Origin of the sequence: Allobosea sp., from assembly GCF_048595345.1 — a bacterium.
In the GTDB taxonomy this organism is placed as follows: domain Bacteria; phylum Pseudomonadota; class Alphaproteobacteria; order Rhizobiales; family Beijerinckiaceae; genus Allobosea.
Genome location: NZ_JBMDWH010000019.1, coordinates 56,696 through 114,366, shown reverse-complemented (window position 1 = coordinate 114,366; position 57,671 = coordinate 56,696). Strand labels below are relative to the sequence as shown.

Here is a 57,671-nt window from a genome sequence, read left to right as displayed (position 1 = left end):
GACGATGGTGTTGCGGGCGAGGCTGAGGCCCACCGTGACGGAGGTTTTGGTCTGTGTGGTGCCGGTACCGCCGGTCCCGCCCGTGCCTCCGGTTCCGCCCGTGCCCCCCGTTCCCGACGTATCGGGCAGGACATAGGCGACCGCGATGACCGGTGCGCTGACCTTGGCATTGATCGCCGAGCTGCTCTCGGCCGTGATCGCGACGCCGGCGGCATGAACGCTCGCCGCATTGGAGAGCTCGGCCGTCGTCGCGAGCTTGATCAGATTGAGGGCGCTGACACCGCCGATGCTGGTCGTCGCCTCGCCGACGCTGGTGACGGCATTGGTGATCTCGGCGTCGATCGTCGCCTTCGTGCTCGCGGTCACGGAGACGAGACCGGTGGCGTTGATCGGTGTTGAATCGATCAGCGCCCGCGCCGCGAAGGGCTGCTGGCCCTGGATGATGGTCGCCAGATCGGTGCCGACCAGCGCATCGACCATATCCAGCAGGAAGTTCTGCGAGGGCGAGCCGATCTTGTTGGCGGCCAGCGTGATGCCGACCGAGGTGCCGCTCGATTCGACGGTGCTGTCGATGTTCGCCTTGATCGCGGCGGTGTTGGTCGCGGTGGCGGAGACATTGCCGACGGTCGCGGGTGTCACGGCGGCCGCGTCGCCGAGCTTCGAGCCACTGATGGTCGCCGTCGCCGAACCGAGCACGGTGTTGCCGGCGATGACGGCGCCGAGGGCCAGCGAGGTGCTGCCGGCTTCCTTGCCGGGCGGCAGCTTAGACTCGACCTTGCTGGTGATGGTGGCGGTGATGCGGCCAGTCTGGCTTGCGGCGACGGTCACGTCACCAGCGCGGGTCACGACCGTATTCGTCAGATCGGCCGCGGCCGAGCTGCTCACATTGTTCTGGACCAGAATGCCGCTGACGGCGGTTGCGTAAGGCTTGGCCGGGGTGGAGGAGGTGCCGGTCCCGCCGGTCCCTCCCGTCCCGCCGGTGCCACCCGTTCCACCCGTGCCGCTCGTGGGAACAGGCGTCGAGGAGCCGGCCGTGTCGGCGTTCTCGCCGAGGTTGAGAATGCCGGGCGGCAGGAACTTGACGAATTCCTGCAGGTTGTTCTCGCGCCAGCCGGCCGCGTTGGGGAGATCGGCCCCCTGGAAGTCGAACGATCCGGCCGCACCAAAATAGACATAGAATTTGTCGGCGCCGTTGACCTTCGCATAGGCGATGTCACCGAACTTGACGTCCTGCCGCCCCGACGCGGTGGTGAAGTTGTAGTTCTCGAGGATCTTCTTCGAGAAGTCCTGGAGAAGGCTGGGCTTGGTCAGGCTCGACAGCGCCGACAGGGTGTTCTCGGCGGTGATCGTGCCGGCGCTCGCCGCGCTGACGGTCAGGGCGCCGCCGGTGGAGACGGTCTTGGCCGGTACCGCGGTCTCATCGATCGAGGCGACGGCGCGAGCGTTGACCATGTTGCTCGACAGGGCGAGGCCGACCGCGAAAGCGCTGGCGTCCTTCAGCACCGCATTGGCGGCGCTGGCCTTGTTCGTGAGCGTGGCCGCGATGGTGGCGTTGGAGTTCGCCTGAACGCTCAGTGCATCGCCCGCGACGACGGTGGTCGCGACGATCCGCGCGGAGGCGCCGTTCGGCGTGTCGTCGAGATGCTGGGCGTTGGCGATCACCGGATCGCCGGTGATCGTATCGACCGCGCGGAACAGCACGTTCTGCTCGCGCCAGCCCACCGTGTTGAAGGCGAGCGTGACGGCGACGGCGCCATTGTCGCTGGAGGTGGCGGTCTTGGTGCTGGAGTCGATGTGCGAGGTGTCGGCGGCAGTGACGGCGATGGACGCCGCGCTGTCCAGGGAGCTGTTCGTCATCAGCGCGTCGGCGCGGCCCAGCACGGTGTTGGTGGCAATGATGCCGCCGATGGCGAGGCTGCGGGTCTGGGTGGTGTTGGACGAAGCCTGGCCCCCGGTCGGCTTGTAGGAGCTGGCGGACTTGACCTTGGCGCTGCTGTCGGCGGTCGCGGTGATCGTCGCCGCGTCCGTGGCGGTGACGGCGATGTCGCCGGTCGTCACGATCCGCGCGGAGGTGATGGTCGCGCTGGCGTCGGCATGCACCGAATTCAGGACGACGAGCCCTCCGATCGCAAGCGCATTGGCGCTCTGCGGGCGAGTATTCGCGGCAGGGTTGGTCGAGGACGGATCGCCGGTGGGCGCGGTCTTGTTGTCGGTCGGCGTGGCAGCGGCAGGGGTCGTCGGCGTGGTGCCGGTTCCGCTCCCCGTTCCCGTGCTCGGGAGCTTGAAATCATCCGGCAGGAAGGAGGAATCGAGCGAACGCTTCCAGAGCAGCTTGTCGGTGAAGTCGGTCGCGGCGAGGTCGAGCGACGTCGTGGTTCCGCCCATATAGATGTAGATGTCGCCCGCCTTGTAGTCGCTGGCGCTGTTGGCGATCTTCACCCAATCGGCCTTGCCGCTGGTCTTCGTCGTCAGGTCGATGCCGCCGATGAGCGCGTCCTTGAGATCGTCGGACGCGACATATTTCCAGATCTGCCCGCCCGAGGTCGCCAGCGTCTGGCCGGTCTTGACCGTGACGCGGCTCGCGCTCGCGGCGCCGGCCTGGTCGTAGGTCGGCTTGGCGTAGCCATCGGCAATGCGCACACGCGCGCCGAAGCTCACATCCTGAAGGTTCGCTGTCTTCTTGTCGGCGGAGGTGGTGCCGAGCGAGGTGTCGAAATCGGAGAGGCTGAGCCCGAACTGGCTGAGGAAGGCGTCGAGATCGGCCTTGATGCCGTCGATGCGCTCCTGCGCCGCCTTCTTCAGCCCTTCAACGCTCAATTCCTGACCCAGCAGGTTGCCCAGCACCTGCTGGGCGGCGCTGCCGGCGCGCAGGGCCTCGTCCTTCAGTAGGCCGAGCTTGGAGGCTTCGATCAGCCCTGAGACGGCGTCGCCGCGGGCCTTCTGCGCATCGGTCGCGTTGAGCGCGCCGGAGAGCTTGCCCTGCGCGATCGTCAACGCGCCCTTGAGCGCCTGGTTCTCCGTCGCGGTGCCGATCTTGGCGACGATGGCATCGATCGCGGCGGAGATCGCGCCGTCGAGCGCCGCCAGGGCGGTCGCATCGAGATTGACGAGCTTGTCGATCAGCGCCTTCGCCTGGGTCTCCAAGGCTTCGAGCTGGGTGAAGGCGCCCTCGGCGAGCTCCTTGGCCTTGGCGATCTGCGCGACGAGCTTGTCCTCGAGCGCCGTCACCTCGGCGGGCAGAAGATCGCGCCGGTTGCGGACGAGATTGCCCTGGATCGTCCGGGCCTGGACCTCGTTGGGGTCGGTCGAGAAGTCCGAGGGCAGGAACTTGTTGATCTTGCTCTGGTCGGTCAGCGCTCCGCCATCCGTCTTGGTGACGGTCGAGCTGGTGACGATCTGAACGTTGGAGGTGATGGAGGCTGCGTTGTCAGCCGTGACGGCGAGCTTGCCGCCGGCACGCAGGATGTCGCTGCCGCCGGCCGCGTCGACCGCCAGCCCGCTATTGTCGATCGAAGCCTGGGCGCTGCCGCTGACCTTGTTGGACGCCAGCACGACACCGAAGCCGCTGCCGCCGGAGCCCTTCATGGCGTCGGTGCTGCTCTGGGCCGCATTGCTGATGGTGGCGTTGATCTTTGCCGCCGCCTTGGCCGCGACGACCAGGTCGAGCCCGGCCGAGGCCTTCGACGAGACGATGCTCGCCCTGGCGCCCGAGCCGACTTCTCCGCCGAAGGCGTTGGCCAGCTCGGGCGAGCCGATCAGCGCGTCGATGGTGTTGAACAGCAGATTCTGGGTCGCGTAGCCGACCGAATTGAAGGCGAGCGTGACGGCGGCCGAGACGCCGCCGCCCTCTCCGCCCGTCGTGGTCGAGGAGGCGCGCAGCCGCGCATCGACGCCGGCCTCGTTGTCCGCGGTGACGGAAAGCGAGCCGGTTTCCGCCGTGGCGGTGGCGCGCAGGATCGAGGCTTCCGCCCCGCCGCGCACGACATTGGTCGCGGCGATGCCGTTGGCGGCGATCAGCGTCGAGGAATTGCGCTGCTGCGGCTGGCCGGCGGTCGGCGTCGCGGAATTCTTGAAAGACTGGCCGCCGGAGGCAGCGACGGTGCTGACGACGGTGGCGGCGATGTCGCTTTTGTCCGATGCGATCACCGAGAGATCGCCATGGGCCACGACCAGCGCATCGGTGATGCGGGCAAGCGCCCCACCGGTCACCTCGTTCATGACGATCAGCCCGCCGAACGCCTTGGAAGCCGGCGGCGGGGTCGGCGCGGTGCTGGCCGGCACGCCCACTTCGGTGGTCGAGGGGGTGACGCCGAAATCGGTCTTGGTCGGCTCGGTCGTGCTCGCCGGGGCGGGCGCGACCTTGTCCAGCTGCGGGGCACCCGCGATAGCGAGTTCGCTGACCCAGTCGCTCGTCGTGTAGTCGTTGCCCTTCAGCGTGACCTTGGCATTGTCAGGGCCGCGATAGACATAAACCGCGCCCTTGATGCCGGTGGACAGGTTGTCGTTGACCGAGAAGCGAACCTTCTCGCCGACGCGCATATACTGATAGCCGTCGAGCGAGGAATAGCGCGGGCGGCTGGTGGTGACCGTGGTGGTGGTGCCGGTCGTCGTATCCTTGGTGACCGTCGTGGTCTCGTCGGCGGCCTGGGTCGTTCCGGCGGTGTCCGTCGGCTTCGTCGGCACCGTCGCGACGGTGACGCCCTCGGCGAGGCTCAGCCATTTGGTGCGGTCGGTATAGTCGGCCTGTCCGAGATCGAGCGCCGTGGTCGTCTTGGCGCCGACATAGACATAAACCTGGCCGTTCACGCCCTTGGCGTTGGCGGCGCTGTAATCGCTCGCGAGCCGCACCCGGTCGCCGGTCAACAGCTGCTTGGCGCCTGATTTGGTCGTGTAGTCATAGGCGCCCAGCGCGCGCGTCTCGGCGATCTTCGCGATGGCCGCGACGGTGCCGTCCACCGCCGAGGCGCTGATCAGCGTACTGGTGGCGGTCACGCCGGCCTGGTTGACGGCCTTCACGGTGACGCTGCCGGCGGCAGAGCGCACCGTCGCCTGGCTGGCGACGGGCGTGACGGCCGGGTCGGGATTGCCGATATAGGCTTCGGCGCGGCCCGAGACCTTGTTGGACGCCAGCAGCGCGCCGGCCGAGATGCCGCGCGCGCCGGTCTGGGCGGTGTGCTCGTAATCGGCGGCCGTTTCCTGCTTGACCTCGTTGCCAAGCGTCGAGGTGATCTGGACGGCATTCTCCCCCGAGACCAGTACGTCGCCGAAAGCGCGGATGGTCGAGCCGGTGATGAAGGCGGTGGCGTTGGCCGGGCGTTCGCTGTTGGTCGCCGAGGCGATCAGCGGGTCGCCGACGATGGTGTCGATGGCATTGAAAAGCGGGTTCTGCGGCACATAGCCGACGCTGTTGAAGGCCAGCACCACGCCGATCGCGGCCGTCTCGCCCGCAACCGAACCGATCGCGCTCGCTTCGATCTCGCCGCTGTTCAGCGCCTCGACCGAGACGATGCCGCCGGTCGGGGTCGCGGCGTCGCCGCCGTCGATGCTGCTGGCGGAGATCGAGGCCTGCGCGCCGTTCTGCACAGCGTTGGTGACGACGATGCCGCCGAAGCCCTTGCCGCCCTCGATGGTGCTGGCGTCGGTCGCGGCGATCTTGGCGCCGGACTCGGCCTTGACCGTCACGTCGCCGCCGGTGGCGACGACATGGACGTTGCGGACGAGCGCCTGCGCCTGACCCTGCACATCGTTGCGGGCGAAGATGGCGCCGAGGCCGGTCGAGTCGATCTTGCCGGTCTTGGGCTGCGATCCGGTCGTGCCGCCGGGTACGATATTGGTGGCGTCGAGCTTCTTCCAGAGCGAGAAATCGCCGAAATTGCGGGCGGTATCGCCGAGGACGGCGCCGGTGATGGGCGTGCCGCCCATATACTGGTAGACCGCGCCCTTCTCGCCGGCGCCCGCGCCTGTCGGAGTCCAGCTGTCGCTCAGGCGGATCTTCTGGCCGAAGGCGATGTCCCGCGTGCCCGATGCGGTGGTGTAGTCGTATTCGCTCAGCAGCTGGTCGGCCGTCTTGAGCGCACCGGTGACCGAGCCGGTCTTCACCGCCTTGGCGCTGGCGCCGACGGTGGTGCTCGCGTCGATCGCGACGCTGTCCTTGGCCGAAACCGCAAGACCGCTGCCCTGAACGGCCTTGTTGTTCGCGCCGCCATCGACGAGCGCGGAGGCCGCGCCGCTGACGCGGTTCATCGCGACGAGACCCGAGACGGCGAGCGCCGAGGCACTGGCGCCCTGCGCGGTCGCCGAGACCTCGTTGCCGAGCTCGGCCGAGATCGCGCCGGAGGATTCGGCCGTGACGGAGACGAGGCCGGTGGCGGTGACGGCGGAGTCGTTGATCGAGGCGCTGGCCTGCGTCGGCGCGCCATTGCCGAGATTGGTGCCGATGACCGCGTTCAGCGTGTCGAAGGCGAGGTTGCTGCTATCATAGCCGATGGCGTTGAAGGCGAGCTGGATGCCGGCGGCGCGCGCCGTCGTCTGCGGCGGGTTGATGGTGCCGCTGCTGCCGCCCGTCCCGGTGCCGGTCGGCCCGGTGGCGGCGGCGTTGATCTGCGCCGCGATGGTCGCCGAGATCGCCCCGGCAGTGGTCGCCTTGACGCTGACGGCGCCGTCATCGCTCGTGGTCGTGACGGTGCTGGCGTCGATCGTCGCAATCGCGACGGCATTCACGGTGTTCGAGGCGATGACAGCGTTGACGGCGAGCGCGGTCGCGTTCGAGGTCTGGGCCTTGTCGAAGGCGGAGGTGGTGCCGGGCGTGCTTTCGGTGGTGTCGCCGGCATCCGCCTTGTCCTTCAGCGTCGCGACCGCCGTGACGGTCGCCTCGGCCTTGGCGGTGATGGTCGCGCCGCGATTGGCGGCGACATCGACGCTGCCGGAGGTCACGTCGCTGCCGGCGACGATCCGCGCGGTGGCGCCGCCGGCGATCTCGTTGCGCACCACCATGCCGCCGACGGAGGTGGCGCCCGAGCCGGTCGCCTTCTTCTGCACGGTCTCGGCATCGTTGACCGGGCGCCAGAGATCGCGGTTGGCATAGTTCGCGGTCTTGAGATCGACCTTGGTGGTCGCGTCGGCGGTACTGTCCGTGCCCATATAGGCGAAGAGAGCGCCCTTCTGGCCGATCTTCGCCCAGGTCGTGGTGTCGGTGTAGTCCGTCGTGGCGAGGTTCAGCGGCGCCGAGGCCGCGGTGCCGAGATAGCGGTAATAGGCGCCCGCCTCGCCCTTGGTCGCGGGATAGCCGTCCTGCAGCAGCACGACATTGCCTGGCTGGACGACGCGCGTGAGCGTCGGTGTGGCCGGAGGCGTCGGCGGGGCAGAGGGGTCGGCCGGATCGACGGCCTTGTCGGCGGCAGGCTTCACCGGCTCGGGCGAGCTCAGGATGGCGCCGGGGAAGTCGAGCAGGACGCGCTGGCCGAGCTTGATCGCGACCGAGCCGGCATTCAGCTTGAAATCGGAGGATTTGGTGGCGGAGGCCTGCGGCAGGCCGCCATCGCTGACCGCCTCGCTGGAGGCCACCAGTTTCACATTGGCGTTGATGGTGGCCACGTCGTCCGCATGGACGGAAAGGGCACCACCGTTCACGACGGTCGAGGCCGAGATGTCGGCGAGGGCCGAGCGGCCCAGCCGGTTGGCGGAGAGCACGCCGCCGATGCTGCGGCTGGAGGCGCTGGCGACGGTGCCGCTGCCGGCGGAGGGGTCCTTGCGCTTGGCGAGGCCTGCGGCCTGAAGGCCGGTGTTCAGCACGCCGCGCTTGAGATCGGCCTTCGCCTTGTCCTCGGCCGATTTGGCGGGGCTCGAGGTGGTGACCACGCTGCTGACCGTGGCGTTGACCGTGCCGGCGCTGGACGCCACGACCGAAACCGCGCCGTCGGCCCGCATGCTCGCATTAACGACCCGCGCGATGATCTGCTGCGCGGCCGGGAGGGCGAAGAAGCTGGTGCCGAGGAAGGCATCGAGCGCGCTGCCGGCGAGCTTCTCGGCGAGAGCGCCGGTCAGCGTGTTGTCGGCCCTGTAGCCGATCACGTTGAACGCCGCAGCGCCGCCAATCGCGGTTGCGCCCTTCTCCGAAGCGCCATTGGCCGATGCGCGGGCGCGGGCGTCGATGGTGGAGAGGTCGATCGCGGTCACCGAGACGTCGCCTGTGCGCCCGGCGGTCAACGCCGTGCCGCCACCCTGCGTCGCGCGGACCGTCGAGCCATCGACGGTCGCCGTGGTATTGCCGAGCACGATGTTGGCGACGATGGAGCCCGCCACGCCCACCTTGGTGGCGACGGCGGAGGCCTCGGCGGTGGCGGCCAGCGTCAGCGAGTTCTGCGCCAGCACCGAGACGCCACCGTCACCGGCGACGAAGGCGTTGCGGATCATGGCCGTGATCGCACGCTCGGAGGTGTTGATGGCGGAGGCGCGACCGACGCCGAGCGCAGCGGTGCTGCCGGAATCCACGCCCTCGACATAGGAATCGGTGTCGAGCGGCAGGCCCGTGGCGGTGGCGGCCGTGGCATCCACGGCTGCGATCGAGATGCTCCCCACGGCCGTGAGCCGGGCGGTATCGACCGAGATGGAGGTCGAGCCGGTGAGGAGATTGCGGGCGTCGATCGCCGCCGCGGTCACTTCCGTGGTGTTGGCGGCGCTGATCGCCGCCGAGCCCATCGCCAGCGCGACGCCTCGGACCTGGACGCTCGCTGTATCGTTCACGGAGTTGGCGACGGCGCCCGCCTTGAGCGGGGTCGCCATCGAGCCGTTGCTCTCGCCGTCACCGGCCACGGCCGTGGTGGTGCCGTTCGCGGTCACCGTGCCCGGCGTCGAGGCGCCGACGATGGTGGAGACGACGCCGCTGTTGCGGGCCGACAGCGACAACGCGCCATCGGAGGTGATGACCGCAGGGTCGGCCTGCGCGGGCGCGCTCGCCGGCAGTGTGCCCGCCACAGGTGTGCCGACGACCACGGCGGTGGTGCGGGCGAGGTCCGTCTTGCCGTTCAGGGCGAAGAAATTCAGCAGATCGCTGAGGACGGGGATGCTGCTGTCGTCGGTCGCGATCAGGCGGGTGTCGACGCTGGTCGTGTCCTTCGCCGAAAGCTCGACCGAGGCTCCAGCGGGAGCGGCCGCGCCGTTCGGGCGGGCCTGGACGATGCGCGCCGCAGGATCGACATCGACGCGGGTGACGTTGGTGACGCTCGTCGCAGTCGATTTGAACGCGCCGGTCACGGCCTGGATCGTCGGCGTCAGCACCTCGAGCAGCGAGGTCTCGCCCTTGGCGACAGCCTTCACCTGGTCGGCGGTCGAGCTGCCGGCATTGGTGAGCGTGCCGACGCCCGGCAGGACGAGGCCCAGTTCCTTGATGTCGATATCGACGGCGGTCTGCGCGCCGAGTTTGACCGTGCCGCCATTGATCCGGCCGGTCGAGGTGACGGAGATCGTGGAGGTGTCGGTCAGCGTGGTGGTGACGGATTTCAGCTGTGGCGAATTGTCCGAGACGAGCTTGACCGTCTGCCCGACCGTCGTGGTGATGTCGGCCGCGCCGTTGCTCGCAGTGACCGTGCCGGCGAGCGAGACGGTCGCGACGCCGTTGGACGTGACCGAGACGGTGGAAGCCAGGGCCGGGATCGTCGCCGAAGCGGCGGTGTTGATCCCGATCGTGCTGCTGACGGCGATCTGCACCGAGGTGCCGCTGATGACCGCGCCCTGGGCGAGGCTGAACGCCATGCGCGCATCGACGCTGCTCGACAGCGCATGGTTCTGATCGACCAGGACGGTGTCGACCGCGGCATCGGCGGCGAGGCGGATACGGCCGGTCGCGGTCAGGCCGGTGGCGCCGGCATCGATCGTATTGGCGCCGGCGCCGCCGGCGAAGGAGACATCGACATCCCCCGCGATGGTGCCCGTATTGCCGAAAATGAGAGCGTCGTCACCGGCCCCGCCTGCCACGGACAAGGCCGCTGCCGGCGGCAGCGACGCGATGCGGAACGTATCGGCACCGGCGCCCAGAACGACGCCGAGGCTCGCGGTCGGCGCGCTGAAGCTGACGAGGCCCGCGCCACCGGTGCTGCCGAGCGTATAGAGCGAGCCGCTCTTGCCCAGCGTGGTGTCGGAGGATGCGCCGAGCGTGGCGGAAAGATCGAGCGTCAGCCCGCTCACGGCGCCGCCGAAGCTGCCGCTCAGGCTGGAATTGGCAGCGAAAGCGAGCTTGTTGGTGCTGCCGGTCGCGCCCTGCAGCGTTTCCACCCCGCTGAACGTCGCCTGGAACCGACCGGCCTGGACGCTGCCCTGGTCGGCGCCGTTCAGCGCCCAATCGGCCGTCGCGCCGGTGTCGAGCACGACCGTGTCGGCCCCGCCCTGCCCCCGGAATTCGAAGCTGGGAAGCGTCGCTCCCGAGGCGTATTTCTGGAACTGCGCGAAGGAAGCGGTATCGACGCGGATGACGTCCTTGTCGCTGGAGCCGGTGATCAGGACCGAGTTCAGATCACCGATATCCCCGGAGGCCAGCACCTTGCCCGGATCGCCGGCGGCGCCCTGCTGGTTCAGATCGATGATCTGGACGCGCTGCACCGGCTGCGACTGGGGATCTGTCGTCTTCGTCGTGTCGATCAGCCGCACCAGAAGCTGATGCTCGGCCGCGGCCGGCAGGCTGTTGCCGATGTCGATGGTGATGTCGGTGTTGAGCAGGACGCGCGGCTCGAGCGGATCGAAGATCAGCCGGTCGCGGTTGAAGGCACGCTCGGCCTTGGCCTTCAGCCGGGCCACGAGGTCGCGCTTGGTGGGACGCAAGGCGCGCGGACGATGCTGCGCCTCGCGCCGTTCGCGGCGGCGGAACAACGCTCCGAAGAACCCCTTGGACTCGAAAGGAAACGCCATCCCACTTCTCCTGCCGCATCCACCCGTGGCCAGCGGGCGGAGCGCCGCGCGCGGTCGCCTCCAAAGAGATGAGACCGCGCGTTCAGCGCCTTGTTCGGCTCCGCTTGCGCCGGGAAAGCGGTAGTCGCTTCTCCGGGCCGGTTCCGCCTATGTGTCGAAGGATCACGGCCCTTTGCGGGGCCGGGACGATCATGTTGGGGCGGCGCGCCGCCGGCGCGTGGCGCTCAGGACTTTTTCGACGTCTTGGCCGGGGCCGCCGGCGGAGCCGTGTCGACCGGGGCGGCAGGCTCAGCCGAGGGCACGCCGATGCGCTCGGCGATGGGCGTCAGGTTCGCGAGCGAGGACAGGTGCTGGTAGATCAGCTCAAGCTCGTCGGCCTGCATCAGTTCGGCGAGCTGCTCGCCGGTCAGCCCCTTGAGCTTGTCGCGGTTGACGACGCTGAAGCCCGAGAGGGTCGCACGCTGGCCGTTGCGGAGCGTGAACTGAGCCTGCATCGGCTCCAGCAGGCCCATCGCCTCCAGCCGCGCCACGAAGATCTTCGTGCGCTGGAACTGCACCTGATAGGCCTGCAGGAAGCCCAGCACGTTCTGGAGATACTGCGTCCGCTCGCCATCGGCGTCGAACAGGCGCTCGCCACGGCCCTCATCGTTGCAGCCGGCGAATTCCTCGTCGACGCAGAGCGTGAAGACGGCATCGGCCTCGTTGGGATTGTCGCTCGAGAAGACGAAGGGATAGCGGCGCAGGAACGCGGGCACATAGCGCCCCGTCCAGGCACCCTGTTCGTCGACATAGAGGTTTTCCGCATCGCGAATGCCCAGCAGCGCCACCGGGATGACGTCACCGGAAGCCCCGCCGAACACGATCGTATATTCGGGGGCGGCACTGCCGAACTCGGCGACCATCAGCGGAACCGAGTTCACGTCTCGCGCGAATTCATAGCTCGAGCCGGCCTTGATCGACCAGGATCCGTGCCGCTGCCGCGTCACCGGGACCGCGCGTTCATATATCAGAAGCTGTTTAGCCATCATCTCGACCCTCGCGCTCCGGCTCAGGCGGCCGAATACGCATCGTCTCTCCGATATCAGGGTCTTAATGGTTTGATGAGGATTTGTGCGATCGTTTGTCTTGACCATGCGTCTCAGCGCTGCGGCGGCGTTTCCCCTGCCACCGGCGCCGACGAGCAGAAAGAGACCCTTTTACCGCTTCCGAGCCCGAATTCGTGACGAAGGCGCGCCACGATGGTTGAACAATGATCGACCCGAAGGCGTTGCAAGCCGCAGCGACCGAATTCATATCGCGCCCCGCGGCGCGATCGGCCGTTCGCCGTCCCGTGCGCGCCGACGGGTCGATGGCCGACGCCTTTGAGGGCCGCTCGATGGGAACGGGATCCCGCTGCCGTGACTGAGCTGCCCCGCCTGCATTACCTGACCACGAGCCTCGACCCGTCCGAAGCCTATCCGATCTGGTGCGAAGTCCTCTCACCGCTGTTCGAGCCCCGGCCCAACACGTCGAACAAGACGCCGCTGGGGTCCGCTGCCGCGATCATCCTGGGCGAGACGCTGATCGCGAGGGTGACGTTCAACAGCCAGGATTTCGTGCGCGATGCGGCGCGCCGCGCGGCGACACCGCACCATGTGATGCTACATCTTTATCTCAGCGGCGGCTTCACCGGCTCCATCACGGGCCAGCAGGTCACGATCTGGCCCGGACAGGTCGCCGTGATCGATCTGGCTCAGGATGTCGAGACGCGCGCGGCGGCGTCCAACTCCATCGCCCTGATCGTTCCCCGCCGGCTGTTTCCGCACCGCATCCTCATGGGCCTGAAGCCGAAGCTCGACAGCATCCGTAACCGTCTTCTGGCCGCGCATATCGCCTCGCTGAGGGCGCGCTGCCTCGTCATGACCAAGGCGGAAGCCGCGCAGGCCGAAAGGGAGATGCTGCAGACGCTGAGCCGGCTTCTCGATCCGGAGGCCGCGATCGCGAGCGAGGTCGAACGCTTGCCGGATGCCAGCCTGATGACGCTGGCGGAGGCGGCGGTGCAGGATCAGATCGCCTCGCCGGATCTGTCTCCGGAGACGCTGGCGGCAGATCTGAAGGTCTCCCGGGCGACCCTCTACCGGCTGTTCGCGGAGCATGGCGGCATCATGCGCTATGTCCAGGAGCGGCGGCTGCTCGCGATGCAGTCGGCGCTGTCCGATCCGCTGGAGCAGCGGACGCTGGCGCGCCTCGCCGCCGATCTGGGCTTTCGCAGCGACGCCCATTTCAGCCGCAGCTTCAAGGCGAGGTTCGGAACGACCGCGAGCGCCTATCGGGCGCTCCAGAAGGAGATTACCGCCCGCGCAGAACTGACCAGCGTCGAGATCGTGAAGAGCTGGTGGGAGCAGGCCGAGGGCGTCTGACGCCTTGCGCCAGCGCGCTCAGCTCAGGCTTCGCCTCCGCCGAAATAGATCGTGACGAAGGGCGCGCCACGCCGGCCCACCCCCGCAGCGATATGGCCGAGCGTTTCAGCACCGTGACGCGCCAGCACGTCGCGGATGTCGCCTTGCGGAACCGCCAGATGCGCAAAGGCAGGCTGGATCACACCGGCGAGAGCGGCGACCGAGAGGCCCGTGGCGTAGAGGTTCAGGTCGTAGGAGAGACGCGGGCTCTCTTCTTCCTTCACTTCGAGGAAATGCGCATGGCCGGTCCCCTCCCGCTCGACGATATCGAGCGCCGCTTCGGCCAGGCCTGCCGTAAAGATCCCGCCCGCATCCTCCCCCAGAGCCGGCAATCGCGCGCGGATATCGGCGGCGCTGCGCACCCTCGGCCAGTGATACAGGGTCGTCACCACGCGCTCGGGGCGAGCGGGATCCCATTTATAGGCACGGTGAACGAGGACCGGATCGCCCCCCGGATCCAGATCCGGGCGGTGCCAGAGGCGATCGGCCCGCGCCGACCATTCGACATAGAGCTTGTAGAGCGGGCCATGCACGCCGTCCTCGTAGCCCAGATGCAGGATGTCGGCATCGACGATCGCCTCGGCCGCCGCCTCACGATAGGGCGCGGGCAGTCCCAGCTCCGCGGCGAGGCTCGTCAGCATCCGGCCGGGATCGGCGCCGAGCGCCGTCCGATGGATGCTGGTCAGGAAGCGCTCGCGCTGCAAGCGACCCTCCTCCGCCTTGATCGAGCGCTCGACGGCGAAAGGCTTGCCGAGCGAGCCCATGAGCTCGGCGAGCTTGCGCCCACCGGCCGTGGCCCGGATCGCGGCGAGGCGGTCGTGCCGAGCCGGATAGGCCTGCCTCGCAGACGCGGCCCCCGGCAGGCTCTCCTCGTCGCGCCCATGGAGAGCGGCGAGAATGAGCCGATGCGGGAGAATCGGCCGCAGCATCGCGTCGTTCTGCGCGCGCACACTCTCGAGCAGGCGCCGGCACTGAAGTTCATCGAGCATGTCGACCGGGGCGAAGACGTGGCGGGGCCAGCGCCCGGCTGCAGCGAACAGGTGATAATGCGCCGTTTCGGGAAAGACAGGCTCGCTGAGAGGCTCAGCGCGGCCGCAGGCCTCGTAAAGCGCCTGTCGCCGCGTCTGTCCAGGTGAAAGAGCGGCTTCGCGACAACCGGCCCAGAAGGGCTCGGCACGGCTTGGCAGCGAGAGACACAGCGAAATCGCCTCCTGCGCGGCGGCGATATCGCGGTCGATTTCGCGGTTGAACGAATCCCGCAGCAACGGCTCGTCCACGCCGCGCGGCAACCACGCCAGCAAGTGCTCGAGGCTGCGCTGGACCAGCAGCCAGCCCAGGCCATGCAGGGGTGGCAGCACCATGGCTGCCGTCCCCAGCGTCACCACGTTCGTGCTCCAGATGCATTTTCGCCTTCCTGCAACCAGGAGGGCGCTCTCGCCGGCCGAGGCGACGCGAACACCGGTCTCCACCGCCTCGTCGAGCAGCGGCACGATCTCGTGATAGCCGGAAGGGTTGGCGCGGTAACGGGTCAGTGCTCTGCCATCGCCCGGCGCCGGGAGGGTGCGGCGTGTGATCGTCAGAGCCGGGCCGGGCGAGAGCTCGAAAGGGTTGCCCGGGTCCGTGCCACTGAGCCGCGCCGAAGAGCCCGTCGCATCAATGAAGAGGTCCCCCTCGAGCCGAGCGCCGCCGCCGAGACGCAAGGCGGCAATGCCGCGCTCGTCGCGAAGGACTTCTTCAACCCGGTCGTCCCAGCAGCGCACACCGCTCGCCAGCGCCGCATCGCGCAGCGCCTCGCACAGCGCGCCGGTGGCGAAATGGAAGCCGTAATCTCCCTCCTCCTCGACCGGCGAGCGCCCCTGCCGCTGAAGCGGCCCCAGCCCCTGCTCTGCCAGCATCGCGACGAGCGAATGATCGGTATAGGCGGGTCCGGCATCGTCGGCTTGCCGCGCCTTGAGCCAGTAATGAAAGAGATCATAACCGCCAGGGCGCGGGCCGCAGGGTCCGAAGGGGAGCAGATCCGTACGGCCGGGCCCGAACCAGTCGGCGAAGCTGCTGCCGAGGCGGTAGGTGCCACCACAGCGCCGCATCAGCGCGTCGCGATCCAGGCCGAGTTGCGCGAGCAACCGCGTGAAGGCGGGGCCGGTGGCCAGAGCGTCGTCGCGGCGGGCCGCCCCTCGCCCTGCCACGATCGCGACGCTCCACCCGAGAGGGCCCAGGCAGCGCTGCAGGAAGGCCGCCGCGAGCCATCCGGCGGGACCACCGCCGGCGATCACGAGCCGCCCTGATCCCGGCGGCACCCCGAGCACGCCGCCGCTCACGCCTCGGGGCCCATTTGCTTCACGCGATCCGCGGACTGGCTGCGATTGAGATGCTGGATCAAGACAAATGCCGATCGCACTCTTGCACCTCACGCGCAGATCTGTCGCCTACCTCAGGATACGCCGGCCGAAAACTTGGCTCGTCAGCGGTAGACATGCCGGGCCGGCGCGAGAGACTTGCAATGGATACCGGAAACGATCAAGACCACTCGGGCGATGGCGACCGCCACAAGGTGCCGGGCCTCCAACAGCAAACGGGAACGCCGGTGAGCGACGCAGGTCAGCAGGGCAACAGCGAAACCCGCCAGATCGCCTGGCGCGAGGACTCAATGGCGACGCATTTCGCGAATGTCGTCAATGTGCAGGGCACGCGCGAGCAGGTCGATCTGTTCTTCGGCACCAACCGCACCTGGAACGTCAGTGAGGCGGATCAGGTGGTCGTCGATCTGTCGAACCGGATCATCCTGACGCCACTGGCGGCCAAGCGCCTCCATGCCGTGCTCGGCGGCGTGCTGAGTGAATACGAGAACCGGCATGGCCGCCTGGATGTCGAAGCCTGATAGCAGCCTTCGCGCGAGCCGTCGGCCGCGAGGCGCCCGGTCGTGAGCGGCGCTGCGCCATCCGGACGCGGTGACGAGGCCGCCTCGGACGAGCGCGTCTTCCTGACCGAGCCGGCGCTCTGGCAGCGGCTGCAGTCCGCCGAGCGTTTCGAGGAGGCGGCGGCGGCCTGGCTCGCTCTGCAGGGCCCGATGCTGGCCGATGCACAGGCGGGAGCCGTGTTCGCCGGTACCGGCGCCGAGACGCTGACGCTCGTCGCGGCCTGGCCGGGGAGTGTGGCCGCCGATCTGGCTGAAACGGCCCGAGCCGCCTGGAGCGAAAATCGCAGCGTCGTCCGGGAGTTGGTGGCGGAGGGAGCCGCTCTGGTCGGCGTGCCGCTGAGCCAGGACGGCACCCTCTTCGCCTGTGCGGTCTTTCGCCTCACCACGCGCGATCCGGAGCGCTGGCGCGCCGCGATCCGACGGATCGGCTGGGGCGCCGCCTGGCTCGTCGCCAGGCAGAGCGGCGCCGCCGCCAGCCGGGATTCGGCGCAGCTGGGCCGTGCGCGCGCCGCGCTGGACCTGTTGGCCGGCGCGCTCGAACAGACACGCTTCGCCGCGGCGTGCCTCGCGAGCGCGACCGATCTCGCCATCCGGTTCGACTGCGCCCGTGCCTCGATAGGCTTTTCCCAAGGCCACCGCAGCCGGGTAGCGGCGATCTCGCACACCGCCCAGTTCGGTCACGAGATGAATCTCGTGCGCAGCCTCGGCGCCTGCATGGATGAGGCGCTCGACCAGCGCAGCCTGATCCTCTTTCCCTCAGCCGCCGAAGAGGCGGTGATCACCACGGCCCATGCCGAACTGGCGCGGCTGCGCCATAACGGCCATGTGCTGACGGTTCCGTTCCTTGCCGGGGACCGCTTCGTCGGCGCCTTCACGCTCGAACGCTCGGGCGACCAGCCCTTCGACCCGGAGACGATCGAGATCATCCGCGCAGCCTGCGCCGCCGTCGGCCCGGTGCTGGAAGAAAAGCGGCTGAACGATCGCTGGTTGCCGCGCAAGCTGTTCGACAGCGCCCTCGACGGGCTGAAGGCGCTCATCGGCCCCGGCCATGCCGCCGCCAAGCTCACCTTGCTCGTGCTGGCGGGCCTCGTGATCTTATTCTCCCTGGTGAAGACCGATTACCGCGTCACCTCGGATGCGCGCATCGAGGGTCTGGTGCGCCGGGCGGTCGTGGCACCCTATGACGGTTATCTGAAGACGGCCGAGAAGCGCGCGGGCGACACCGTCCGGCAGGGCGAGCTGCTGGCGGCGCTGGAAGACCGCGACCTCGTGCTGGAGCGTCTGCGCTGGGTGACCGAGCGCCAGCAGCGCGTCTTCGAATACGACAAGGCGCTGGCGACGCGCCAGCCCGCCACGATCAACATCGTGCGCAGTCAGATCGATCAGGCCGAGGCGCAGATCAAGCTGGTGGACGAGCAGCTGGCGCGGCTGAAATTCTACGCTCCCTTCGATGGGCTGATCGTCTCCGGCGATCTCAGCCAGTCGATCGGCGGGGCTGTGAGCCGGGGGCAGGTCCTTTTTGAGGTCGCGCCGCTCGACGATTACCGCGTGATCCTCCATGTCGACGAGCGTGTCGTGGCCGACGTCAAGCCGGGCCAGCGCGGCGAGGTGCTCGCCAGCGCGCTGCCGGACGAGCCCTACCCCTTCGTCGTGCAGCTGGTGACGCCTGTCGCGGAGACGCGCAACGGGCGCAATGCCTTCCGCGTCGAGGGCCGGCTGGCCGAACCCTCGACCCGACTGCGGCCGGGCATGGAGGGCATCGGCAAGGTCGAGGTCGATCGCCGACTGCTGATCGCGGTCTGGGCCCGGCCCGTGATCGACTGGCTGCGCCTCTTTCTGTGGCACATCTCGCCCTGACGCGCCCATGGCATCGCTGTTCAGCCAGTCCTGGTATCGCGTCAGCGGGTTGAAGCCACGGCTGCGCGGCCATGCCGAGATCCACCGGCAGCGCTTTCGCGGCGCGGTCTGGTATGTGCTTCAGGACCACCAGACCGGCCGCTTTCATCGGCTGTCTCCTTCGGCGAACCTGTTTTTGTGCCTGATGGACGGGCAGCGCAGCGTGCAGGAGATCTGGGAGATCGTCTGCGCGCGGGCGCAGGACGATCCGCCGACGCAGGACGAGACGATCCGGCTTTTGTCCCTGCTTCACGGCTCCGATCTTCTCCAGGGCGCCTTTCCGCCCGATTTTGCCGAGCTGTCGGAGCGCGCGGCCTCTCATGCCCGGCGCACGATGATGGCGCGCATCCGCAACCCGCTGGCGCTGCGCCTGCCGCTCTTCGATCCCGACAGGGTGCTGGATGCGCTACGGCCGCTCTATCAGCCGCTGTTCTCGGGCTTCGGCCTCATCTGCTGGCTGGCGTTGGTGGCGACCGGCATCACGATCGCGGCCCTGCACTGGCGCGAGCTGGTCGGCGACGCCACCAACCAGATGCTCACGGCCCAGAGTCTCGCGCTGATGGCTGTGACCTATGTCGTGGTGAAGGGGCTGCACGAGCTGGGCCATGCCTGCGCGGCGAAGGCCTGGGGCGGGGAGGTCCACGAGGTCGGCGTCATGCTGCTCGTGCTGATTCCGGCTCCCTATGTCGAAGCCTCGGCGGCCGCGGCGTTTCCGAGCAAATGGCAGCGCATGGTGGTGTCGGCGGCCGGCATTATCGTCGAGCTCGCGCTTGCGGGGCTGGCCTCCATCGTCTGGGTTCTGGCGGAGCCGGGCCTCGCCAAGGCCGTGGCGTTCAACGTCATGGTGATCGGCGGCGTCTCGACCCTGCTGTTCAACGGCAACCCGCTGCTGCGGTTCGACGGCTATTACATCCTCGCCGATCTGATCGAGATCCCCAATCTCGCGGCCCGCGCCAACCGCTATGTCTTCTACTGGATCCAGAAGCACCTGTTCCACATCCACGAGGCGGAAAGCCCCGTGACCGCTCGAGGCGAGCGGCGCTGGCTGGCGGGCTACGCGGTCGCATCGTTTCTCTATCGCATGATGGTTTCGCTCGCGATCGCGGCGGTGATCGCGACGCAGTTCTTCATCTTCGGCGTCGTGCTCGCCATCGTCGCGGTCGCGGGGATTCTGGTCGTCCCGGTTTTCAAGGGAATCCGGTTCCTGCTGATGGACCCCAAGCTGCGCGGGCGCCGTCGCCGCGCGCTCTGGATCAGCGCCGCCGCGGCGGGCGCGGTGCTGGCGGGACTGTTCGTCGTGCCACTGCCGCATGCCACGATCGCGCAGGGCGTGGTCTGGGCTCCCGACCAGTCCGAATTGCGGGCCAGGGTCGATGGCGTGCTTGCCCGGATCGACGCCAGGCCAGGGCAGGCTGTGGCTGAAGGCGAGCCCCTGCTGACGCTCGACGATCCCGTCCTGACGGCGCGCGTCGCGGTGCTGGCCGCGCAGCTCGAGGAGTTGCGCCAGCGCTATGACGCGGTGCGGCTGACCGACAGGGTGCAGGCCGAAATCCTGAACGAGCAGATCGCCAGCACGGGCCAGACCCTCGCCTCCTTCCGCAGCCGCTCCGCCGATCTGACGCTGAGCGCCGGCCAGGCGGGACGGTTCGTGCTGCCCGAAGCGACCGATCTCGTCGGCCGCTATGTCCATCGCGGCGACCGCCTCGGCTATGTGCTGAAGGCTGAGGATCCGGTCATCCGGGTTGTGGTGCCGCAGGCCGATATCGATCTGGTGCGCTCGCGGCCCGGCCCCGTCGCGGTGCGCCTCGCCGACCGGCTGGAGGAAATCCGGCCCGGCCTGATCCTGCGCGAGATTCCGGGCGCGCAGAGCGAGGTGCCGAGCCCGGCGTTGACCACCCAGGGCGGCGGGCCGATCGCGATCGACATGAGCAATCCGCAAAAGCCGCGCGCGCTACAGAGCCTCTTCGTCTTCGACATCCGGCTTGCCGGCGGCATCCCGCTCGATGTGATCGGGGAGCGGGCCTATATCCGCTTCGACCATGGGCGCGAGGCCGTTGGCTGGCGGGCCCTACGGGGATTGCGCCAGATCTTCCTGAGCCAGTTCCGTGTCTGACGGCGCCGCCCTGCCCGCTCCGGCGTCCGCCATGCGGCTGCCTCAGGCGCGCGCCTGGACCGAGCGGCCGGTTCCGCGCGACGGCATGCTGGACCGCGCGATGAACCGGGTCGTCGGGCTCGCGCAGGCGCGGCTGGCCACGCTCCATGGCCGGCGTTATCGCAGGATCGCGGCGCTCGCCGCGCTGGAGGCCCCCGCGCTGGCGGAGCTGACGGACGAGGCTCTCGCCGCGCGGATTCCGGCCGTGGCGCGCCGGCTGCGGCGCGGCGAAAGCCCCGAGCCCGCGGCGCTCGCTGCCGGCTTCGCGCTGATCCGCGAATTTTCGGGCCGCCTGCTCGGTCAGCCGCATTATCCGGTGCAGATCATGGGCGCGGCCGCGCTCTTCGACGGGCGGATCGCGCAGATGGCGACGGGCGAAGGCAAGACGCTGACCGCCGCGCTCGCTGCCGCGACGGCAGCCCTCGCGGGCATTCCGGTCCATGTCGTCACGGTCAACGCCTATCTCGCCGAGCGCGATGCCGAGGCGATGGGCCCGCTCTATCGGGCGCTCGGCCTCACGGTCGGCGTGATCCGGGAGAAGCAGGAACTCGCCGAGCGCGCCGCCGCCTATGGCTGCGACATCACCTATTGCACCAACAAGGATCTCACCTTCGATTACCTCAGGGACCGGATCACCCTCGGGCAGCGTGCCAGCGATGTTCGCCTGAAGCTGGAAGGGTTGCTCAGCCCGGCCGGGCCGGAGCCGAGGCTGCGCCTGCGCGGCCTGCATTTCGCCATCGTCGACGAGGCGGACAGCGTGCTGATCGACGAGGCGCGCACGCCGCTGATCATCTCGGCCGAGGTGCCCTCGCAATTCCCGCCGCAGATGCTGGGCCGGGCCTTCGCGGTCGCGCAGGCGCTGATGCAGCGACGCGACTATCTCATCGTGCCCGGCGAACGCCGCATCGTGCTGCTGCCGGCGGGCCTCGATGCCATCGAGGCGGCGACGCGGGAGGATGGCCCCGCCTGGCGGGCCAAGGTGACCCGCGAGGAGCTGGTGCGGCAGGCCCTGACGGCCCTTTACCTGTTCCACCGGGACGAGCACTACATCCTGCGCGAGGGCAAGGTCGTCATCGTCGACGAATATACCGGCCGCGTGATGCCGGATCGCTCCTGGAGCGATGGGCTGCACCAGATGATCGAGCACAAGGAAGGCTGCGCGCTGTCGGCCGGCCGAACGACGCTGGCCCGCATCACCTATCAGCGCTTTTTCCGCCGTTATCGCCGGCTGGCGGGCATGACGGGTACCGCAGGCGGCATCGAGGCCGAACTCTGGGCCGTGTTCGGGCTGGCCGTGGCGCGCATCCCGACCCACAGGCCGATCCGGCGCCGGCATCTGCCGGACCTGGTGCTGGCGGACACGAAGGCCAAATGGCGCCACGTCATCGCCCGCGTCGGCGAATTGCACCGGGCCGGGGTGCCGGTTCTGATCGGCACTCGTTCGGTCGCGGCGGCGGAAGAGGCCAGCGGGCATCTCGCACAGGCGGGGCTGGACCACCGCCTGCTCAGCGCCGCGCAGGACAAGACCGAAGCCGATATCGTCGCGCAGGCCGGAGCGGCCGGCCGCATCACCGTCGCCACCAACATGGCCGGGCGCGGCACCGACATCAAGCTTGCGCCCGGCGTCGCCGAAAGTGGCGGGCTCCACGTCATCATGATCGAGCGGCACGACGCCCGGCGCATCGACGATCAGCTCGCCGGCCGCAGCGGACGGCAGGGCGAGCCCGGCTGCTTCCAGGCCATCCTCTCGCTGGACGATCCGCTGCTCGACGGCCGCCCCCTCGGCGGAACGGTCGCCCGTCTGGCTCTGGCGACATTGCCAGCGCTTCTGGCTCAACCGCTGGCGCGCGCCATCCTGAGCCGGGCTCAGGCCGCAGCGGAGCGCCTGCATGCCCGCATGCGGCGCGAGCTGATGGCGTCCGATCTCAGCCACGACAAGATGCTGGCCTTTTCCGGCCATTCCGAATGAGGAGCTGCACGATGAGCCGCCATTCGACCCCGCAGGCGCTCGGCCTCGCCATCCTGCTGATGGCGGGCGCGCCGCAAGCTTTCGCGCAGGGCGCGATCGGGCCGCTGGACTGCGTCATCGAGCCGGCCCAGCGCGTCAAGATCGGCAGCGCGACGCTGGGCATCCTCAAAAGCGTGGCGGTGAAGCGCGGCGACGTGGTGGAGGCCGGCCACATCATCGCGCGGCTCGACACCAGCGTGGAGGAGGCCAATCTGGCGCTGGCGGAAGCCCAGGCCAGGAATGCGGCACCCGTCGAGGCGCAGCGGGCGCGGGTGGAGCTCTATCGGCGGCGGCTGGAGCGGCAGAACCAGCTGTCGAAGGGTGTCGCCACCCAGGACAAGGTCGATCAGGTCGAGGCCGATTTCGAGATCGGCAAGCGCGACCTCCAGACCGAGCTGCTGAAGCACGACCTCGCCGTGCTCGAGGTCGAGCGTGCGCGCGCGCAGCTCGATCTGCGGATCATCCGCAGCCCGTTCAGCGGGCTCGTCTTCGAAAGGCTGATGTCGGCGGGGGAGTTCGTGCGGCAGGACAGCGCCATCTTCACGCTGGTGCAGCTCGATCCGCTCTATGTCGAGGCCTATGTCGGCGTCGGCGAGTGGAACCGGCTGAAGCTCGGTGCCAGCGCCGAGGTTTCGCTCGACGCGCCGATCGGTGGGACCTACCCCGCCAGGGTCACGGTGATCGACCACGTCTTCGACGCCGCCAGCGGCACCTTCGGCGTGCGTCTGGAGCTGCCGAACCCGGGCAACGCGCTGCCCGCCGGGCAACGCTGCAAGGTCAAGATCGGCGCGGCGGGCTGAAGCGCCGCTCGCGTCAGGCGACCACGCCGCCCTGCGGCTGCAGCCGATCGAGCGGCGGGACGGCGCCCTCGAACCACCAGCCGGCCGCGGCGCGTGACATCGCCGCCCCGTCATGGCCGATGCCGGCGACCGGCACCAGCTGCCAATGGCAGGCGCAGCCGCGACGGGCTGCTTCGCCGCGCGCGAAATCCAGCATGAAATGCGCCCGGCCGAAGCGATTGGGGCCCTGGGCCAGCGCTTCGGGGTTGGAGGGAAGGTTGGGATCGTCCGTGACGATGTCCTGGTCGCCGGCGAGGATGACCATCGGGCTCTCCAGCCAGCGGATGACCGCGGCGTCGTCGAGGCCGAGGCCGCCGAGACCCTCCGGAAAGCGCCGCTCCAGCGTCGGCAGGGTATACCAGCCCGGATTGCCCGCCATCACCGCAGCGAAGGGGCCGGGACCGCAGGTCGCCAGCATGCGGTGCGCGAACTGGCCGCCGGCCGAGTGGCCGAACATGCGCAGAGTGTTCGCGGCGCCGATCACGGCGCCGTGCCGCAGCGCCTCCAGCACGCGCTCCGGCACAGTGTAAAGCCACTGCTCGCGCGGGGCGACGGCGCCGTCCGCATCGACGACGAGGCCGTTGTTGTAGCCTTCCGCCTTCGGGAATTGCTCGTTGGGAAAGGTCGGCGCGACGATCAGGATATTGTGGGTTTCGGCCGCGTCGATCCAGAAATCGCGGTAGTCGTCGCCATTGCGCATCATGCCGTGCTGCACGACCACGACCGGATCGTCCGGGCCGTGGCTGGCGGGCCGATAGCAATTGACCTCGAGCGGGCGGTCCGGATGGCGTGCATCGACGAAAGGCAGGGTGCTGCGGCCGATCGGCGGGTTCAGCGTCGTGGTGGTCATGCGGCCTCCGGAGCCGTGTGCAGATGGCAGGCGGCGCTGCGGCCCGGCGCGATCGGGGTGAGCGCGGGGCGGGCTTCGCGGCAGACCGGCATCGCCTGCGGGCAGCGTGGGTGGAAGGGGCAGCCCGGCGGGGGGCTGAGCGGCGACGGCAACTCGCCTTGGAGCGGCTGAAAGGCGCGCTTGCGATGCCGCGCGGAGGGGATCGCCGCGATCAGCGCCGCGCTATAGGGATGAGCGGGCGCGGCGAAGATCTCCGCCGCCGGGCCGATTTCGACGATGCGGCCGAGATACATGATCGCGACGCGGTCGCTGATATGGCGCACGAGCCCGAGATCGTGGCTGACGAACAGATAGGTCAGCCCGTGCCGCGCCCGCACATCCATGAACAGGTTGATCACCTGCGCCTGGATCGAGACGTCGAGCGCCGAGACCGGCTCGTCGCAGACCAGGAAATCGGGCTTCACCGCAAGCGCGCGGGCGATGCCGATGCGCTGGCGCTGGCCGCCGGAGAACTGATGCGGATAGCGCTCGCGATAGGCCAGATCGAGCCCGACCTCGGTGAGAGCCCGGTCTATGGCGGCATCGATCTCGCCTCTGGGCAGCAGCTTGTGGACGGAGAGCGCCTCGCCAACGATGCGGCTGACCTTCATCCGCGGGTCGAGTGAGGCATAAGGGTCCTGAAAGATCATCTGGACCTTCAGCAGATAATCCAGCCGGTCCCTGCCCTTCAGCCCCGCGACATCGCGACCGCGATAGATCGCCGCCCCGCCGCTGGGCTTCATGATGCCGGTGACGATGCGGGCCAGCGTGGACTTGCCGCAGCCGGATTCGCCGACGAGGCCGAGCACTTCGCCCTTCGAGATGGTGAGGTCGACGCCGTCCACCGCACGCAGAACCGGGGGCGGCTTGCCACGCCCGACCGCCATCAGGATGCGCTCGGCCAGAGTCGGGCTCCGGCGGAAATGTCTGGTGATGCCCTTGAGTTCGACGAGCGGCGTCGTGGCGGGATCGGTCGGCATGCCGTGGGCCTTCATGCCGCTGCTCCCATCGGCACCGGATTGTGGCAACGGGTGCTGCGCTCGCCTTCGGTCGTCGGCGCCGGGTCCTGTTCCGCGCAGATCGGCTGCACGCGCGGGCAACGCGGGCGGAACGGGCAGCCGCTCGGCCTGGCATCAATGCGCGGCGCGACGCCGTCGATCTGGGTCAGCCGCTCGCCCGGCGCGACATTGGCGGCGGATGAATTCAGCAGGCCGAGCGTGTAGGGGTGGCGGGGAGCGTCCAGCACGGCGTCCACGGGGCCGACCTCGACGATGCGGCCGGCATACATCACCGCCACACGGTCGGCGAGTTCAGCCACCACGGCGAGGTCGTGGGTGATCCACAGCACGGCCGTGCCGGTCTCGCGCGCGAGCTTCTGCACCTCGAAGAGGATCTGGCTCTGGATGGTGACGTCCAGCGCCGTCGTCGGCTCGTCGGCGATGATGAGATCCGGCGCGTTGAGCAAGGCGGTGGCGATCGCCACGCGCTGACGCATGCCACCCGAGAATTCATGCGGAAACTGTTTCAGCCGCGCCTCGGGAGAGGAAATCCCGACGCGGGCCAGCGCCCTGCCCGCCTCGGCCAGCGCCTCCCGCCGGCCGATATCGCGGTGCTCGAGGATCGCCTCGCTCATCTGCTCGCCAATGCTGAGCACCGGGTTTAGCGTCATCAGCGGATCCTGGAAGATCATGGCGATGCGGTCACCCCGCAGGCTGCGAAGCCGCTCCTGCGAAGCCGCGCGCAGATCCTCCCCGGCGAAGGCGATGGTCCCCGCAACGATCTCGCCCGGCGGGTCGATGAGGCGCACCAGCGAGAACCCCGTCACCGACTTGCCCGAGCCGGACTCGCCGACCAGCCCCAGAACCTCGCCCCGAGAGAGCGACAGATCCACGCCGTCCACGGCCGGCCAGGCACCGTCCGGCGCATGGAACACCGTCCGCAGGCCACGGACATCGAGCAAGGGTTCGGTCATGAGCGCACGTTGAAGCTGCGGCGCAGCCGATCGCCGACGAGGTTGAGCGAGACGATCAGCAGCACCAGCGCGATGCCGGGGAAGACCGCGATCCAGTATTCGCCCGACAGCAGGAACTCGAACCCGTTAGCGATCAGCAGCCCGAGCGAAGGCTGCGTCACCGGCACGCCGACACCGAGAAAGGAGAGCGTCGCCTCCAGCGTGATCGCGCCGGCGATGCTGATCGAGGCCACCACCAAGACCGAACCCACCGAGTTCGGCAGCAGATGCGCAATCATGATGTGACGGGTCGGCAGGCCGAAATTCAGCGCCGCCTCGATATACTCCTTGCGCCGTTCGACCAGCGCCGAGGCGCGCATCAGCCGCGCATATTGCGCCCATTGCACCAGGACGATCGCGAGGATGACCTTGTCGACGCCGCGCCCGATCGAGGCCAGCAGTACCAGCGCGATCAGGATCGAGGGAAAACCGAGCATGAAATCGACGATGCGCATGATGACGGCATCGACCACGCCGCCGAACTGCGCCGCCAGCAGGCCGGCCGTGATGCCGATGAAGAGCGCCCCGGCGGTGGCGGAAAGGCCGACCATCAGGCTGGTGCGCAGGCCATAGAGGATCGCGCTCAGCATGTCGCGGCCCTGCGAATCCGTGCCGAGCCAGTAGGTCATACCTTTCATGCCGGTCTCGCCGGGGGCCAGGCGGTTGTCCATCACGCTCAGCGAGGCGAGATCATGCGGGTTCTGCGGTGTGATGAATGGCGCGAGGGCGGCCAAGAGTACCATGATGCCGAGCAGGATGGCGGCGCCGCGCGTGGTCGGCCGGCTGCGGATGCGCCGCAGCACCTTTTCGCGCAGCGGCGTGTCGGCATCGGCCGGCACGGCGGGGGCTTTGCCTGCGGTGCTCACGCCGTCTCTCCCGTCAGCTTCACCCGCGGGTCGAGCGCGGCATAGAGGATGTCGACGAGGAAGTTCACCGTGACGAAGAGCAGGGTCGCCAGCAGCACATAGGCGACGACCACGGGCCGATCGAGCTGGTAGACCGAATCGATCAGCAGCTTGCCCATGCCCGGCCAAGCGAAGACCGTCTCCGTGATGGTCGAGAAGGCGACGAGGCTGCCGAACTCGATTCCGACCACGGTGACGACCGGGATCAGGATGTTGCGCAGCACATGCCGGCCGACGATGCGGCGCGGGCGCACGCCCTTGGCGCGGGCATATTTCACATAGTCCTGCGTCATCGTCTCGGTCGTGCCGGCGGCGACGAGGCGGATCATCAGCGCCATCTGCGGGATGGCGAGGTTGATCGCGGGCAGAGCCAGATGCTTCAGCCCGTCCAGCGTGAGAAGGCTCGTTTTGACGCCCAGCAGGGAGACGGTCTCGCCGCGCCCCGCCGTCGGCAGCCAGCCCAGCACCACGGCGAAGAGCAGGATCAGCATCATGCCCTTCCAGAAGCTCGGCAGGGAGAAGCCGAGCAGCGTGCCGCCCATGATGATGCGGGAGGGGCGGCTCTCGGGATCGAGCCCGGCATAGAGCCCGAGCGGCACGCCGCCGACGATCGCCAGCGTCATCGAGAGCAGCACGAGTTCGAAGGTGGCCGGCAAGCGGGCCAGGATCAGCTCGATCGCCGGAACGCCATGGACGAAGGAGCGGCCGAGGTCGCCCTTCAGCGCATTGCCCATGAAGACAAAATATTGCTGCCAGATCGGCAGATCGAGGCCGAGGCGCCGGATCAGCGCCTCGCGCTCCGCCGCGCTCGCCGAAGGCGAAACCAGAAGCTCGATCGGATCGCCGATGCCGTAGACGGCGAAGAAGACGACAACCGAGACCGCGAGCAGCACGAAGACGCTCTGGATCAGCCGTTGCAGGACATAGGCGGTCATGGGCGGGGACCGAGACTTGTTGTGGGACGCGACGGGCGGAGAGGTCTCTCCACAGCGGCCAGAGAATGAACGTCATGCCGGGCTTGACCCGGGATCCATCATGAGGCGCAGAGCCCTGCGATGGATCCCGGAGCTCCGCTTCGCTGAGTCCGGGATGACCGATAGGTCAAGACCATAGCAACAGGTTCGGGAGGCGGCCGCGGGTTGTAGCAGCCCGTTCGGCTCACTTGGCCTTCGGTTTCACCGACATTGCCAGCATGTACTGGTCGGCGCGGCCCTTGACGTCGAGCTCGGACTTGAAGGCCCAGATGCCGCTCTCGAAATGGAGCGGAATGAAGGCATAGTCGGCGAGGACGATCTTGCCGGCCTCCTGCAGGAGCTGATCGCGCCTGGCGTCGTCGAGGGTGGTGATCGCCTCGCGGATCACCTTGTCGAACGCCTCGTTCTTGTAACCGCCATAGTTCGAGCCGCCGATGGTCTTGGGCTCGTTCGGGGTCGGCGGCCACTGGCGCAGGAAGGATGCCGCCTCGCCGGTGCCGGAGCCCCAACCGCCGAGCGCGACCGAGAATTCCTTCTTGGCCCGGCGTGGGAAATAGATCGCCCGCGTCATCGCGTCGACCTCGGTCTTGATGCCGATCTGGGTCAGATATTGCGCGACGGCCTGGGTGATCTGGCTGTCGTTGATGTAGCGGTCATTGGTGGTCGAGAGGGTGAGCTGGAAGCCCTTGTCGTAACCCGCCTCGGCCAGCAGCTTCTTCGCCTGCGCCGGATCATAGGCGAGCTTTTCCGGCTTCGCCTGCGTGCCGAACATGCCGGTCGGCAGATATTGATAGGCCGGCTCGGCGGCGCCATCCATGATGCGCTTGACGATGGCGTCGCGGTCGATGGCGAGGGACATCGCCTTGCGGACGCGGACATCCTTCAGCGGGTTCTTGCCGTCCTCCGACTTGACGAAGAGGCTCTGGTCGCGGGCGACGTCGAGCTGGAAATAGATCACGCGGGTCGAGGGCGTGATGACCGAGTCGAAGCGCTTGTCATTGCGGATGCGCCCGAGATCGCGCGCGGCGGGGTTTTCGATCACATCGTAATCGCCGGCGAGCAGGCCGGCCAGGCGCGGGCCGGCATTGGTCACCGGCAGCAGGCGCACGGTGGCCCAGGGCTCCGCCTGACCCCAATAGGTCGGGTTGCGCTCCAGCTCGATCGAGGAGCCCCGCGAATAGGATTTCAGCTTGTAGGGGCCGGTCCCGATGGCCAGCGTGCCGTCATTGAAGCCGCTGACGGTCGGCCAGGCGCCGGTGACGCCGCAGTTCTTCGCCACATCGTAGCTGATCGGCCCATGCTCGACGATCGAGGCCGACAGAATGCCGAGCCCGGAGAGCAGGTTCGGCAGCAGCGGCTCCGGCTCCTTGGTGGTGATGACCAGCGTCTTAGGGTCGGGCGTTTCGATGGAGGCGAAGTTGCCGGTGACGTCGGAGAAGGAATCCGAGACCTTGGTTTCGTTCTTCAGCGTGCGGCAGAAGGTGAAGACCACATCCTCGGCCGTGAAGGGCTTGCCGTTGGAGAAGGAGACGCCCTCACGCAGCTTGAAGGTCCAGCGGTTCTTGCCGTCATTCTCCCAGGAGGCGGCGAGGCTGGGATGCAGCTTCTGCTGCTCGTCCTGGCGGACCAGCGAATCGAAGATATGCTGCGCCAGCGCGTTGTTTGGGGTGAGATCGTGATAATGCGGATCGACCGCCGTGGGCTCCGAAGCGAGGGCGATCCGCAGGGTCTGGGCCGAGATGGCCATGGGGCTGAGGGCGGCAGAGGCGAGGGCCAGGGCAAAAGTGGTTCGACGCATCATGAAGACCATTCCCGCTCTTGGTTTTGACAGTTTTATTTTCGTCGATTAGCAAACATGAAAATTTTTGAACGTCAACCGGGTGGGCGCGCATGTCGCAGGGGCTGAAGCCGTCGACCGACCTCTCGAACCGCATCGCGGAGATTTATCCCTCGCTCAGCAACGGCCACCGGCGCGCCGCGGATTTCGTGCTCCAGCACCCGCTAGACGTCGCGACCATGACCATCGAGGGGCTGGCCGAGGGCAGCGGCACCTCCAACGCGACCGTGACGCGCTTCGTGCGGGCTCTGGGCTATGCCGGCTATGGCGAATTCCGGGCCGCGCTGTCCGCCGCGCTGAAATTCGCGCATGAGCCGGTCGACAGCTTTGCCGGTGCCAGAGCCGCGCCCGGCTCGACCTTCGCGACCTTCGCCGCCGCGCTCGCCGACCAGGCCGGCAATCTCGATGCAGCGCGGCAGCACCTCTCCGAAGACGCGGTGACGCGGGCCGTCACCCTGCTGCTGAAGGCGCCGCGCGTCTTCATCGCCGCCTCGGGGGCGAGCCACCATGTCGCGTCCTTCCTTGAGGACGGGCTGGCGCTCTATCTCGACGCCGATCTCACCTTCGCCTCGTCCCGCACGGGCCCCGAGCGCGCCATCCGCCATATGATGTCGGCGCGGCCCGACGATCTCGTCATCGCGATTTCGGTGCCGCGCTACTCCCGGGCCACGCTCGACCTCGCCGGTTTCGCAAAGAAGCGCGGTGCCCGCGTTCTGGCGCTGACCGATGGGCCGACCTCCCCGCTCGCTCCTCTGGCGGATGTGGCGCTGTTCGCGCCCGCCCGCAGCCACCTGCTGCCCAATTCGCCCACGGCGATTTTCGCTCTGGCCGATGCGCTGATCGCCGCCGTGGCACGCGAGCGGCCGGACGCGGTGGATGCGCTCAAGGAACTCAGCGAGAGCCTGCTCTGGACGTTCTACCGCTGAAGACTGCTACGGACCGCGCCGGACATGGCGAGACGCACGGATACGTCGCCTTCCCTGCCCCGAGCGGCTGCTCGATCTCAAGGCGCCGCCGCCCAATCACATGGTGAGGTTGATCGCCGGGCGGCTCGGCTGCGGAGCGGCCGGCGGCGCCGATTGCCGCGCCGGGGTGGCGGCGGGGGCCTGGCGCTGAGGCGCGGCGCGGGGGGCCACGGCGGCGCGCTCCCGCTCGCGGGCGCGGGGCTGGGCCCGCGGCGTGGGCGGCTCCTCCAGCGGGATGGCCGCGATGCAGGTCGTGCCGTCCTTTTTCTGGCCGGTTTCGCAGGCCAGCCTGCCGGTGCAGAGCGGTTCCTTGCGCGACTTCAGGAAATCGAGCGCCTCGGCGGTCAGCGGCACCAGCTTGCGCGAGCCATCGTCAATGTTGCGCTCGGCCGTGCGCAGCGCGACGCCGGTATTGGTGTTCATGTTGCCCTTGGTGGAGCCGCCATAGCAGCCCAGCCGCTTCAGCTCGACCTGCGCGGCGCGGATCTCATCGCGGGAGGACAGGGCGACGACCGGGGGTAGCGGCGCGGCGGCCGGCGGCGGATCCTGCAGCGAGGCGATGCGAGGCTGCTCGGCCGCCCCGTCCGATTTGGTCTCGGGCGGCAAATCGGCCTCGTCCAGCAGCGAGGCGCGCGAACGGTTGTCGCGCTCGATACGGCTGCGGGCCAGGCGCCGCTGCTCGTTCGTGAAGCCGCTGACCTCGTCGGCGATCAGACCGCTAAAGCCCTGCGCGGGCGGCTGGGCCTGGGCGTTCAAAGCGAGTTGCTGCTCGACCGTGCGGCCGCCCTCGGCGGCGCCGGGCTGAGCCGATGGCGCCTCAGCTGCGCGCCGGGCCTCGGCGAGCCGGGCGGCCTCGGCCTCCTGCTGCTTCTTCTGCTCGGCCTCGGCTGCCTGCTGTGCGGCGAGGCGCTCGTCCTCCTGGCGCTTGCGGAGCGCCGCCTCCTCCGCCAGCCGAACCTTCTCGGCCTCGGCGAGGCGGGCAGCCTCCTCCTTCTGGCGCTGCTCGGCCAGCTTCTTCTCCTCGGCCGCGCGCTGGGCGGCGAGACGCTTTTCGTCCTCCTCGCGCTTGCGCTGCGCAGCCTCGGCGGCGAGCCGGGCCTTTTCGGCCTCGGCGAGGCGAGCGGCCTCTTCCTTCTGGCGCTGCTCGGCCAGCTTCTTTTCCTCGGCCGCGCGCTGGGCGGCGAGGCGCTTTTCCTCGTCCTCACGCTTTCGCTGCGCGGCCTCGGCGGCGAGGCGCGCCTTCTCGGCCTCGGCGAGACGCGCCGCCTCCTCCTTCTGGCGCTGCTCTGCCAGCTTCTTTTCCTCGGCGGTGCGCTGAGCCGCGAGACGCTTCTCGTCCTCCTCGCGCTTGCGCTGCGTGGCTTCCTCCGCGACGCGAGCCTTTTCCGCTTCGGCGAGGCGGGCCGCCTCCTCTTTCTGCCTCAACTCTGCGAGGCGCTTGTCCTCGGCGGCGCGCTGGGCGGCGAGACGCTTCTCCTCCTCTTCGCGCTTGCGCTGTGCCGCCTCCTCCGCAAGCCGGGCCTTTTCGGCCTCGGCGAGGCGCATCGCCTCGTCTTTCTGGCGCTGCTCCGCGAGACGCCTCTCCTCGGCCGCGCGCTGAGCGGCCAGGGCCTGGCGCGCAGCCTCCTGCCGGACGGCCTCCTCCCTCGCCTGATCCTCGGCACGGCGGCGCTGCTCGTCGAGCAGAGCGGTGCGGATGCGCTCTTCCTCGGCCTGGCGGCGCTGCTGGGCGATCTCGGCCTGCTGGCGATCGCTGCGCTCGCGCTCCAACCGGCCCTCGATCGCCTGCTGGCGTGCCAGCTCGAAGCGCCTCCGCCGCTCGAGGCGCCAGGCTTCGGGCTGCGACGACATCGGCGTGAGCGCCTGCGCGCGATGGATCAGGATATGAGGGGCGACGGCGAGCGCCTCGGTGGCCGGGCGGCTGGCGACGGGCGCAGCCCATCCCCAACCCGACGCGGCACTGCAGCCGGCGACGAGCGCGAGACATGCCAAGGATGTCTGCGTCAATTTCACGAAACCGCGCCTTGTCGATGCGGATCAGAGCTTAACAAGCCGTGGCATGGGCCGCAACCGCGCGCCCGATCAGCCCAGCGCGCAGATGGGAGCGCGGCGAGCCGTCTTTCTCAGAACCCGTTCCCGACCGTGAGCCAGAACAGCCGATCCTGCGGCACCGCGCGCACGCGCACGACCCGGGCTTCGGAATAGACCTGCGGAGCCGGGCGCTGGCGGAAGCTAGCGGCCAAGGTCTCGGCATCGGGGCGCCGGGGCGGCAGAATCGTCACCACCAGATCGCCGGCGACGGGGCTCGCCGGGGCCTGCGCCATCAGTTCTGGCTCGAGCAGCGACGGAGAAGGCCCGATCGTCTCTGCCTGAGCGTTGCCAAGAACCAGCACCGTTGCGAGTGCGGCGAATACCATAGTCCGTCCAGCAGCCATGATGTCGCCTCCCAGCGATGTCGATCGACGATAGCACGAACCGCCGATCTGCCCAACGGTTCCGGCGCCCAGGCGCCGTTGCGAAAGCTTTGGGCTTAACGAAGTGTCACTACGGCAACCGCCGTCTCCGGCCGCGCTTTCGCGCGGCCCTGCTTCCGGACGGGCGCTGCGAAGAGCGCTCGCACCGAAATCCTCGACTCCGGCTCAGAACTGGGCCCTGAGTCCTGCATTGAGCGCCTTGCCCTCGATCTTCTGGCCGAAGCGAATGTCGCCGCGGATGAAGCCGAGCCAGGGCGAGTTCAGAACACGGAACTGAACGCCCGTGCCGAGCTGGCCGAAGGTTCCGACCCGGTCAGTCTGCACGTCGAAACGCTGATTGACCGAGTTGAAGACCGCCTGTCCTTCAGTCTTCTTCTCGAATTCCTTCCAGACCGATGCATGGGCGAAAGGCACGATGTAGAGACTATCCGTGAGCTGCACGACGGCACCCACATTCGCGCCGACGCGGCCGAGAACGCTCGTGGAGTCGTTGAACAACATGCCATCGCTCGTGCTCGTCGCGAAGGCGAGCGAGCTGAACCGGCTGGTGCCGCGCGAGATGCCGACGACCGGCTCAATGTACCAGTTGTCGAAGCTGAAGCGGTACTGGGCCTGCACGTTGTAGTTGATGCCCGAACCCGAGAGCTTGCTGTTCTGATTGACGAAGGTCGCCCCGGTGATCGGGTCGAAGGCCGAGAGCTTCGCGTCGTAGAGATCCTTGCGGACGTTCACCTCGAAGGTGAAGGGGCCGTTGGTCAGGAAGCTGTACAGGCCGAAGAAGGGAACATCGACCTCGCTCGAGACGCGGGTGAAGGACGGCGCGCCGCCGGCGACCGGCGACGGGCTGGACGACAGGCTCGAGCTCTTGGTGTGGACATAGCCGCCCATCACGCCGGCATTGATGTTCCAGCCGCTGTTGTTGATGTTGCAGACGCCGAGGTCGAACCCGCCCTGGATGCCGGAGAATTGCGACTGAGACTTCGACGAGCCGGTGAAGTCGCCGCCGCCACCGGTGGCGCCGCCGAGGCTCTTGCTGTCGATTGTCGTTTCGCCGCGATTCATACGAACGAAGGGGCCACCCATCAGCTGGTTCGGCGTGCAGCTGTCGGGACGCGAGACGATCGCCGAGGAGGGCTGGTGGAAGCCTGACTGCAGGCTGCTCAGCACGCCGTTGACGCCCGACATTACGCCCGAAACCGGACCCGAATTGAACTGCGACACCACCTGATAGGCGCCGCTGCCGGGGGAACTCTCGCGCAGGAAGTAGCCGAAGAAGCCGCGGCGGTCGATGAGGCCCTGGTTGACCTGCAGCGAGGAACCCGGGGCGACCGTCAGCACGTCGATCGGCGTCGTGAACGCCACCCGGCCATTGTTGACGATGTTGAAGGACAGCGCCGTCGAGCCGCTGGCGGCGCCGTTGACGATCACGCGGTCGGCGCGCTGGCCGGCATCGAGGCGCGAGAGGTCGAGATCGGAGCGGATGGTCGATCCTGCCGCACCGACATAATTGCCGTTGATGGTCAGCACGTCCGAGGTGCCGGCGCCGACGAGGTTGATCGAGCCGGTGCCCTGGTTGGTGAAGGTGCCGACCATCAGCGCGCGGCTGACGCCGGTATTCGTCACCACGGTGCCGGCATTGTTGAAGGCGCCTGCGGTGGCGAAGTTGCCCCCGGCGAGGTTGAAGCTGCCGCCCCCGAGATTGTTGAAGGTGCCGGTGGTGCCGGTGGTGTTGCCGGTGATGTTGAAGGCCCCGCTGTTCGTGACCGTGGCACTGTTCAGCACACCGGACAGGTTGACGGTGCCGGTGTTGCTCAGATCCGTCGTGACGTTGAGCACGCCCGAGGAGTTCAGCGTGCCGGAGTTGGCGAGGCGGCCGGCGTTCAGGGTGCCCGTGTTCGTGGTGGTGCCGGCGTTGGAATAGGTGCTCGTCGCAGTCGCGTTCAGCGTTCCGGAATTGCGCACCGTGGCGCCCGCGGCATTGTTGAAGTGCAGCGAGTTGATCGTGCCGGCATTAGTGAAGGTACCGGCCAGGTTCTCGATCGTCTGCGCGCCGAGGGTCGCTCCACTCGCGACATTCACGGCATTGGCCGAAGTCGAGCTGTTCGTCAGCGTGGCGATGCTGCCGAAGGCGAAGGCGCCGCCGAAGGCGAGCGTGCCGCTGCCGCTGTTGGTGAAGTTCTGATTGTTGTTGGAGAGGGCGCCGGACACCGAGAAGGCGCCGCTGTTGGCGACACCGTTCAGCGTGCCACTGGCATTGGTCGTCGCCTGATTGGTGAGGAGGCCCGACACCACGCCGCTGGTCGAGAACGTGCCACCGACGATCTGGGCGGCGCCGCTGATCGTGTTCGTGTTGATGAAGCTGCCGCCATTGTTCACCAGAGAAGCGACCGTGCCCGCATTCGTCGCGGTGCCGCTGTTGGTGAACGCGCCTGTCGCGGCGCCGGCCACGGCGTTGGAGAAGGTGCTGCTGTTGTTCACCGTGCCGGCAGTGCCGTTGTTGGTGAAGGTGCCGCCGTTGGTGACGCCGCCGACGCTGCCGTTGTTGGTGGTGGCCGCCTGGTTGCTGATGTCGCCGATCGTGCCGTTGTTGAACAGCGTGCCGGCGGTCACGGTCGTGCCGCCGCCGAAGGTGTTGACCGCGGTCAGGGTCAGCGTTCCGCCGTCCACCTTGGTCAGCGATCCGGCTCCGCTGATGACGCCGTTGATCTGCGTATTGCCCGCGCCCCCGACCGTCAGCGCCGAGCCGGCGTTGATGGTTCCGCCGATCGTCAGCAGCCCGGCATCGGACGCGATGCGCGCGGCGCTCTCCAGCACGATGGCGCCGTTCCAGCCATTGGTGCCGGAAACGTTGCGCAGGGCACCCCCGTTGCCGACGCCATCGCCGTTCAGGAACAGCTTTTCATTGGCGACGGTGAAGTTTCCGGCCGCGCCGGTCTCCAGCTCCAAGGCCGCACCATTGCGCACGCGGGTGGCATCGGCGTCGGCACCGGTTCCGGCGCCGAGCGACGTCGCGGTGCGGATCGTCAGCACACCACCCTGGATATCCGTCAAACCGTCATAGATGTTACCGGCGCCAACGCCGGTGTCGAGCACGAGACGTCCGTTTCCGAACTTGTCGAGGCCGATATTGGCTGCCGACGTCACCTGCGACTGGATCGTCGCGGTCAAGCCCGCATCGACATTGATGAAGCTCGCCGCGGCGTTGCCGCCGGCAACGTTGTTGCCGGTCATGTTCAGGGAACCGCCGGTCAGGGTGTAGCCGGTGGTGGTGAACTGCAGTCCCTGGAAGCTCTGCGCGCCGGTGACCGTCACGGTTCCGGCCGTGCCGCCAAACACGCCGACTTCGCTGCGCCAGCTGTCATTGATCACGCCGCCGGGCGTAACCGTCCAGTTCGTCGAAGCGCCGCTGAAGGTCGCCGTGCCGCCACCGGCGCCCGCCGTTCCCCCGACAGTGTCTGCCCCGTCCCAGAACTGGACCAACTGCGTGCCATTGCGCAGCAGCAGGTTGACCTGGTTCGGCAGCGCCGGGTTGGTGATGGTGTAGATCGTGCCGGTCGCGCCGCCGGCCGTCGTCAGCACAAAATTCGCAGGGACGCCGGTAATCGTGCCGTTGACGTTGAACAGGCGATAATAGCCCGACACGGCAGGCCCGACCTGCAGGTTGGCGCCGGCCTGAACGGTGAGGTTGCCGCCGACAGAGACGAGATCGTTGCCGGTGGCGCCCGTGCCGCCGATCTGCTGGCTGGTGTTGAGATTGAAGATGCTGGTGGAGCCGGTCGCGAGCGTCAGAGCGCCGTTGACCGTCAGCGTGCCGGCCTCCGTGGCTGCAGTGTCGCCCGTGTCGCCCGGGCGCAAAGTGGCGCCGTTCTGAACGGTGACAGCCCCGCCGATCGTGCCGCTGCCTTGCAGGGTTGCCGTATTGCCGACAGTGACGCCACCGGCGAGGGTGCCGTTGACCTCGAGCCGGCCGAGTTCGTTCACGACCACGGTCGCGGAGTTGCCTGCGCTGTCGCCGAAGGTCGCGCCGGCGCCGATCACCAGGGCGGTCGCCGCACCGGCGCCCGCGGGGTTGATGTTGGCCGTGCCGAGGAACTGACTGCCGACGCCGTTCGTACCCGAGAGGGTCGTGGTGCCGGTGCCGGAGAAGGTCAGGATGCCGTTGGCCGCGCTGGTGACGGCACCGCTGAGGGTCAGCGCATTGCCGCCATTGGCGATCAGCGCGTCGGTTGCGGCGCCGGCGTCGAGCGCGATCGTGTTGGCGATCGACTGGGTGGCGGAGCCCGAGGTCAGCTGCGAGAAATTGAACAGGTTGATCGTGCCGTTGCCGGTGACGTTGCCGCCGACGGTGACGCCGTTGCGGTTCACGGCGCTGGTACCGGCATTGATGTTGATCACGCCGAGATTGTCGATGACCTGGTTGGTCGTGCTCGACAACGTGGCGTTGCTGGGGCCGGGACCGTTGAAGTTGATGATGCCGGTCGCGGTGTTGTTGATGTTGCCGGCATCGGTGACGATGCCGTTCTGGCCGACATTGATGGTGGCGCTGTTGGTCAGCGTGTTGCCGGTGCCCTGCAGGGTCGAGCCGGTGCCGACGTTGATGACGTTGCTGCCGGTATTGTTGATCGTCGCGGCCGAGAAGGTCCGGCCGGCGCCGATCGTCAGGGCGCCCGAGCCGCTCAAGGTGAGCACGCCGATGCCGGTAACGTCCGAGGTCCCGACGCTCAGCGTCGTGCCGGCGGCGAGGCCCAGGTCGAGCGCGAAGGCGTTGCCGGTCAATCCCCCGGTCAGAGCGAGCGAGCCGGCATCGACGTTGATCCGGGACGCCGAGGCGAGGAGAACCGCGCCGCCCCAGCTGTTGGCGCCGGAGACGCTGCGCAACGCTCCGTCATTGGCCACACCGGTGCCGTTCAGCACGAGGGCTTCAGAGGCGATGGCGATCCCGCCCTGGATCTGCAGGGCGGCACCCGCCGACACGCTCGTGCCGCCGGCCGCACTGCCGAGCGCGGCGGCGTTCTGTAGATTCAGGACGCCAGCCGAGACGACCGTGGCCCCGGTATAGCTGTTCGCGCCGGTCAAGGTGAGCGTGCCCGCGCCGGTCTTCGAGACTGCTCCGGCGCCGGTCAGCGAAGCCGCCAGCGTCTGGTTGTTGCCCGTATCCTGGAAGAGCGCCAGCGTCGCGCCGGCATTCGTATCAATGTTGCCCTGGAAGCTGGCGCCGGTGTTCAGCGTCAGCGTATTGGTGCCGCTGGTGAAAGAGACGGCGTCGGCGCGGGCCCCGCCGCCGCCGGCCAAGCCGCCATTGATCGCGCCCGCGGTCGTGATGGTCAAGCCGCTGCCGGTGATGCCGGCGCCGCCGGCTCCCACCGCCCCTGCAGAGGCTCCTCCAGAAGCCGTGCCGCCCGTGCCGCCCGTGCCGCCCTGGACGGTCACGCCGGCGGTGACCGTAATCGTGCCGCCAGCCGCGAAATCGATACCGGCCCCGCCGCCGCCGCCACCGCCGCCGGCCCCGAACACCGCGCCGGCATTGCCGCCATTGCCGCCATTGCCGCCGGTTACATTCTGGCTCAGCGTGACATTGGTCGCTGCGCCGCCGAAGACGAGACCAGAGCCGCCGCCACCGGCGCCGCCACCGTCGCCGGTATTGGCGCTGGAGGAACCGCCATTGCCGCCATTGCCGCCCGTGATCGTCGGCCCACCTGTGATCACGATGCCGGAAGCGCCATTCTGCAGCAGAACGCCGAGACCGCCGCCGCCACCGCCGCCACCGACGCCGACGCTGCCCCCGCCCGTGCTGGTGACATTGCCGCCATTACCGCCGTTACCGCCCGTTCCGGAGGTGCCTGCAGCCCATGTCGGAGCAGCACCTGTGACGACCAGACCGAAGCCACCGGCGCCGCCGCCGCCGGCGTCGCCCACCCCTCCAGCCCCACCGACAGCGTTGCCACCGGCGCCGCCATTTCCACCCGTCGACGTACCGGCGGCGTTGGCGGAGACAGCGCCATGGGCACCGCCGCCGCCGCCACCGGCACCGCTGTTCGTGGCCGAGCTATCTCCGCCGACGGTGCCGTTGCCACCGGCAGCAGCCGCGCCAGCGCCGCCAGCGCCGGGGCTGGCACCAGAGCCAGCACCACCCGCACCGCCGGTCGCGCCAGCGCCGCCACCGGCGCCGCTGCTCGTCCCGATCGCCGAGCCGCCGGCCGTCCCCGCACCCGTCGCCTGCGAGGCACCGCCGGCATTTCCACCGCCGCCGCCCGCGCCGTTGCCGCCGCCACCGAGAGAGGAACCGCCAGCACCGGCGCCACCGCTCCCGCTGCCCGCACCCGTTCCGTTGCTGTTGACGCCCCCTGCTCCACCATTGGCGAGAGCGAGATTTGTTCCGGCGACGCCGAGCAGTCCCATGACGACGCCAGCCGCCAGGGCCGTGCTGCGCAGCAGATGAGTACGCGCGCCGAGCCTCGGCACCGCACGATCGCTCGCAGAAGCGAGGTCACGATCAGCCGCCGCGCGGATCACCTGGTTCGTCATGCGCCACCTTCACCTACCGCAGCGCCGATCGGATTATCGGCGAGCAAATCACTACCATGGCGAGCCATACCGTTCCGTCACCGGCCCGGCAATCGCCATTGCGCCACAGTTAGGACATGGTCATGTCACGAGAGCAACATCACGGGCAATCGACCTCGGCGGCCGAGGCCTCATCCGGCCGGCCGCCCACACCCTTTCGCAAGCGGCGAGCATCTCTGCCGCCGCAGGGCGTAAACGGTCGCAAGTCTTTGATTCAAATGCCTTCGAGCTGTTTTGGGAGATGCAGGCCGGCTGCACGCACGGCGCGAAACCGGCCTGCTTACGCTTACCTTAACGACATGATTTTTCGGCAGCGTTGCAGCGCTGCATCATCGTCGATCGCTCGAAAGCCTCTTTTGCTATCGGTCTAGCGAAGGCGAACGACCCGCGCGCACACTGGCCGTTGCGGCTCTGACGCCTGGTTACCAAGCAACACCGCCGGTCTAACGAGGGGGCGCAGTCCGCCCATCTTGCGTAAAGACAAGGCTAAACGGGGTCGTCGCGCGGTTTACTGCGATCAATCTTCGGCGATGAACAACGTGCCCCAATCCTCCGGCCAGAGTTCCTCCGGATCGAGGACGACCACGGGCAGCTTGAGGTCGTTGGCGAGCTTGATCGCCGATTGAATCGCTTCCTTGCCCGGCATGGGCTGGCTGGTGAAGTCTTTCGGCAGGCGCCCGCCTGTGGCGGCGGCCGGGCAGTGGACGACGCCGTGCAGCGCGCCGTCCTGCGCCGACAGCGCGAGGGTCAGAGCGTCGGTCTGGAACGAATCGACCTTCTCGAATTCGTTCTGGACGGGGCGTGCGCCGCGCTCGACCGGCATGTCGATCTTCATCCCGCTGCTCCCCGCTCCGCCATCGCAAACCGATCGTCGGCCGAAGCTATCGACGTGCCGCCAGAGAATCAATCGGCCTGAGGCTTCGGTCAGCGCGGGCCGCCGACGCAGACCAGCGAATCGACCCCGATCATGCCGCGATGCCTGAAGGCCTCGGTGTCCTCCGGCTTCTCGGCGAAGAAGACCTGCTCTGTGCCATAGCTCGCCGCGACGCCCGCGACGATGCCGACCACGATCAGCCCGACGCCCGTGGCGCCGAGCATCACGGCGAGCCCGACCGCGGCGGCGCTCGCGGCCGTGCTCGCGGCGGTGGTGGCCGCCGCTCGCTTCACCACCATGGGCCGCTGCGCGGGCGTCGCCTCATAGATCTCGTATCCCGTCACCAGCGCGCCGCCGACGATCAGCACCGCGCCGCCGCCGCGCAGCACCCGCGCGGCACGGGCCGCGCGTGCCGTCACCTGCGCATTCGGCCGATCGACCGAGTTCAGGATCGCCTTGACGGCATCGTCGCCTGTGCGCCCATATTTCTGCAGCTGCCGCGCTTCCAGATTGCTCATGGAGCGGCCGCCCCAGCCATATTCGCGGATGTCGCGCAGTTCGGCTCCGAGCATCGCGCCCGGGCCCATCGGGATGCGGTAGAGCCGCGCGACGCGAAGGCGCTGGCCCCGCGCCCAGTCGACGAAGCTGCGCATCGCGGCGGGGTCGTTGAGGCGCGGGCCGAGTTCCGCCTGCCGCCGTGCGATGGTGGCGGCGACGCGCTCCAGCTCGGCATAATAGCCATTGCGGATGGGCATCATCACCGAGCCCATATAGGTCTCGCCGAAGCCGGCGCCGAGCGTGCCGCCGCCGAGGAAATCCAGCGTCCGAAGCGCTTCGGCTTCCGAACGCGCGATGACAGGGAGGTTGCCGGCCTCGCTCGTGCAGCCGGGAAAGCGCGAGAAGGGCAGGCACCGGACATCGGCCGCAAGATCGCAGCCCCCGCCGGCCAGCTGTGCCGCCAGCAGCACGTCCTGCGCCGACATCACGCTGTCAGAGGGCATCGCTCACCTCGTCACGCTCCCGTACCGGCTCGCGCGGCAGCCCCGCGAGATCGGCCTCGATATCCTGCCGCCGCCAGATCCCGCTGGCGAAGTGATGCCCCGCCAGCAGGCCGAAGAGGCGGCGCCGGGCCAGCCGCTTCGGCGGGACCGCGAGCCTTACCGTCGCGATGCGCCCGCTCTCGATCAGCCCGGCGGCGAGCGCGGGATTGATCACCGAAAGGGCCGCCCCGGCGTCGCTCGCCAGCACCAGCGCATCCTGCCCCACCAGCAGGCAGACGCAAGCGTCGTCATTCGCCATCAGCACGTCGCCGGCCCGCAGGACCAGCGCGGCATCGACATCGGCGACCCGCAGCCCGGCGACGACGCCCCTGAGCCCCCCGGCGGACGCACTCCCCTCCTCGTGCCGTTCGAACGCGCTCAATTCTCTCCTCTCCGACCCGGCCATGCGGAGGCATGCTCTACTTCAACGAGGCCTCGATTCCACGCAGTGTCTTGTCGCCCCGGCAGATCGCAAGCGGCCTGCCCTTGCCGGAGATGATGCGCAGGACGTTGTTCTCCGCCTTGTCGACGACCACACGCAGGCAGGCACAGCCATAGCCGTAACTGCCCCGGCCGGTCGCGGCATAGCCGCCGGGCGGGAATTTCGGCGGCCAGTCTCCTTCGGCCTGGTGGCCGCCCTGCACGGCGATGGTCCATTCACCGTCCTTGTCGTAGAGGCTGGCATTGGCGGGGCTGGGGTTGGAGAACCAGCCGCAGCGCAGCTCGCCTTCCGCAGCACCGGCCACGGACGCGCCAGCCAGGGCCAGACCGGCCATGACAGAACCGGCCATGACAGAACCGGCAAACAGGCGGCGGCTCGCCGATGCTCGCGTCATGTTGCGGCTTTCCTTTTCTCCTGGCCGATCCTGCTTCATGGCGCCACGCGGGCCTTGAGCAGGATCGCCTCGAATTTTTGTGCGATCGCCGCGATATCGGCGGCATGGTCCGATCCATTCACCATGCGGCGCGCGTGGATGTAATCGGTCTTCGTGTGGGTGAAATAGTCACTGAATTTGCGCCCGTTCGCGAAGCCAAAGCCCGTCACCATGCCGTGAGACATGATGGTGTAGGCCGTCTGCGGCTCCTTCACCAGGTCGGGATTGGTCAGCAGGCTCAGCCCCTTGCCGACCGCCGCGCCGGCCTTGGCATAGTTCGACCACCAGGTCAGCTGGACATAGCCACGGCCGAAATAGGCATGTTCATCCCCCTCGGCCTCTTCATAGACCTTGCTGGCAGGGCCACCATCGACGGTTCCCATCTTGGCCTTCTTGGTCAGGTTGGTGATCGCACCCGTGGGAGAAACGGAAAATCGGTCTCCGTCCTGTTCGGTGATCTCAGCGTCGCCGGTGAGAGTGAGCTTCACCTTGACCGGCTCGTGGTAGTTCCGACCCTTGCCGAAGCCGACCTCAGCGACCGGCGACATCGTCATCAGCCAGCGCCGCCGCTTGAGCAGGACCGGCTTGCCATCCTTTCCGACCAGCGGCTTGCCCTTCTTGTTGTGGGCCTGGACGAGCGTGGTTACGGGAGATGTCGTTTCCCACATCACCGTGGCAAGCATATAGGCGGCCCAGCGAATGTCGGTGATGGTCCGGTCGCGCTCGATCATGCCGAGCAGATCGATCATCGGGATCATCGCATTCGCATTGAAGCGCCCGGATTTGCCGAAGGCGGCCATGAAGCCCGCCGTGAACTCGAACCGGTCGAATTGCCCCAGATGCTGATATTTCGTGATCGGGCCGTTCACGGCCTGGCTGTCGGTCGCATCCATCGCAGCGGTCCTTCCCCTTGTGTCGCCGCTCGCACGCGCATCTGGACAAAAATGCAACGTCGGCGGCTGGCTAGGCGTGCCTCGGCCCGCGGGTCCTGCCGCGGGAGCGATCTCATCCTTCTATAAGCGCAACATGACGCAGGGACGGCGGGGCGCGGGAGCGCCCCGCGCGACGCCTCGGCGACCTCAGGCAACCTCATAGGCAAATTCGCCATCGGCGACCGACACCTTCGCCACCTTGACCTCTTCCTTGGCGATCTGGCGCGAGAGGATGCCGCGCGAGAGGGCCGGCAGGATCGAGTTGGTGACGATGTTGTCGATCATGCGGCCGCCCGATGCCGGGTCGTTGCAGAGCGAGACGATCTTCTCCACCACCGCATCGTCATAGACGAACTCGGCCCTGTGGTTCTCGCGCAGCCGCTTGGCGATGCGGGCGAGATTGAGCCTGACGATGCCGGACAGCATGTCCGGCGAGAGCGGCAGGTAAGGAATCGTCACGATGCGCCCGAGCAGGGCCGGCGGGAACACCTTGAGCAGATCGGGCTTCAGCGCCGCGGCCAGCGCCTCGCCGTCCTCGGCGTAGTTCGGATCCTGCGCGAGCATCATGATCGTGTCGGTGCCGACATTCGAGGTCAGGATGATCAGCGTGTTCTTGAAGTCGATGCGGCGGCCGGTGCCGTCCTCCATCACGCCCTTGTCGAAGACCTGGAAGAACAGCTCGTGGACGTCCGGATGGGCCTTCTCGACCTCGTCGAGCAGAACCACCGAATAGGGCCGCCGGCGCACCGCCTCCGTCAGCCGGCCGCCCTCGCCATAGCCGACATAGCCGGGAGGCGCGCCCTTGAGCGTCGAGACCGTATGGGCCTCCTGAAACTCGCTCATATTGATGGTGATGACGTTCTGCTCGCCGCCATAGAGCGCTTCGGCGAGGGTCAGCGCCGTCTCGGTCTTGCCGACACCGGAGGGGCCGCAGAGCATGAAGACGCCGATCGGCTTGTTGGGATTGTCCAGCTTGGCGCGGTTGGTCTCGATGCGCTTGGCGATCATCGTCAGGCCATGCGACTGGCCGACCACGCGCTGATTCAGGATCGAAGGCAGGTTGAGAATGGTCTCGATCTCGTCGGCGACCATGCGGCCCACGGGGATGCCGGTCCAGTCCGACACCACCGAGGCCACAGCCTGCTCGTCGACATAGGGGTAAATGGTGCGCCGGTCGGGCTCGACGGTGCCGAGCTCGTCGATCTTGCCGCGCAGTTCGCCGCGCTTCTCCTCCACCGCCTCGCCGGCCTCGGGCAGCGAGGCCCGCAGCTCGAGGATCTCCTTGACGATGGCGTCCTCGCGCTCCCAATCGGCCTGAAGCGCTTTGAGCTTGCCATGGAGCGCCGCCGTCTCGGTCTCGATCTCGGCCAAGCGCTCGGAGCCGTCTGCGCCGAGATCGCGATCGGCGGTCAGTGCGGCCTTTTCGGCCTCCAGCGAGGCGATGGCGGCTTTCGCATCCTCGATCGCGGCCGGCGTCGTGGTCTGGCTGATCGCCACACGGGCGCAGGCGGTGTCGAGCAGGCTCACCGCCTTGTCGGGCAGCTGCCGGGCGGGGATGTAGCGCATCGACATCACCACTGCCGCGACCACGGCGGAATCGGCGATCTTGACCTTGTGGTGCTTCTCCATCGGGCCGATCAGCCCGCGCAGCATGTCGCAGGCGCGGCGCACATCCGGCTCGTCGACATGGATGGGCTGGAAGCGGCGGGTCAGCGCCGGGTCCTTCTCGATATGCTGGCGGTACTCGGCCCAGGTCGTGGCGGCGATGGTGCGCAGCGTGCCGCGGGCGAGCGCCGGCTTCAGCAGATTGGCCGCGTCGCCGGTGCCGGCCGCACCGCCCGCGCCGATCAGCGTATGTGCCTCGTCGATGAACAGGATGATCGGCGTCGGCGAACCCTGCACCTCGTCGATCACGGCGCGCAGGCGCTGCTCGAATTCACCCTTCATCGAGGCGCCGGCCTGCATCAGCCCAACATCGAGCACGCAGAGCCGCACGCCCTGCAGCGGGGGCGGCACCTGGCCTGCCGCGATGCGCTGCGCGAAGCCCTCAACCACCGCCGTCTTGCCGACGCCCGCCTCGCCGGTGAGGATCGGATTGTTCTGACGCCGGCGCATCAGCACGTCGATCAGCTGCCGGATTTCGTCGTCGCGGCCGAGGATCGGGTCCATCTCTCCGGAGGCGGCCTTGGCGGTGAGATCCTGCGAGAACCTGTCGAGCGCGGTCTGTCCCTTGGGGCCGGCGGCGGCGCCGTCGCCCGCAGCGGGGGAGGACAGGCCGGAGCCGTCCATCGGCTGGAGGTTCTCCTCGTCCGAGCCCGCCCAGATGCGGCGATGCTCGGCCGCGAGCGTATCCATGTTGATCTTGCCAAATTCCGGCGAGACGGCGAGGAAGGCGCGGCGCAGCTCCAGGGTCTTGAAGCCCGCCAGCAGCAGATGCCCCGAGCGGATCTGCGTCTCGCCGAAGAAGAGCGTGGCGTAGTGCCAGCCCCGATCGAGCAGATCGACCATCGTGTTCGAGACGCCGGGCATCTCGGTCTCGTTCTTGCGCAGCCCGTCCACGACCCGCGCGATCTCGGCCGACACCTTCGCTCTTTCGATCTTGAAATGATCGAGCGTGCGCGAGAGGTCGTTGCGATCCGACTGCGCGATCTGGCCGAGCCAATGCGCCAGTTCGAGATTGCGATTGCCCGCCATCTTCGCCTGGCGCAGAGCCTTCATGAAGGCGTCGTAGCCGACCCGGTTGAGCTTGCCGGCGACTGTCTCAAGACTGATATCGGCCATGTTACTGCCCCCGTCCCTCACCCGATCGATCGGCGCCCTCGCGGCGCGCCGGCCCCAAAGCCATTCCCGACATCGGCGCCCGCTGCACCCGGCAGCGGGTCACCGAAGACTCGTCCCGTTCAACAGCCCGTTCAGCGACCCTATCCATCCAGTCGATCGCCGAGGCTCTATGCCATCTTCCGCCGGAAGCGCTTGGCCAGGTTGAAGCGCGCATCCTTGCGGTATTCGTCCTTTTCCAGCGCCCAGTTCGGCGAGAGCCAGCCGGTCCAGCCGAGACGCCCGGAGGAGCCCAGGGCCATGCCCTTCGCCTCGCGCGCCGGCAGGCACAGCTCGACATCCCATTCCAGCTCGGGGCCGAGATAAAAATCGACCATGTCGGTGAAGGCCTGCGCCCTCGGGCCGACCGGCAGCAACTGCTCGAACGCCTCCAGACTTTCGGCATAAAGACGGATGCGGATCTTGTCCTGCACGCTATAGGCCGCCGAGCCGACCAGGATGTCGCGGCCGAGCGTGGAGAAACCAACACCCATGCGCGAGCACTGATCCGGCTCGAACATCAGGCGCATGCCGACGAACTCCTCGATCTCGGCCTCGACGCCGAACAGCGCCGTCAGCGCCCTGGCGAGCCGCGAAGCACTCTTGGTCTTGGCGCCCAGGAGGCCCGCGAAGGCCACCTTCACCAGATCATCGACCGTGTCGAGATCACGGTAGACATCCGAGCCGAGGCCGACCGCGCTGCCGAGAAAAGCCGTGAAGCGATCGCTCTCCGCCGGCCTGTCGCGATAGGCGATCGGGCGCGAATCCGCCCAGGCGCGGTAGAAGAGCTGGATGAAGCGGTTGTTGAAGAGGTCGAAGAAGCGCGCCAGAGCCGGATCGTCCGACTGGGCGAAGTGATAAGCCTCCTCGGTCACCCCCAGCGGCAGCGCGCCCTGCGGGCCGACGAGACCGAGAAAGCGCACATAAACGCCCAGGGCGCCGTCGGTGGCGCGCTCGGCGCGGCTGATATTGCCGCCACCATAGGCGAAGAACGGATCCTGCCCGAAGCGGGCGAACTCCTCGCGGCGCGCCGCGCTGTCGCCGATCCGCGGCCGATGCGGCGCGGCCTGCTCCAGACGGCGGCAGGCCTCGAAGAAGTCGTGCGCCTGCGGGTCGGCGAGCAGGTCGGCTGCCGGCTTCACAGCGCCGTCCTCGAACCGCTGCGGGGCGGCCACCGTGCGATCACGCCGCGCTCGGTCGTTTCGACCACGGTCTGCACGAAATGGTTCAGGCTGACATATTCGGCGAAGAACCGCTCCAGCACGGCGCCGAGCAGGAAGGCGCCGCTGCCCTCGAAAGCCTTGTCGTCCAGCGTCAGCCGCACCTCGATGCCGCGCGCGACACCCACGCCGGTGCGCTGCGGCAGCCTTCGAACCACCTCGCGCAGCGCGACGCTGCGAATCCCGCGGATGCGGCGCTCCATCACAGGGTCGTCGAGATCGGCGAAGAGCGAGAGCGTCTCGCGCAGCGCGCTGCCATCGCTGCGGCCGACGCCGAGATGGTTGAGGTTGAGCAGATTGACGAGCCGCCACGCCATGCGACCCGATGTCGAGACCCGCGGGTTCTCGTGGCGCCAGAGCATCGGCGGATCGCGCGGCGGCGTCGGCGCCACGACGGCCGCGATCTCCAGCGCCGCATTCTCACGCAGCCTGAAATCGGTGCCGCCACGGCCCACGGGCAGGAATTCGGCCAGATGGCGGTTCGAGCAATAGGCCACCACGGAAAGCTCCGGCTTGCCGGCTTCCCCTCCCCCGCTGGGCGGGCTGAGCGAGATGTACGTCTCGGTGCCGGCATAGCGGGCGGCCGACTCGCCCCGGCGCTCGCGCGCGGTGCGCTTGCGCTCAAGCCGGCGGATCGAAAAGAACAGCTTGTCGCTGCCGGCCGGCTCCAGGGTCGAGCGGTAGATCGGCTGAACACGCTGCTTCTGCTTCTGCCCGGCCTGGTGCAGATAGACGTCGATCAGGCGATGCGGCTCGAAGCCCAGCATCTGCGTGCGGTCGGGCACCACCTGGTATTCGTGCTGATTGGCCTTGATGGGGATGCGGTCGCAGGTCTTCTTGAAGAGATTGACCGCAGGGACCGCATAAAGCGCGAACATCGCGGGATCGACGGCCGCCGCCAGACGCGGATTGGCCTGACCGAAGGTGAATACGAGGTCGACCGACCGACCGCGCGCTGCGGCCAGCGCCTTGCGCAGGCCCCTGATCCGAAAGCCCATGAACTTGCGCGGAAAGACCGTATATTCCTGCAGCAGTTCGAAGCCGCGGAACTGGCGCGCCTCGTAAGGAAGAAGGGCCTGATCCGCATCGAAGCCGATCTGCTCGACGCACTCCTTGCCGAGGCGGATGAAGCGGGCGTCGCCGAAGCTGTCGAGATAACGCAGATGAACGCCGTTCAGATGCGCGAACATCTGCTCATAGAGAGCGATCGCATCCGCTTCCGGCCCCACCAGATGAACGGGGAGCGTGTCGATGGCCGTGCCCGCGACATCGGCCGCCGGGTCCTTGGCCCCGTCCGCATCGTTCGGCTCATCCTCGGCCCGCGCCACCATGCGCAGGCGCAGCGTCAGCCGCAGGCCCGCCGCATCCTGCCCGTCGGCGTTCAGGCCCAGGGCCTGGATCGGGGCCAGTGAAGGCATATACTCCGCCCGCGGGATGTCGAACGGGCCGTAGACCACATCGTCGCAGAGGCTGAAGGTGCAGGCGATGTTGCGGTCCTTGTCGAGATAGACCGCGTCGATCAGGCTGCCCTTGGCGATGCGCTTGCCCGATTTCAGCTCCGGATCGCCATAGGGCGGGCGGATCTGCGCCAGCATCAGCGACGGTGTCGGGGCCAGATAGTTCGGCAGCAGCTGGTCGATCAGGTTGAAGGTGAATTCGGAGAACTCATGCTTCAGCTTGAGCTGGACGCGCGCGGCCAGCAGAGCGGTGCCCTCCAGCAGGCCGATGACCATGGGGTCGCCGCGGTCCCGAGCCAGACCGCCCAGGCGATCGGCGATACCGGGAAACTCCTCCGAAAACGCCGCGGCCTGCTCGTAAAGGAGCGATAATTCCCGCTTGTAGAACTCGACCAGCTCCCGATCCATCGCCCGACCTAGCGTCTGCGAATGGCGAGCTTGCCGCTCGTGACTTCGAGATCGGCGACGAATTCCACCGGTATCGCGACCGGATCGCAGGCCATTTCACCGGTGACATTGAACCGGATCTGCAGCACGCCGGCATCGGCGGTGCGGTCGCGCGCGACATCGACCGTCTTCTCGATGAGGCGCGGCTCGAACCGCGCGATGGCGGCCTTGATCTCGTCGACGATGTCGGCCACCCGATTTTCGTCGATCGTGCGGTTGCCGATGTCGGTGAGCCCGAAATTGACGATGGAGTCGCGGACCTGCGGGGCATCGTCGAGGTCGAGCGTCGAGGCCAGATTGATCGTGTTCATCAGCAGGTCGAGGTCGCGCGTCAGCTCCTCGCGCAGCTGGATCTCGTTGATCGCAATGCGCATGGATTTGCGGGAGGACAGAGCCTCCTGGCCGGCCGCATTGGTCTGGCCGACATGGACTCGCGAATCCCTGGCGCGGTGCGCATCGCGGAACGCGAACATGAGAGGTGAACTGAGGCGGGTCTTCTTCCGACGTTCAGCCATCGCACTCTTCTGCTGCCAACGGCCGACGACACCGCCGCCGTCCGGGCTCTTCTGCCAGATATCCGATAGCCGGCAAATTTCCGACCCACGCCTGCATGGAAAGGACCGATCGAGATCGCCTCCTCCTCGCCGGGACATTCTTGGAGCTGGAGGAACGAGCGCCGAAAGCGAAAACCGCGATCGAAGCCTATCCTGTCCGGCTTCCCGGGCTCGAGCCTCGTAGCCGAGAAGCGAACGCCACTTTTCGGGACGATCCGCTTCTCCAGCCTTGTCCCAGAGCGCGATGCCGACGCCCGTTCGGCAACGCGGTGGTCTGTTCAGGCCGAACCAACGCGCCTCGCGATCGGCGGACCCGGCACCCCATCCACCCATCCGCGATGGCTGGCGCCCGCAAAGCAGGGCCGATCCGCAGAGGCTAGACCGCGACCTCAGCCAGAGTTCGCCGACAACCCCTCTCGACACCCCCGCGCCGAGATCGGCTGACGAGCGTTGCCTCTGCTGTCCGAAACCCCTCACCCAGCGATCGGGACGAAGCCGCGTCGGCGAACGAAACCAGCGTCGCCAGTGCCTTTCCCGGGCGCAGCGCAGCATGGCGGCGCCTTATTCCCGCAGCTCGACACCTCACCCGAGGAGAAATGCGCCTCGGGTGAGGCGAAGCAGTCGTCTTACCAGACCTTGTTGGCCTTGGTGTCGTACTTGGCAGTGACGGTCTTGCCGACGTTGCCCTTGGCGTCCTGCTGGTCGTATTCCATCTTGATCTTCGTATAGTTGAACGAAATCTGCTCGACCGGGAGCACATTCGAGCCGTCGGAGGCGCCGGTCTGGTAGGAGGAGATCACCAGATCGTTGAAGGTCACCTTCAGATAGGCCTTCTGGCCGCCGTCGCCGGTCGGCTTGCGGCAGGTCAGCTTCGCTTCGCCGATATGCTTGCCCGTCGCGCAGGACTGCATGAGGACCGGCGAGGCCTTGCTCATCTGCACGACGAAGTGGAAGTCCTGCATGTTGACCTTGCCCGAACCGGCGCCGGTGCCGAGACCGCTGGAACCCGAGTTCGTCGCACCCCAGGACCAGGAGATGAGCTGAAGCTCGTTCTTGTTGCTGGCATCATCGGACTCGCCGTCGATGCCTTCGATTTTCAGGAAAAAGTCAGCAGATGCCATAACAAGCTCCATCTTTGACGGACCGCCGCACGACGTCCGTTACAGTTCGTCCTGCCTACCGTCTTAATCCGGCAAAGCATCGTGGAAAGCACAACTTGCGAGACGTCTATAGCGAAGAAAAGGCGAGTGATAAAGACATAACGCGATACTCTCTCAACTCTTGGGCGCCGGCAGGCGTGAGACCAGGCTCATACCGATATCCATGCCTTCGAGCTGATAATGCGGCCGAAGGAAGAAACGGGCATTGTAATAGCCGGGATTTTCCTCGTTCGGGGTCACCTCGACGCGACCATCCGCCAGCGGGCGCGAGGCCTTGGTCGATTCCGAGGAATTCGCCGGATCACCGTCGATATACAGGTTGAGCCAGTTGGTCAGCCAGCGCTCGAGTTGCTCCTTCTCGAGATTCGAGCCGACCTTATCGCGCACCATGCACTTCAGGTAATGGGCGAAGCGCGACACGGCGAAGATGTAGGGCAGACGCGCCGAGAGATTATCGGCGGCCGTGGCCTCCTCGGTCCGCCCGGTGGCCTTGTCCATCTTCCGCTTGGGCAGATAGACCGACTGGGCGCCGATGAAGGCCGCCTTGTCGGTATTCTTGCGATGGATCAGCGGGATGAGGCCGGATTTGGACAGCTCCGCCTCGCGCCGATCCGTGATCGCGATCTCGGTCGGGCATTTGAGATCGATGCCGCCATCATCCGTCGGGAAGGTATGAACCGGCAGGTTGATGACTTCGCCGCCGGACTGCACGCCGCGGATGCGCGTGCACCAGCCGAACTCCTTGAAGGCCCGGGTGACGTTGACGCCCATCGCATAGGCGGCGTTCATCCACCCGTAATTCTTGCCGTCATGGCCGTCCGTATCCTCCTCGAAGGCGAACTCCTCCACCGGATCGGATTTGGAACCATAGGGCAGGCGGGACAGCACGCGCGGCATGCACAGGCCGAGATAGCGGGAGTCCTCGGCGTCGCGCAGCGACTTCCAGGCCGCGTAATCGGGCGTGTCGAAGAGCTTGCTGAGATCGCGCGGATTCATCAGCTCGGTCCAGCTGTCCATTCCGAGCAGGTTCGGATGGGCGCCGGTGAGCAGCGGCGCGTGCGCCGAGGCGGCGATCTTCGTGAGGCCGCGCATCAGCGTGACGTCGAGCGGGGCCTGGCTGAAATAATAGTCGGCCACGATCGCGCCGAAGGGCTCGCCACCCAGCTGCCCGAACTCCTGCTCGTAGACCTTCTTGAACAGCGGGCTCTGGTCCCAGCGGGCGCCGGGATACAGACGCAGATCGTCCAGCAGCTCCTTCTTGCTGGCGTTCATCACCTTGATCTTCAAGGTGGCGTCCGTCTCCGAATTCATCACCAGATAATTGAGGCCGCGCCAGGCGCTCTCGATCTGCTGAAACTCGGCCGCGTGAATGATCTCGTTCATCTGCTCGGTGAGCTTGCGATCGATCTGGGCGATCATCTCGTCGAGCGTGTCGAGCACATCCCCCTTGATCAGGGTGGAATCGGCCAGGGCCTGGTTGACCAGGGTCGAGATGGCACTGTCGACGGCTCGCGCAGCGTCCTCGTTGCGCGGGCGGAAGCTCTGCTTGAGAACCTGGCTGAACTCGTCGAGGTTCTGGGTCGTCGTCTCGACGGCCGATTGGGCGTTCTGCAGTTCGGTGGACATGAGCGCGGCCTCAGCCTTCCTGCTTGCTTGTCTTGCCCATACGGTCGCGCAGGGCCTCCATCAGGGCGGGGTCCTTGAGCAGATCGCGCAGCTTGGCCTCGGCATCGGCCTTGCCGTCCATGTAGAGCTGAAGGTTCTTCAGCTGTTCGCGCGCTTCCAGCAGCTTCGCCAGGGCCGGAACCTGCCGCGCCACTTCGGCAGGCTTGAAATCGTCCATCTTGTTGAAACGAAGACTGACGGAGAGCTTCTCGTTCTCGGCATCGCCGAGCGTATTCTTCACGTTGAAGCGCACACCCGGCTTGATCGCCGCCATGCGGTTGTCGAAATTGTCCATGTCGAAGTCGAGGAAGGCGCGGTTGGCCATATCGGCCTTCTCGGAGCCCGCATCGTTGCCGGACAGGTCAGCCAGGACGCCCATGACGAAGGGCAGCTCGACGAGCTTGTCCGCATCATAGGGGTCTTCATAGGTGATGTGGACGCGCGGAGCACGGTTGCGCCGGATGAATTTCTGGCCGCTGTCGGACACCTTGACCCCCATGAAAACCGAGCGCGACGAAAGATTTAGTCGCCGGCAAATATTTTGTTAAGACCGAGGATGCCCCACTTCGTCAGTCCTCGTCAACATGCAGGGCGGAGGCCGGCAGCAGATCGCGCAGCAACGCCGTGAAATCGCGGCCGGCCATTTGACGGGCATGCTCCACCATTAGTGGAATAGGGCTCGATGGCTCGGCCTGACGCAGGAACGCAGCCGCCGCCTCCAGCAACGCCAGAGCATCGCGGCGCGTCCGCGCCTCGGGCGCCGCCGGGCTTTCGGCCGCGGTCACCTGCGCTTCAACGCCCTCGTTCTCGTCGGCCCCCTCGCCGCTCTCGTCCCAGCCGCCGCCGGAAGCGGACGCATCCTCGGACCCGTCGGACGGCAGCAGCTGTGAGAGGCGCTCGAGAGGCAGCTCGATCGGCAGGCCGCGCACGGGCCGGATCGCCGCCTGGCCCGCCAAAGACGGCGAAAGAGCCGAAAGAACCTCGAAAAAGCTGCGGCCGAGCAGCGCCCTCGTCTGGGCCAGCAGCATGCGGACCGGACTGGACGGCTCGTGCCTGACGAAATAGCGCTCGGCGGCGAGCAGCGCCGCCGCCACATCCGGCAAGCTGGCCATCGCTTGCACCGACATCGGCCCGGAATCGGACGAGCTCGATCCTCCCTCTCCGGCATCGCCGGCCTCTTCGGCGCCCCCGGCTGACGCAGGAGCCAGGGACGGATCCTTTTCGGCGACGACCCGCTGCAGCGTCTCGACCAGCTGCTTGGCGACGCCCTTCAACCTGTCGAGGCTGAGCCCGGCGGCGCCGCTGGCATGGGCATCGACCGCCTGCTCGACGCGCGCAACCGCGCCCGAGAGGCGCTGGGCGTGGTCCCAGGCGGCGGTGACATCGGCCGCTTCGGCATCCTTGATCGCGCTGGCGAGGTCGCCCGCCGTCGGCACGCGCTCCATCTCGTCGCTGTCGGGGTTGCGGCGGGGCTGAACCTTGCCCTCGGACAGGAGGAACGAGCGCAGGCTGACATGGCCGATGCGGCGCGAGCGGAACAGCGGCGCCACCTGCAGAGGCAGCACCGTATGCGGGGCGTCGTCGAGCGTCTGGAGGGCGATGACCCGCATGACCGGATCCTCGCCGAGCAGATCGGGGTGCAGCCCCTCCCAGCGCTCCTCGAGCCAGCCCGCCAGCACCTCGACGCAGCGGGTGAAGGAACCGAGATCCTGGTCGAGAATGAAGAGCTTGGCCGCAGCGACCAGCAGGCGCAGATCCGCAGTTCTCTTCAGCAACGTTCCGGCGGTCGCGATGTAGCTTTGCAGATCCGCATCGCGCCGATTGAAGCTCAGAAAACTCTCTGGAAGAACACCTTCGATCTGCGCCAGGAAACGCATGAATTCGGCGTCCCCTTCCAGCTCCAGATCAGGACCGCAAGGCAAGTCCACTGAGACGGGGGCGACCAGCGCCTCGAACGGAAAGGCCGCCATCGACCGATATCCACCTGATGATTAGTCGGATCAATTTACCCGGCCGCGAAAAACGCGACCAAACTCGACGATCTGCATTTTTTTGAGTAACGTCAATTCACACCTTGCGGGCACCGGAGTTCACGGTCGAGATGATATCACGCGGCACGCAACGGCTTCGGCTCGCTGAGCTGACCACGCCGTTGGGGACGGACACGCTTCTCCTCACTTCGTTCACCGTCAATGAGGGGCTTAGCCAGCTTTTCGAGATCGATGTGGATTGCGTCAGCCACGATGCCGAGATCGACTTCGGCGCGGCCGTCGGCAAGACCTGCTCGATCCGCCTGACGACGGTCGCCAACAAGACGCGGTACTTCTCGGGCGTTTTGTCGAACGCCTCCTGGTTCGGCGAGCGCGACGGCGATTTCGCCTATCGACTGACCCTGCGCCCCTGGCTGTGGATCCTCACCCGAACGAGCGATTGCCGGATTTTCCAGAACCAGTCGGTGCTCGAGATCATCAAGACGGTGTTCGACGATCTGGGTTTCAAGGATTACGAAATCCAGGCCTGCGAAAGCTATCCGACACTCGAATACTGCGTGCAGTATCGGGAGTCCTCGTATCATTTCGTCACCCGGCTGATGGAGCGTTTCGGCCTCTATTTCTATTTCAAGTTCGAGGAGAGCAAGCACACGCTGATCATCGGCGACAGCAAGGGCTCGCATCAGGCGATCGAGAACCTGCCGGAGTGCCGCTTCATCGGCATGGGGGAACGCACGCGCGACGACGAGGAATATCTCAACAGCTGGCTGATCAGCCGCAGCTTCCAGTCGGGCAAGGTCACGCTCAACGGCTATGATTTCGCCTCGCCCAAGGCGAGCATGCGCCATCTGCAGACGGCGCAGGGCGGCTACGAGCGCGACGATCTCGAACTCTACGACTACCCCGCGACCTACAAGGCCTCGAACCGGGAGGATCTGGGGGCGAAATTCGCCCAGGCCCAGCTTTATGCGGCGCAGTCGCAGGATAAGAGGCGCGAGGCGGCCGGCAATGCCCCGAACCTGTTCCCGGGCGGGCTCGTCACGATGACGAAGCATCCGGTCAAGGCGGAGAACGCAGAGTTCCTGGTGGTATCGGCCTCGCATGCCTTTGTCGCCGAGCAGTATCGCTCGGGCGATGGCGGGGATGGCAGCTCCTATTCCGGCAGCTATGTTCTGCAGCCTTCCGACCAGCCCTACAAGTCGCGCTCGGTCACGCCGGCGCCGGTGATCGCCGGCCCGCAGACGGCGATCGTCGTCGGCCCCTCGGGCGAGGAGATCCACACCGACAAGCACGGCCGGATCAAGGTGCAGTTCCACTGGGACCGCGTCGGCAAGAACGACGAGAAGTCGTCGCGCTGGGTGCGCGTCGCCCAGAACTGGGCCGGCAAGAGCTGGGGGGGGATCGTGATCCCGCGCATCGGCATGGAGGTCGTCGTCGAGTTCATCGAAGGCGACCCGGACCGCCCGATCGTCGTCGGCTCGGTCTACAATGCCGACAACCCGGTGCCCTTCGCCCTGCCCGACAACAAGACGCAGAGCGGCTTCAAGACCCGCTCCTCCAAGAGCGGCACCGACAGCCACTACAACGAGCTCGTCTTCGAGGACAAAAAGGGCGCCGAATTCGTCCGCTTCCATGCGGAAAAGGATCTGATGTCGACCGTCGAGGACGGCGAGACCCGCACCGTCAAGGGCAAGAACAAGAAGTCCGCGGGCGAGACCACGCGCGGCACGACCATCGAGAGCGGCGACGATGTGCTCACCGTCTCGACCGGCGACAGCAACACCACCATCGGCCGGCACCAGACCCTGACCGTCGCGGAAAACCGGACCGCCACGGTCGGCAACAACGAGACGATCTCGATCGGCACCAATCAGTCGGTCACCGTCGGCAGTACCATCACGATCGAGGCCGGGGCGAAGATCGTGCTCAAGGTGGGCGCGAGCACGATCACGATGACGGGCAGCTCCATCGAGATCAAGACGCCGAGCCTGACGACGAAGAGCACCTTCACGGAGATCTCGGCGGACGTCCAGATCACCGAAAAGGCCGGCCTCATTACGCTCAACTGAGAACTCTCCATGTCCGGTCTTCGTTTTCAAACTGCGGCGGAAGTCTTCGAGGCTTTCCCCGACATGGCCGACGACATGGTGAGCGGGCCGGCGGATACTCCGCCGGTCGCATTCGTAGCCCAATTGCAGGCCACGGCCTCGCCGGAGGATGCGATCACCTTCTGCGCCTATGCGTTGGACCGGCGGCGCGCCGTCTGGTGGGCGCTGGAGTGCTCGCGCACGCTGGACCCGCCCACGACCTCCGAAGCGGAGATCGCCCTGCGCACGGCCGAGGCGTGGGTGCGCGAGCCGGAGGAATACCGGCGCCTGGCGGCGCTGCGGATCGGGATGACCGGGCGCCGGGATCTGTCGGCCACCTGGGTGTCCCTGGCCGCCGGGGGCTCGGGTGGCACGCTGGCGACGGGTGCCGAGCCCGGCCCGCCGGTGCCGCCGCAAATGTGTGCCAAGGCAGCGCGCGCGGCGACGCTGATTGCGCTCTCAACCATTCCCGTCCGGGAACGGAAAGCGCAGCTCGGCCGCTGCCTCGATATCTTCCGCAACCTGGTCAAGACGGACTGAGCCTCCCGCCTGCGGGCGGCGGCGGATGGCGCCGCAGGACTGAGGCTCGTCCGTCACGGCCCGGCAAGCGGCGAGAGTGTCGCACCCTTCCGGTCACAGCCAAGATGATCTATCTCCTTGATTGAGCGTCGCATTCGTCCGGTGGTATCTGCCTCCTGCCGGCCCGGCGCTCCAGACGACGACGATCAGAGACTGCGGGACACGACAGCGCATGCCCCTCCACCTGACCATCGAGAACGAAACC

The 57,671-nt window shown here is 67.6% G+C and carries 35 protein-coding genes (2 of these 35 running past the window's edge); 10 read left to right on the top strand and 25 right to left on the bottom strand.

The features are described 5' to 3' along the window. Positions 1 to 10,899, bottom strand: part of the annotated coding region (locus ACOJTB_RS03075; protein ID WP_420101047.1) for a beta strand repeat-containing protein (this coding region is incomplete at its 3' end). Its footprint begins 21,866 nt before the window's first position; 10,899 of its 32,765 annotated nt are in view. A gap of 224 nt (positions 10,900 to 11,123) precedes the next feature. Beyond that, positions 11,124 to 11,885 (bottom strand): SapC family protein, encoded by a 762-nt coding sequence (locus ACOJTB_RS03070; RefSeq protein ID WP_420101046.1) that lies wholly within the window; start codon positions 11,883 to 11,885, stop codon positions 11,124 to 11,126. Between the two features lie 411 nt (positions 11,886 to 12,296). Between ACOJTB_RS03070 and ACOJTB_RS03065 the strand changes: the two genes are divergently transcribed. Next, the gene (locus ACOJTB_RS03065; protein ID WP_420101045.1) at positions 12,297 to 13,298 is read left to right on the top strand and encodes a helix-turn-helix domain-containing protein; all 1,002 of its coding nucleotides are present in this window, start codon (positions 12,297 to 12,299) and stop codon (positions 13,296 to 13,298) included. 23 nt (positions 13,299 to 13,321) lie between these two features. Here the strand turns inward: ACOJTB_RS03065 and ACOJTB_RS03060 are convergent, their stop codons facing one another. Next, positions 13,322 to 15,643, bottom strand: coding sequence for a tryptophan 7-halogenase (locus ACOJTB_RS03060; protein WP_420101044.1), 2,322 nt, complete (start codon positions 15,641 to 15,643; stop codon positions 13,322 to 13,324). A 278-nt stretch (positions 15,644 to 15,921) separates the two neighbouring features. On the opposite strand from ACOJTB_RS03060, the gene ACOJTB_RS03055 reads away from it, so the two are divergent. From ACOJTB_RS03055 to ACOJTB_RS03035, 5 genes are read left to right on the top strand one after another with little or no spacing between them, the layout of a single operon-like run. Continuing rightward, on the top strand, positions 15,922 to 16,215 hold the full coding sequence (locus ACOJTB_RS03055; RefSeq protein ID WP_420101043.1) for a DUF3467 domain-containing protein: 294 nt from the start codon (positions 15,922 to 15,924) through the stop codon (positions 16,213 to 16,215). 42 nt (positions 16,216 to 16,257) lie between these two features. Next, complete coding sequence (locus ACOJTB_RS03050; RefSeq protein ID WP_420101042.1) at positions 16,258 to 18,111, top strand: GAF domain-containing protein; 1,854 nt, start codon at positions 16,258 to 16,260, stop codon at positions 18,109 to 18,111. A gap of 7 nt (positions 18,112 to 18,118) precedes the next feature. Then, positions 18,119 to 20,263 (top strand): PqqD family peptide modification chaperone, encoded by a 2,145-nt coding sequence (locus ACOJTB_RS03045; protein ID WP_420101041.1) that lies wholly within the window; start codon positions 18,119 to 18,121, stop codon positions 20,261 to 20,263. Further along, positions 20,256 to 22,271, top strand: coding sequence for a preprotein translocase subunit SecA (locus ACOJTB_RS03040; RefSeq protein ID WP_420101040.1), 2,016 nt, complete (start codon positions 20,256 to 20,258; stop codon positions 22,269 to 22,271). The genes ACOJTB_RS03045 and ACOJTB_RS03040 overlap by 8 nt, the downstream gene beginning before the upstream one ends. Before the next feature lie 59 nt (positions 22,272 to 22,330). Further along, positions 22,331 to 23,110 carry an efflux RND transporter periplasmic adaptor subunit gene (locus tag ACOJTB_RS03035; protein ID WP_420101052.1) on the top strand — a complete coding sequence of 260 codons (780 nt, stop codon included), beginning with the start codon at positions 22,331 to 22,333 and terminating at the stop codon, positions 23,108 to 23,110. 13 nt (positions 23,111 to 23,123) lie between these two features. On the opposite strand, the gene ACOJTB_RS03030 is transcribed toward ACOJTB_RS03035, so the two are convergent. From ACOJTB_RS03030 to ACOJTB_RS03005, 6 genes are all read right to left on the bottom strand, one after another. After that, complete coding sequence (locus ACOJTB_RS03030; RefSeq protein ID WP_420101039.1) at positions 23,124 to 23,999, bottom strand: alpha/beta hydrolase; 876 nt, start codon at positions 23,997 to 23,999, stop codon at positions 23,124 to 23,126. Then, positions 23,996 to 25,033, bottom strand: coding sequence for an ABC transporter ATP-binding protein (locus tag ACOJTB_RS03025; RefSeq protein ID WP_420101038.1), 1,038 nt, complete (start codon positions 25,031 to 25,033; stop codon positions 23,996 to 23,998). The genes ACOJTB_RS03030 and ACOJTB_RS03025 overlap by 4 nt, the downstream gene beginning before the upstream one ends. Next, positions 25,030 to 26,010 (bottom strand): ABC transporter ATP-binding protein, encoded by a 981-nt coding sequence (locus ACOJTB_RS03020; protein ID WP_420101037.1) that lies wholly within the window; start codon positions 26,008 to 26,010, stop codon positions 25,030 to 25,032. Before ACOJTB_RS03020 ends, ACOJTB_RS03025 begins: the two co-directional genes overlap by 4 nt. After that, the gene (locus tag ACOJTB_RS03015) at positions 26,007 to 26,915 is read right to left on the bottom strand and encodes an ABC transporter permease (RefSeq protein WP_420101036.1); all 909 of its coding nucleotides are present in this window, start codon (positions 26,913 to 26,915) and stop codon (positions 26,007 to 26,009) included. The genes ACOJTB_RS03020 and ACOJTB_RS03015 overlap by 4 nt, the downstream gene beginning before the upstream one ends. Then, positions 26,912 to 27,889, bottom strand: a complete 978-nt coding sequence (locus tag ACOJTB_RS03010) for an ABC transporter permease (RefSeq protein ID WP_420101035.1) — start codon at positions 27,887 to 27,889, stop codon at positions 26,912 to 26,914. The genes ACOJTB_RS03015 and ACOJTB_RS03010 overlap by 4 nt, the downstream gene beginning before the upstream one ends. 223 nt (positions 27,890 to 28,112) lie before the next feature. Beyond that, positions 28,113 to 29,729, bottom strand: a complete 1,617-nt coding sequence (locus ACOJTB_RS03005; RefSeq protein WP_420101034.1) for an ABC transporter substrate-binding protein — start codon at positions 29,727 to 29,729, stop codon at positions 28,113 to 28,115. 89 nt (positions 29,730 to 29,818) lie between these two features. Here ACOJTB_RS03005 and ACOJTB_RS03000 point away from each other — a divergent pair, with 89 nt between their 5' ends. Continuing rightward, the gene (locus ACOJTB_RS03000) at positions 29,819 to 30,691 is read left to right on the top strand and encodes a MurR/RpiR family transcriptional regulator (RefSeq protein ID WP_420101033.1); all 873 of its coding nucleotides are present in this window, start codon (positions 29,819 to 29,821) and stop codon (positions 30,689 to 30,691) included. Positions 30,692 to 30,787: 96 nt separating this feature from the next. On the opposite strand, the gene ACOJTB_RS02995 is transcribed toward ACOJTB_RS03000, so the two are convergent. From ACOJTB_RS02995 to ACOJTB_RS02920, 16 genes are all read right to left on the bottom strand, one after another. Next, the gene (locus tag ACOJTB_RS02995) at positions 30,788 to 32,722 is read right to left on the bottom strand and encodes a hypothetical protein (RefSeq protein WP_420101032.1); all 1,935 of its coding nucleotides are present in this window, start codon (positions 32,720 to 32,722) and stop codon (positions 30,788 to 30,790) included. 131 nt (positions 32,723 to 32,853) lie between these two features. Then, on the bottom strand, positions 32,854 to 33,165 hold the full coding sequence (locus ACOJTB_RS02990; protein WP_420101031.1) for a hypothetical protein: 312 nt from the start codon (positions 33,163 to 33,165) through the stop codon (positions 32,854 to 32,856). A gap of 204 nt (positions 33,166 to 33,369) precedes the next feature. Continuing rightward, complete coding sequence (locus ACOJTB_RS02985; RefSeq protein ID WP_420101030.1) at positions 33,370 to 39,729, bottom strand: hypothetical protein; 6,360 nt, start codon at positions 39,727 to 39,729, stop codon at positions 33,370 to 33,372. A gap of 556 nt (positions 39,730 to 40,285) precedes the next feature. Beyond that, positions 40,286 to 40,603: a hypothetical protein gene (locus ACOJTB_RS02980; protein WP_420101029.1), complete on the bottom strand. Its 318-nt coding sequence runs from the start codon at positions 40,601 to 40,603 to the stop codon at positions 40,286 to 40,288. An 89-nt stretch (positions 40,604 to 40,692) separates the two neighbouring features. Beyond that, positions 40,693 to 41,643 (bottom strand): hypothetical protein, encoded by a 951-nt coding sequence (locus tag ACOJTB_RS02975; protein WP_420101028.1) that lies wholly within the window; start codon positions 41,641 to 41,643, stop codon positions 40,693 to 40,695. Further along, positions 41,633 to 42,064: a hypothetical protein gene (locus ACOJTB_RS02970; protein WP_420101027.1), complete on the bottom strand. Its 432-nt coding sequence runs from the start codon at positions 42,062 to 42,064 to the stop codon at positions 41,633 to 41,635. The genes ACOJTB_RS02975 and ACOJTB_RS02970 overlap by 11 nt, the downstream gene beginning before the upstream one ends. 37 nt (positions 42,065 to 42,101) lie before the next feature. Beyond that, positions 42,102 to 42,557, bottom strand: coding sequence for a DUF4087 domain-containing protein (locus ACOJTB_RS02965; protein WP_420101026.1), 456 nt, complete (start codon positions 42,555 to 42,557; stop codon positions 42,102 to 42,104). After that, positions 42,554 to 43,450 carry a glycoside hydrolase family 19 protein gene (locus ACOJTB_RS02960; RefSeq protein WP_420101025.1) on the bottom strand — a complete coding sequence of 299 codons (897 nt, stop codon included), beginning with the start codon at positions 43,448 to 43,450 and terminating at the stop codon, positions 42,554 to 42,556. Before ACOJTB_RS02960 ends, ACOJTB_RS02965 begins: the two co-directional genes overlap by 4 nt. A gap of 186 nt (positions 43,451 to 43,636) precedes the next feature. After that, complete coding sequence (gene tssH, locus ACOJTB_RS02955; protein WP_420101024.1) at positions 43,637 to 46,270, bottom strand: type VI secretion system ATPase TssH; 2,634 nt, start codon at positions 46,268 to 46,270, stop codon at positions 43,637 to 43,639. 167 nt (positions 46,271 to 46,437) lie between these two features. Beyond that, complete coding sequence (gene tssG / locus ACOJTB_RS02950; RefSeq protein ID WP_420101023.1) at positions 46,438 to 47,448, bottom strand: type VI secretion system baseplate subunit TssG; 1,011 nt, start codon at positions 47,446 to 47,448, stop codon at positions 46,438 to 46,440. Then, positions 47,445 to 49,391 (bottom strand): type VI secretion system baseplate subunit TssF, encoded by a 1,947-nt coding sequence (gene tssF, locus ACOJTB_RS02945; RefSeq protein WP_420101022.1) that lies wholly within the window; start codon positions 49,389 to 49,391, stop codon positions 47,445 to 47,447. Before tssF ends, tssG begins: the two co-directional genes overlap by 4 nt. A gap of 8 nt (positions 49,392 to 49,399) precedes the next feature. Further along, positions 49,400 to 49,945, bottom strand: coding sequence for a type VI secretion system baseplate subunit TssE (gene tssE, locus ACOJTB_RS02940; protein WP_420101021.1), 546 nt, complete (start codon positions 49,943 to 49,945; stop codon positions 49,400 to 49,402). 665 nt (positions 49,946 to 50,610) lie between these two features. After that, positions 50,611 to 51,105: an Hcp family type VI secretion system effector gene (locus tag ACOJTB_RS02935; protein ID WP_420101020.1), complete on the bottom strand. Its 495-nt coding sequence runs from the start codon at positions 51,103 to 51,105 to the stop codon at positions 50,611 to 50,613. 153 nt (positions 51,106 to 51,258) lie between these two features. After that, positions 51,259 to 52,770: a type VI secretion system contractile sheath large subunit gene (gene tssC / locus ACOJTB_RS02930; RefSeq protein ID WP_420101019.1), complete on the bottom strand. Its 1,512-nt coding sequence runs from the start codon at positions 52,768 to 52,770 to the stop codon at positions 51,259 to 51,261. A gap of 10 nt (positions 52,771 to 52,780) precedes the next feature. Beyond that, on the bottom strand, positions 52,781 to 53,308 hold the full coding sequence (tssB, locus tag ACOJTB_RS02925) for a type VI secretion system contractile sheath small subunit (RefSeq protein WP_420101018.1): 528 nt from the start codon (positions 53,306 to 53,308) through the stop codon (positions 52,781 to 52,783). Positions 53,309 to 53,378: 70 nt separating this feature from the next. Next, positions 53,379 to 54,779, bottom strand: a complete 1,401-nt coding sequence (locus ACOJTB_RS02920) for a type VI secretion system protein TssA (RefSeq protein ID WP_420101017.1) — start codon at positions 54,777 to 54,779, stop codon at positions 53,379 to 53,381. A 182-nt stretch (positions 54,780 to 54,961) separates the two neighbouring features. Between ACOJTB_RS02920 and ACOJTB_RS02915 the strand changes: the two genes are divergently transcribed. The 3 genes from ACOJTB_RS02915 to tagH all read left to right on the top strand — a co-directional run. Further along, positions 54,962 to 56,869: a type VI secretion system Vgr family protein gene (locus tag ACOJTB_RS02915; RefSeq protein ID WP_420101016.1), complete on the top strand. Its 1,908-nt coding sequence runs from the start codon at positions 54,962 to 54,964 to the stop codon at positions 56,867 to 56,869. 9 nt (positions 56,870 to 56,878) lie between these two features. Next, on the top strand, positions 56,879 to 57,427 hold the full coding sequence (locus tag ACOJTB_RS02910) for a DUF6931 family protein (protein WP_420101015.1): 549 nt from the start codon (positions 56,879 to 56,881) through the stop codon (positions 57,425 to 57,427). Between the two features lie 211 nt (positions 57,428 to 57,638). After that, positions 57,639 to 57,671 carry the 5' portion of a type VI secretion system-associated FHA domain protein TagH gene (tagH, locus tag ACOJTB_RS02905; RefSeq protein ID WP_420101014.1) on the top strand. It continues 1,614 nt past the right edge of the window, so only the first 33 of its 1,647 coding nucleotides appear in the window; it begins with the start codon at positions 57,639 to 57,641; its stop codon lies off the right edge, out of view.

What these genes read in the sequence shown, in the direction of transcription:
- ACOJTB_RS03045 (WP_420101041.1), top strand. Translation starts at nt 18,119, where the DNA reads ATGGCATCGCTGTTCAGCCAGTCCTGGTATCGCGTCAGCGGGTTGAAG.
- ACOJTB_RS03035 (WP_420101052.1), top strand. Translation starts at nt 22,331, where the DNA reads ATGGCGGGCGCGCCGCAAGCTTTCGCGCAGGGCGCGATCGGGCCGCTG.
- ACOJTB_RS03030 (WP_420101039.1), bottom strand. Translation starts at nt 23,999, where the DNA reads ATGACCACCACGACGCTGAACCCGCCGATCGGCCGCAGCACCCTGCCT.
- ACOJTB_RS03025 (WP_420101038.1), bottom strand. Translation starts at nt 25,033, where the DNA reads ATGAAGGCCCACGGCATGCCGACCGATCCCGCCACGACGCCGCTCGTC.
- ACOJTB_RS03020 (WP_420101037.1), bottom strand. Translation starts at nt 26,010, where the DNA reads ATGACCGAACCCTTGCTCGATGTCCGTGGCCTGCGGACGGTGTTCCAT.
- ACOJTB_RS03010 (WP_420101035.1), bottom strand. Translation starts at nt 27,889, where the DNA reads ATGACCGCCTATGTCCTGCAACGGCTGATCCAGAGCGTCTTCGTGCTG.
- ACOJTB_RS03005 (WP_420101034.1), bottom strand. Translation starts at nt 29,729, where the DNA reads ATGATGCGTCGAACCACTTTTGCCCTGGCCCTCGCCTCTGCCGCCCTC.
- ACOJTB_RS03000 (WP_420101033.1), top strand. Translation starts at nt 29,819, where the DNA reads ATGTCGCAGGGGCTGAAGCCGTCGACCGACCTCTCGAACCGCATCGCG.
- ACOJTB_RS02990 (WP_420101031.1), bottom strand. Translation starts at nt 33,165, where the DNA reads ATGGCTGCTGGACGGACTATGGTATTCGCCGCACTCGCAACGGTGCTG.
- ACOJTB_RS02985 (WP_420101030.1), bottom strand. Translation starts at nt 39,729, where the DNA reads ATGACGAACCAGGTGATCCGCGCGGCGGCTGATCGTGACCTCGCTTCT.
- ACOJTB_RS02980 (WP_420101029.1), bottom strand. Translation starts at nt 40,603, where the DNA reads ATGAAGATCGACATGCCGGTCGAGCGCGGCGCACGCCCCGTCCAGAAC.
- ACOJTB_RS02975 (WP_420101028.1), bottom strand. Translation starts at nt 41,643, where the DNA reads ATGCCCTCTGACAGCGTGATGTCGGCGCAGGACGTGCTGCTGGCGGCA.
- ACOJTB_RS02965 (WP_420101026.1), bottom strand. Translation starts at nt 42,557, where the DNA reads ATGAAGCAGGATCGGCCAGGAGAAAAGGAAAGCCGCAACATGACGCGA.
- ACOJTB_RS02960 (WP_420101025.1), bottom strand. Translation starts at nt 43,450, where the DNA reads ATGGATGCGACCGACAGCCAGGCCGTGAACGGCCCGATCACGAAATAT.
- tssH (WP_420101024.1), bottom strand. Translation starts at nt 46,270, where the DNA reads ATGGCCGATATCAGTCTTGAGACAGTCGCCGGCAAGCTCAACCGGGTC.
- tssF (WP_420101022.1), bottom strand. Translation starts at nt 49,391, where the DNA reads ATGGATCGGGAGCTGGTCGAGTTCTACAAGCGGGAATTATCGCTCCTT.
- tssE (WP_420101021.1), bottom strand. Translation starts at nt 49,945, where the DNA reads ATGGCTGAACGTCGGAAGAAGACCCGCCTCAGTTCACCTCTCATGTTC.
- ACOJTB_RS02935 (WP_420101020.1), bottom strand. Translation starts at nt 51,105, where the DNA reads ATGGCATCTGCTGACTTTTTCCTGAAAATCGAAGGCATCGACGGCGAG.
- tssC (WP_420101019.1), bottom strand. Translation starts at nt 52,770, where the DNA reads ATGTCCACCGAACTGCAGAACGCCCAATCGGCCGTCGAGACGACGACC.
- tssB (WP_420101018.1), bottom strand. Translation starts at nt 53,308, where the DNA reads ATGGGGGTCAAGGTGTCCGACAGCGGCCAGAAATTCATCCGGCGCAAC.
- ACOJTB_RS02920 (WP_420101017.1), bottom strand. Translation starts at nt 54,779, where the DNA reads ATGGCGGCCTTTCCGTTCGAGGCGCTGGTCGCCCCCGTCTCAGTGGAC.
- ACOJTB_RS02910 (WP_420101015.1), top strand. Translation starts at nt 56,879, where the DNA reads ATGTCCGGTCTTCGTTTTCAAACTGCGGCGGAAGTCTTCGAGGCTTTC.